Origin of the sequence: Pseudomonas sp. BP11-1-1 (assembly GCF_052112105.1) — a bacterium.
Taxonomy (GTDB): domain Bacteria; phylum Pseudomonadota; class Gammaproteobacteria; order Pseudomonadales; family Pseudomonadaceae; genus Aquipseudomonas; species Aquipseudomonas alvandae.
Map to the genome: position 1 here is coordinate 511,658 of NZ_JAUTYU010000004.1, position 55,554 is coordinate 567,211.

At 62.0% G+C, this 55,554-nt stretch carries 58 protein-coding genes (2 of these 58 only partly in view); 8 read left to right on the top strand and 50 right to left on the bottom strand.

Annotated features, from left to right (window positions below):
- Positions 1 to 517: the start of a polyphosphate:AMP phosphotransferase gene (gene pap / locus Q7C33_RS11925; protein ID WP_198797546.1), read on the bottom strand. Its footprint begins 995 nt before the window's first position; only the first 517 of its 1,512 coding nucleotides appear in the window; its start codon is at positions 515 to 517; its stop codon lies beyond the left edge, outside the window.
- Between the two features lie 150 nt (positions 518 to 667).
- Here pap and mnmC point away from each other — a divergent pair, with 150 nt between their 5' ends.
- From mnmC to Q7C33_RS11950, 5 genes are all read left to right on the top strand, one after another.
- On the top strand, positions 668 to 2,650 hold the full coding sequence (gene mnmC, locus Q7C33_RS11930; protein WP_407683441.1) for a bifunctional tRNA (5-methylaminomethyl-2-thiouridine)(34)-methyltransferase MnmD/FAD-dependent 5-carboxymethylaminomethyl-2-thiouridine(34) oxidoreductase MnmC: 1,983 nt from the start codon (positions 668 to 670) through the stop codon (positions 2,648 to 2,650).
- Positions 2,651 to 2,919: 269 nt separating this feature from the next.
- Positions 2,920 to 4,692: an N-acetylglutaminylglutamine amidotransferase gene (locus Q7C33_RS11935; RefSeq protein WP_030141040.1), complete on the top strand. Its 1,773-nt coding sequence runs from the start codon at positions 2,920 to 2,922 to the stop codon at positions 4,690 to 4,692.
- Between the two features lie 3 nt (positions 4,693 to 4,695).
- Entirely contained in the window at positions 4,696 to 6,441 is a 1,746-nt protein-coding gene (ngg, locus tag Q7C33_RS11940) for an N-acetylglutaminylglutamine synthetase (protein WP_030141041.1), read from the top strand.
- Between the two features lie 216 nt (positions 6,442 to 6,657).
- Positions 6,658 to 7,848: an osmoprotectant NAGGN system M42 family peptidase gene (locus Q7C33_RS11945; RefSeq protein ID WP_030141042.1), complete on the top strand. Its 1,191-nt coding sequence runs from the start codon at positions 6,658 to 6,660 to the stop codon at positions 7,846 to 7,848.
- Between the two features lie 213 nt (positions 7,849 to 8,061).
- Entirely contained in the window at positions 8,062 to 8,289 is a 228-nt protein-coding gene (locus tag Q7C33_RS11950; RefSeq protein WP_030141043.1) for a YheU family protein, read from the top strand.
- On the opposite strand, the gene csrA is transcribed toward Q7C33_RS11950, so the two are convergent.
- From csrA to Q7C33_RS11965, 3 genes are all read right to left on the bottom strand, one after another.
- The gene (gene csrA / locus Q7C33_RS11955) at positions 8,278 to 8,478 is read right to left on the bottom strand and encodes a carbon storage regulator CsrA (protein WP_198797737.1); all 201 of its coding nucleotides are present in this window, start codon (positions 8,476 to 8,478) and stop codon (positions 8,278 to 8,280) included. The two genes, Q7C33_RS11950 and csrA, sit on opposite strands and share 12 nt — an antisense overlap.
- Positions 8,479 to 8,626: 148 nt before the next feature.
- Positions 8,627 to 8,959: a YnfA family protein gene (locus Q7C33_RS11960; RefSeq protein WP_198797736.1), complete on the bottom strand. Its 333-nt coding sequence runs from the start codon at positions 8,957 to 8,959 to the stop codon at positions 8,627 to 8,629.
- 60 nt (positions 8,960 to 9,019) lie between these two features.
- Positions 9,020 to 9,835 (bottom strand): SDR family oxidoreductase, encoded by an 816-nt coding sequence (locus Q7C33_RS11965; protein WP_030141045.1) that lies wholly within the window; start codon positions 9,833 to 9,835, stop codon positions 9,020 to 9,022.
- 292 nt (positions 9,836 to 10,127) lie between these two features.
- Here Q7C33_RS11965 and Q7C33_RS11970 point away from each other — a divergent pair, with 292 nt between their 5' ends.
- Positions 10,128 to 10,280 (top strand): DUF3309 family protein, encoded by a 153-nt coding sequence (locus tag Q7C33_RS11970; protein WP_018606531.1) that lies wholly within the window; start codon positions 10,128 to 10,130, stop codon positions 10,278 to 10,280.
- A 55-nt stretch (positions 10,281 to 10,335) separates the two neighbouring features.
- Here Q7C33_RS11970 and Q7C33_RS11975 read toward each other — a convergent pair whose 3' ends face one another.
- The 12 genes from Q7C33_RS11975 to ccmA form a co-directional block, all read right to left on the bottom strand.
- A complete protein-coding gene (locus tag Q7C33_RS11975) occupies positions 10,336 to 12,429 on the bottom strand; it encodes an LTA synthase family protein (RefSeq protein WP_407683442.1) in 2,094 nt (697 codons plus the stop codon).
- A gap of 391 nt (positions 12,430 to 12,820) precedes the next feature.
- Positions 12,821 to 13,696 (bottom strand): polyamine aminopropyltransferase, encoded by an 876-nt coding sequence (gene speE, locus Q7C33_RS11980; protein ID WP_030141047.1) that lies wholly within the window; start codon positions 13,694 to 13,696, stop codon positions 12,821 to 12,823.
- 251 nt (positions 13,697 to 13,947) lie between these two features.
- A complete protein-coding gene (locus Q7C33_RS11985; RefSeq protein ID WP_323155828.1) occupies positions 13,948 to 14,355 on the bottom strand; it encodes a hypothetical protein in 408 nt (135 codons plus the stop codon).
- A 14-nt stretch (positions 14,356 to 14,369) separates the two neighbouring features.
- The gene (gene ccmI, locus Q7C33_RS11990) at positions 14,370 to 15,572 is read right to left on the bottom strand and encodes a c-type cytochrome biogenesis protein CcmI (protein WP_407683443.1); all 1,203 of its coding nucleotides are present in this window, start codon (positions 15,570 to 15,572) and stop codon (positions 14,370 to 14,372) included.
- Complete coding sequence (locus Q7C33_RS11995; RefSeq protein WP_030141050.1) at positions 15,565 to 16,038, bottom strand: cytochrome c-type biogenesis protein; 474 nt, start codon at positions 16,036 to 16,038, stop codon at positions 15,565 to 15,567. Before Q7C33_RS11995 ends, ccmI begins: the two co-directional genes overlap by 8 nt.
- Positions 16,035 to 16,571 (bottom strand): DsbE family thiol:disulfide interchange protein, encoded by a 537-nt coding sequence (locus Q7C33_RS12000; protein ID WP_030141051.1) that lies wholly within the window; start codon positions 16,569 to 16,571, stop codon positions 16,035 to 16,037. The genes Q7C33_RS11995 and Q7C33_RS12000 overlap by 4 nt, the downstream gene beginning before the upstream one ends.
- Entirely contained in the window at positions 16,568 to 18,556 is a 1,989-nt protein-coding gene (locus Q7C33_RS12005; protein ID WP_407683444.1) for a heme lyase CcmF/NrfE family subunit, read from the bottom strand. Before Q7C33_RS12005 ends, Q7C33_RS12000 begins: the two co-directional genes overlap by 4 nt.
- Positions 18,557 to 18,559: 3 nt before the next feature.
- Positions 18,560 to 19,015 carry a cytochrome c maturation protein CcmE gene (gene ccmE, locus Q7C33_RS12010; RefSeq protein ID WP_407683445.1) on the bottom strand — a complete coding sequence of 152 codons (456 nt, stop codon included), beginning with the start codon at positions 19,013 to 19,015 and terminating at the stop codon, positions 18,560 to 18,562.
- Positions 19,012 to 19,188, bottom strand: coding sequence for a heme exporter protein CcmD (ccmD, locus tag Q7C33_RS12015; RefSeq protein ID WP_007939192.1), 177 nt, complete (start codon positions 19,186 to 19,188; stop codon positions 19,012 to 19,014). Before ccmD ends, ccmE begins: the two co-directional genes overlap by 4 nt.
- Entirely contained in the window at positions 19,185 to 19,940 is a 756-nt protein-coding gene (locus Q7C33_RS12020; protein WP_030141054.1) for a heme ABC transporter permease, read from the bottom strand. The genes ccmD and Q7C33_RS12020 overlap by 4 nt, the downstream gene beginning before the upstream one ends.
- Positions 19,941 to 20,034: 94 nt before the next feature.
- Positions 20,035 to 20,703, bottom strand: coding sequence for a heme exporter protein CcmB (gene ccmB, locus Q7C33_RS12025; RefSeq protein WP_407683446.1), 669 nt, complete (start codon positions 20,701 to 20,703; stop codon positions 20,035 to 20,037).
- Positions 20,700 to 21,335 carry a cytochrome c biogenesis heme-transporting ATPase CcmA gene (ccmA, locus tag Q7C33_RS12030; protein ID WP_198797732.1) on the bottom strand — a complete coding sequence of 212 codons (636 nt, stop codon included), beginning with the start codon at positions 21,333 to 21,335 and terminating at the stop codon, positions 20,700 to 20,702. Before ccmA ends, ccmB begins: the two co-directional genes overlap by 4 nt.
- 189 nt (positions 21,336 to 21,524) lie before the next feature.
- Here ccmA and fliK point away from each other — a divergent pair, with 189 nt between their 5' ends.
- Both fliK and Q7C33_RS12040 read left to right on the top strand, forming a co-directional pair.
- The gene (gene fliK / locus Q7C33_RS12035; protein WP_334598085.1) at positions 21,525 to 23,096 is read left to right on the top strand and encodes a flagellar hook-length control protein FliK; all 1,572 of its coding nucleotides are present in this window, start codon (positions 21,525 to 21,527) and stop codon (positions 23,094 to 23,096) included.
- Positions 23,093 to 23,416, top strand: a complete 324-nt coding sequence (locus Q7C33_RS12040) for an EscU/YscU/HrcU family type III secretion system export apparatus switch protein (protein ID WP_030141058.1) — start codon at positions 23,093 to 23,095, stop codon at positions 23,414 to 23,416. The genes fliK and Q7C33_RS12040 overlap by 4 nt, the downstream gene beginning before the upstream one ends.
- Positions 23,417 to 23,685: 269 nt before the next feature.
- Here Q7C33_RS12040 and Q7C33_RS12045 read toward each other — a convergent pair whose 3' ends face one another.
- From Q7C33_RS12045 to Q7C33_RS12210, 34 genes are all read right to left on the bottom strand, one after another.
- On the bottom strand, positions 23,686 to 24,081 hold the full coding sequence (locus tag Q7C33_RS12045; RefSeq protein WP_030141059.1) for a DUF2802 domain-containing protein: 396 nt from the start codon (positions 24,079 to 24,081) through the stop codon (positions 23,686 to 23,688).
- A 1-nt stretch (position 24,082) separates the two neighbouring features.
- A complete protein-coding gene (locus Q7C33_RS12050) occupies positions 24,083 to 24,568 on the bottom strand; it encodes a chemotaxis protein CheW (RefSeq protein WP_024778681.1) in 486 nt (161 codons plus the stop codon).
- A 72-nt stretch (positions 24,569 to 24,640) separates the two neighbouring features.
- Positions 24,641 to 25,513 carry a CheW domain-containing protein gene (locus Q7C33_RS12055; RefSeq protein ID WP_407683447.1) on the bottom strand — a complete coding sequence of 291 codons (873 nt, stop codon included), beginning with the start codon at positions 25,511 to 25,513 and terminating at the stop codon, positions 24,641 to 24,643.
- 96 nt (positions 25,514 to 25,609) lie between these two features.
- Positions 25,610 to 26,401, bottom strand: coding sequence for a ParA family protein (locus Q7C33_RS12060; protein WP_030141062.1), 792 nt, complete (start codon positions 26,399 to 26,401; stop codon positions 25,610 to 25,612).
- A gap of 49 nt (positions 26,402 to 26,450) precedes the next feature.
- Positions 26,451 to 27,335, bottom strand: a complete 885-nt coding sequence (gene motD, locus Q7C33_RS12065) for a flagellar motor protein MotD (protein ID WP_030141063.1) — start codon at positions 27,333 to 27,335, stop codon at positions 26,451 to 26,453.
- Between the two features lie 4 nt (positions 27,336 to 27,339).
- Positions 27,340 to 28,080, bottom strand: coding sequence for a flagellar motor protein (locus tag Q7C33_RS12070; RefSeq protein WP_030141064.1), 741 nt, complete (start codon positions 28,078 to 28,080; stop codon positions 27,340 to 27,342).
- Positions 28,080 to 29,213 carry a protein-glutamate methylesterase/protein-glutamine glutaminase gene (locus Q7C33_RS12075; RefSeq protein ID WP_030141065.1) on the bottom strand — a complete coding sequence of 378 codons (1,134 nt, stop codon included), beginning with the start codon at positions 29,211 to 29,213 and terminating at the stop codon, positions 28,080 to 28,082. Before Q7C33_RS12075 ends, Q7C33_RS12070 begins: the two co-directional genes overlap by 1 nt.
- A gap of 48 nt (positions 29,214 to 29,261) precedes the next feature.
- Complete coding sequence (locus Q7C33_RS12080) at positions 29,262 to 31,526, bottom strand: chemotaxis protein CheA (protein ID WP_198797728.1); 2,265 nt, start codon at positions 31,524 to 31,526, stop codon at positions 29,262 to 29,264.
- Positions 31,527 to 31,554: 28 nt separating this feature from the next.
- Positions 31,555 to 32,340 (bottom strand): protein phosphatase CheZ, encoded by a 786-nt coding sequence (locus Q7C33_RS12085; RefSeq protein ID WP_030141067.1) that lies wholly within the window; start codon positions 32,338 to 32,340, stop codon positions 31,555 to 31,557.
- A gap of 18 nt (positions 32,341 to 32,358) precedes the next feature.
- Entirely contained in the window at positions 32,359 to 32,730 is a 372-nt protein-coding gene (locus Q7C33_RS12090) for a chemotaxis response regulator CheY (protein WP_003183998.1), read from the bottom strand.
- 167 nt (positions 32,731 to 32,897) lie between these two features.
- On the bottom strand, positions 32,898 to 33,641 hold the full coding sequence (gene fliA / locus Q7C33_RS12095) for an RNA polymerase sigma factor FliA (protein ID WP_030141068.1): 744 nt from the start codon (positions 33,639 to 33,641) through the stop codon (positions 32,898 to 32,900).
- The gene (gene fleN, locus Q7C33_RS12100; RefSeq protein WP_003184001.1) at positions 33,638 to 34,468 is read right to left on the bottom strand and encodes a flagellar synthesis regulator FleN; all 831 of its coding nucleotides are present in this window, start codon (positions 34,466 to 34,468) and stop codon (positions 33,638 to 33,640) included. The genes fliA and fleN overlap by 4 nt, the downstream gene beginning before the upstream one ends.
- 116 nt (positions 34,469 to 34,584) lie before the next feature.
- The gene (flhF, locus tag Q7C33_RS12105) at positions 34,585 to 35,934 is read right to left on the bottom strand and encodes a flagellar biosynthesis protein FlhF (RefSeq protein WP_030141069.1); all 1,350 of its coding nucleotides are present in this window, start codon (positions 35,932 to 35,934) and stop codon (positions 34,585 to 34,587) included.
- A gap of 11 nt (positions 35,935 to 35,945) precedes the next feature.
- The gene (gene flhA, locus Q7C33_RS12110; protein WP_198797727.1) at positions 35,946 to 38,075 is read right to left on the bottom strand and encodes a flagellar biosynthesis protein FlhA; all 2,130 of its coding nucleotides are present in this window, start codon (positions 38,073 to 38,075) and stop codon (positions 35,946 to 35,948) included.
- A gap of 356 nt (positions 38,076 to 38,431) precedes the next feature.
- Complete coding sequence (gene flhB, locus Q7C33_RS12115; RefSeq protein WP_030141071.1) at positions 38,432 to 39,568, bottom strand: flagellar biosynthesis protein FlhB; 1,137 nt, start codon at positions 39,566 to 39,568, stop codon at positions 38,432 to 38,434.
- Between the two features lie 3 nt (positions 39,569 to 39,571).
- Positions 39,572 to 40,354 (bottom strand): flagellar biosynthetic protein FliR, encoded by a 783-nt coding sequence (gene fliR / locus Q7C33_RS12120; protein WP_249873806.1) that lies wholly within the window; start codon positions 40,352 to 40,354, stop codon positions 39,572 to 39,574.
- Positions 40,355 to 40,358: 4 nt separating this feature from the next.
- Positions 40,359 to 40,628: a flagellar biosynthesis protein FliQ gene (fliQ, locus tag Q7C33_RS12125; protein WP_003184009.1), complete on the bottom strand. Its 270-nt coding sequence runs from the start codon at positions 40,626 to 40,628 to the stop codon at positions 40,359 to 40,361.
- Between the two features lie 23 nt (positions 40,629 to 40,651).
- On the bottom strand, positions 40,652 to 41,401 hold the full coding sequence (gene fliP, locus Q7C33_RS12130; protein ID WP_030141073.1) for a flagellar type III secretion system pore protein FliP: 750 nt from the start codon (positions 41,399 to 41,401) through the stop codon (positions 40,652 to 40,654).
- Positions 41,401 to 41,838 (bottom strand): flagellar biosynthetic protein FliO, encoded by a 438-nt coding sequence (gene fliO, locus Q7C33_RS12135; RefSeq protein ID WP_407683448.1) that lies wholly within the window; start codon positions 41,836 to 41,838, stop codon positions 41,401 to 41,403. Before fliO ends, fliP begins: the two co-directional genes overlap by 1 nt.
- On the bottom strand, positions 41,839 to 42,297 hold the full coding sequence (gene fliN / locus Q7C33_RS12140; protein ID WP_030141075.1) for a flagellar motor switch protein FliN: 459 nt from the start codon (positions 42,295 to 42,297) through the stop codon (positions 41,839 to 41,841).
- Between the two features lie 60 nt (positions 42,298 to 42,357).
- A complete protein-coding gene (fliM, locus tag Q7C33_RS12145) occupies positions 42,358 to 43,326 on the bottom strand; it encodes a flagellar motor switch protein FliM (protein WP_030141076.1) in 969 nt (322 codons plus the stop codon).
- 10 nt (positions 43,327 to 43,336) lie between these two features.
- Positions 43,337 to 43,840: a flagellar basal body-associated protein FliL gene (fliL, locus tag Q7C33_RS12150; RefSeq protein WP_030141077.1), complete on the bottom strand. Its 504-nt coding sequence runs from the start codon at positions 43,838 to 43,840 to the stop codon at positions 43,337 to 43,339.
- Between the two features lie 233 nt (positions 43,841 to 44,073).
- Positions 44,074 to 45,438, bottom strand: a complete 1,365-nt coding sequence (locus Q7C33_RS12155) for a flagellar hook-length control protein FliK (RefSeq protein WP_407683449.1) — start codon at positions 45,436 to 45,438, stop codon at positions 44,074 to 44,076.
- A gap of 85 nt (positions 45,439 to 45,523) precedes the next feature.
- Positions 45,524 to 45,868: an Hpt domain-containing protein gene (locus Q7C33_RS12160; RefSeq protein WP_198797724.1), complete on the bottom strand. Its 345-nt coding sequence runs from the start codon at positions 45,866 to 45,868 to the stop codon at positions 45,524 to 45,526.
- Between the two features lie 31 nt (positions 45,869 to 45,899).
- The gene (locus Q7C33_RS12165) at positions 45,900 to 47,606 is read right to left on the bottom strand and encodes an ATP-binding SpoIIE family protein phosphatase (protein ID WP_030141080.1); all 1,707 of its coding nucleotides are present in this window, start codon (positions 47,604 to 47,606) and stop codon (positions 45,900 to 45,902) included.
- Positions 47,607 to 47,611: 5 nt separating this feature from the next.
- Complete coding sequence (locus Q7C33_RS12170) at positions 47,612 to 47,917, bottom strand: STAS domain-containing protein (protein ID WP_030141081.1); 306 nt, start codon at positions 47,915 to 47,917, stop codon at positions 47,612 to 47,614.
- A gap of 102 nt (positions 47,918 to 48,019) precedes the next feature.
- Entirely contained in the window at positions 48,020 to 48,469 is a 450-nt protein-coding gene (gene fliJ / locus Q7C33_RS12175; protein ID WP_003184033.1) for a flagellar export protein FliJ, read from the bottom strand.
- Between the two features lie 6 nt (positions 48,470 to 48,475).
- Positions 48,476 to 49,834 carry a flagellar protein export ATPase FliI gene (gene fliI, locus Q7C33_RS12180; protein ID WP_030141083.1) on the bottom strand — a complete coding sequence of 453 codons (1,359 nt, stop codon included), beginning with the start codon at positions 49,832 to 49,834 and terminating at the stop codon, positions 48,476 to 48,478.
- Entirely contained in the window at positions 49,824 to 50,654 is an 831-nt protein-coding gene (fliH, locus tag Q7C33_RS12185) for a flagellar assembly protein FliH (protein ID WP_198797722.1), read from the bottom strand. Before fliH ends, fliI begins: the two co-directional genes overlap by 11 nt.
- A gap of 7 nt (positions 50,655 to 50,661) precedes the next feature.
- Positions 50,662 to 51,681, bottom strand: a complete 1,020-nt coding sequence (gene fliG / locus Q7C33_RS12190) for a flagellar motor switch protein FliG (RefSeq protein ID WP_007958288.1) — start codon at positions 51,679 to 51,681, stop codon at positions 50,662 to 50,664.
- Entirely contained in the window at positions 51,674 to 53,458 is a 1,785-nt protein-coding gene (fliF, locus tag Q7C33_RS12195; RefSeq protein ID WP_407683450.1) for a flagellar basal-body MS-ring/collar protein FliF, read from the bottom strand. Before fliF ends, fliG begins: the two co-directional genes overlap by 8 nt.
- Before the next feature lie 15 nt (positions 53,459 to 53,473).
- Entirely contained in the window at positions 53,474 to 53,800 is a 327-nt protein-coding gene (fliE, locus tag Q7C33_RS12200; RefSeq protein ID WP_003199082.1) for a flagellar hook-basal body complex protein FliE, read from the bottom strand.
- A gap of 222 nt (positions 53,801 to 54,022) precedes the next feature.
- Positions 54,023 to 55,408 carry a sigma-54-dependent response regulator transcription factor FleR gene (gene fleR / locus Q7C33_RS12205; protein WP_258648066.1) on the bottom strand — a complete coding sequence of 462 codons (1,386 nt, stop codon included), beginning with the start codon at positions 55,406 to 55,408 and terminating at the stop codon, positions 54,023 to 54,025.
- A 5-nt stretch (positions 55,409 to 55,413) separates the two neighbouring features.
- Positions 55,414 to 55,554 carry the 3' portion of a sensor histidine kinase gene (locus Q7C33_RS12210; RefSeq protein ID WP_272929131.1) on the bottom strand. 1,068 nt of this gene lie beyond the right edge of the window, so the window shows 141 of its 1,209 coding nt (coding positions 1,069-1,209); its start codon lies off the right edge, out of view — the gene reads right to left on this strand; the stop codon is at positions 55,414 to 55,416.

A 55,554-nucleotide genomic window follows, 5' to 3' on the forward strand; every position in this document is an offset into this window, starting at 1 on the left:
TGTGCAGCGGATCGTCCTTGAGGCTCTTGAGGCGGGCCTTCATCTGTTTCTTGGACAGGTGGAACCAGAACTTGAAAATCAGCGCGCCTTCATCGCAGAGCATTTTTTCCAGGCGCTCGGCGCCGTTGATCGCCTGGTCGAGCCGGGGGTCTTTGAACTCGCCGTGCACCCGCCCCTGCAACATCTGGCTGTACCAGTTACCGAAGAAAATCCCCATGCGCCCCTTGGCCGGCAACATCCGCCAATAACGCCAGGCCGGCGGCCGCGCCAGCTCTTCATCGGTCTGCTGGTCGAACGTACGCACTTCGATCAGTCGCGGATCCATCCATTCGTTGAGCAACTTCACCGTCTCGCCCTTGCCCGCGCCTTCGATGCCGTTGATCAGAACGATGACCGGAAAACGACCCTGCTGGTGCAGCTCGAATTGCGCTTCGAGCAACGCTTCCCGCAGTGCCGGGACTTCGGCCTCATAGGTTTCTTTATCAACGACGTGACCGATTTCGGCGGATTCGAACATGGGCAGCTCCTTCCAGGAATTGGGCAAGACTAGCGGATTGGATGCGCGCCTGCGCAGCAGATTCCTTCTGGATGCAGGCACGCTTGCCTTGGATCAAGCAACGCCTTGCCGATCGGCTAGAATGGCGCCTTCATTTTCACCGAGCCCGTCATGACGCCCATTCAACACCACGCCCAACTCGACTGGGATGACCAGGGTCGCCCGCGTTCCCGGGTGTTTAACGATGTGTATTTCTCCGACCAGTCGGGCCTGGAAGAAACCCGCTACGTGTTCTTGCAGCAGAACAACCTGGCCGAGCGTTTCGCCGCGCTGACCGAGGGTGGGCGGCTGGTCATCGGTGAAACCGGGTTTGGCACCGGGTTGAATTTCCTCTGCGCCTGGCAGTTGTTCGAGCGATGCGCACCGGCGGGGGCACGGCTGCATTTTGTCAGTGTCGAGAAGTTTCCCCTGAGCCCCGAGGACCTGCGCCGGGCCCTGGCCTTGTGGCCCGAACTCAAGGTCCAGGCTGACCAGTTGCTTGGGCAGTACGTCGCGATTCACCAGGGGTTCCAGCGCATGACCCTGGCGAACGGGCGGGTGACCCTGACGCTGTTGATCGGCGATGCCCTGGAGCAATTGCCGCAGCTGGATGGAAAGATCGACGCTTGGTTCCTCGACGGTTTCGCCCCGGCGAAAAACCCCGAAATGTGGAGCGCCGAGCTGTTCGCCGAACTGGCGCGACTCGCCGCGCCGGGGGCCACCCTCAGCACCTTTACCAGTACCGGTTGGGTGCGACGCCGGCTGAACGCGGCGGGCTTCAAGATGAAGCGCACGCCAGGCATCGGCCATAAATGGGAGATTCTTCGCGGCGTGTTCCTCGGTTGGCCGGAACTGGCCCCGCTGCCGCCGCCAATCAAACCCTGGTACGCCCGCCCCGCCCCGCCTGCCGGCGAGCGTCGGGCCCTGGTGATCGGTGGCGGACTGGCCGGTTGCGCCAGCGCCGCCAGCCTCGCCGCCCGTGGCTGGCAGGTGACCTTGCTGGAGCGTCATGCCGGTCTGGCCGAGGAAGCGTCCGGCAATCCGCAAGGCGTGCTGTACCTCAAGCTGTCGGCCCATGGCACCGCGCTGTCGCAGATGATCCTCAGCGGTTTCGGCTACACGCGGCGCTTGCTCGAACAGCTGCAACGAGGCCTCGACTGGGACGGCTGCGGTGTCCTGCAACTGGCCTTCGACGCCAAGGAAGCCGAGCGTCAGGCGCGCTTGGCCGAGGCGTTTCCGGCAAGTCTCTTGAAGGTCCTCGATCGCGACGAGGCCGAGGCGAAATCGAGCATCGGCTTGCCCAGCGGCGGCTTGTTTTACCCCGAAGGCGGTTGGGTGCACCCGCCAGCGCTGTGTCGCTGGCAAGCCTCGAACCCGGCGATCGCGTTGCAGCCACACCATGAAGTGCTGGAACTGCGCCGCATCGACGGCCAGTGGCAGGCCTGGGACGGCGAACGCTGCCTGGCCAGCGCACCCGTCGCAATCCTCGCCAGCGCCGCTGAGATCAAACGCTTCGAGCCCGCCGCCGAGCTGCCCCTCAAGCGTATTCGCGGACAGATCACCCGCCTGCCGCAAACCGCCCGCAGCCAAAGCCTGGCGACGGTGGTCTGCGCCGAGGGCTATGTGGCCCCGCCACGCATGGGCGAACACACATTGGGCGCCAGTTTTGATTTTCACAGCGACGACCTGACCCCCACCGCCGCCGAGCACGCCGGCAACCTGCAGATGCTCGAAGAGATTTCCGTAGACCTGGTGGATCGGCTCAACGCCCGAGTCCTGGATCCAGCGCAACTGGAAGGCCGAGCGGCGTTTCGCTGCACCAGCCCGGACTACCTGCCGATCGTCGGACCGCTGGCCGATCACCCGGCCTTCATCGAAGCGTATTCGGCCCTGGCCAAGGACGCCCGCCAAGTACCTGATACGCCGTGCCCCTGGCTTGACGGCCTGTACGTCAACAGCGGTCACGGTTCCCGAGGCCTGATCACCGCGCCGCTGTCCGGCGAACTGATCGCCGCCTGGCTGGAGAACGAACCGCTGCCCCTGCCGCGAAGCGTGGCCGAGGCGTGTCATCCGAACCGGTTCGCGTTGCGGGCGGTGATTCGGGGCAAGGCTTGAACATAGTGTTTTCCTTGTGGGAGCGGGCTTGCTCGCGAAGCGGTGGATCAGTCATCCAAGACGTTGACTGATGAGACGCCTTCGCGAGCAAGCCCGCTCCCACAGGTTCTGCATCACCTCGAATAAATCAATCCTGCTCAATCCCCACCCGTCGGCTTATAACGCATCGATATAAAACTCACAGGCATCCCACCGGTCAGTTCCTGAGTACCCGCCCTTTCGGCGTGTATGGCTTGACCCCTCCCCAACGGAAAAACCGGTAAGGACTTATGTGCGGATTAGCTGGTGAGTTACGTTTCGATCAACAACCTGCGGACCTTGCGGCCGTAGAGCGCATCACCCATCACTTGGCCCCTCGCGGCCCAGACGCGTGGGGTTTCCATAGCCAGGGGCCCATTGCCCTCGGCCATCGACGCCTGAAGATCATGGACCTGTCCGACGGCTCGGCCCAGCCGATGATCGACAATCACTTGGGCCTGTCCCTGGCGTTCAACGGCGCGATCTACAACTACCCGGAACTGCGGGCCGAACTCGAAGGCCTGGGGTACGCCTTTTATTCCGGCGGTGATACCGAAGTGCTGCTCAAGGGTTATCACGCTTGGGGCGAAGCGCTATTGCCCAAGCTCAACGGCATGTTCGCCTTCGCCATTTGGGAGCGCGACGCCAAGCGCCTGTTCATTGCCCGCGACCGTCTCGGTGTGAAACCGCTGTACCTGTCACGCACCGGCCAGCGCCTGCGCTTTGCCTCGGCGTTGCCAGCCTTGCTCAAGGGCGGCGACATCAATCCGGTGCTCGACCCGGTCGCCCTCAATCACTACCTGAATTTCCATGCCGTGGTCCCCGCACCGCGCACCTTGCTGGCCGGCATAGAAAAACTGCCCCCGGCCACCTGGATGCGCATCGAGGCAGACGGCAGCACCGAGCAGAAAACCTGGTGGACGCTGCCCTACGGTCCCCGGCCCGATGAGCAGGATCTCAACCTGGAAGACTGGATCGAACGCGTGCTGGACAGCACCCGCGAAGCGGTCGCCATTCGCCAACGTGCCGCCGTCGATGTCGGCGTGCTGCTGTCGGGCGGTGTGGATTCGAGCATGCTCGTGGGGCTGTTGCGTGAGGTCGGTGTTGACGACCTGTCGACGTTCTCCATCGGCTTCCAGGACGCCGGCGGCGAGCGCGGCGACGAGTTCCAGTATTCGGACCTGATCGCCAAGCACTACGGCACGCGCCATCACCAATTGCGCATCGACGAGAAAGAAATCATCGAACAGTTGCCCGCGGCGTTCCGCGCCATGAGCGAACCGATGGTGAGTCACGACTGCATCGCTTTCTACCTGCTGTCGCGGGAAGTGGCCAAGCACTGCAAAGTGGTGCAAAGCGGCCAGGGCGCCGACGAGCTGTTCGCTGGTTATCACTGGTACCCGCAGGTCGACGGGGCGAGCGATCCGTATGCGGCCTATCGCGCGGCCTTCTTCGACCGCAGCTACGAAGAATATGCCGCCACCGTGCAGCCCAAATGGCTCACCGCCAACGACGCCGCCGGAGACTTCGTCAAGGAACACTTTGCCCAACCGGGCGCCGATGCCGCAGTCGACAAGGCCTTGCGCCTGGACAGCACGGTGATGCTGGTGGACGACCCGGTCAAGCGCGTCGACAACATGACCATGGCCTGGGGCCTGGAGGCGCGCACACCGTTCCTCGATTACCGGCTGGTGGAGCTTTCCGCCCGGGTACCGGCGAAATTCAAGCTGCCCGACGGCGGCAAGCACGTGCTCAAGGAAGCCGCCCGCCGGGTGATCCCGAGCGAAGTCATCGACCGCAAGAAAGGCTATTTCCCGGTGCCGGGCCTCAAGCATCTTGAAGGCAACACCCTCGCCTGGGTCCGTGAACTGCTGCTGGATCCGAGCCAGGATCGCGGCCTGTTCAACCCGAGCATGCTCGATCGCCTGCTGACCGACCCCAACGGCCAACTGACGCCGTTGCGCGGCTCGCGGCTGTGGCAATTGGCGGCGCTGAACCTGTGGCTCAGCGAGCAAGGAATCTGATCGATGAAACCCCATACGAACCTTCATAACCAACGACTCTTGCGCGGCCAGCCGCCGTCCTACGAACGCTTGCAGGCGCGGCTGGCCGAAGACGGCAGCGAACTGGGCGCCGATCCGATCGCGGTGCATTGCGGTTGGGGCCGGCTGTTGATCGGCCATACGTTTCCCGACCCGGCGAGCCTGGCCCGAGAGCTGCTCAACGAACAACCCGGCGAGCGTGATATCGCCCTGTACGTCGCCGCGCCCCAGCAGGTCTTGGGCCTGGAGCCGACGCAGCTATTCCTCGACCCCTCCGACACCTTGCGCCTGTGGTTCAGCGATTACCGGCAATCCACGAGGGTGTTTCGCGGCTTTCGGATTCGTCGCGCCCAGAGCGACAGCGATTGGCAGGCCATCAATCAGCTTTACCAGGCTCGCGGCATGCTGCCCATCGACCCGGAGCGATTGACACCAAGGCACCAGGGCGGGCCGGTGTACTGGCTGGCCGAGGACGACGATACCGGTGCGGTGATCGGCAGCGTGATGGGTCTCAATCATCAGAAAGCCTTCAACGATCCGGAAAACGGCAGCAGCCTCTGGTGCCTGGCGGTGGATCCGCACTGTCCACGTCCCGGCGTAGGCGAAGTGCTGGTGCGCCACCTCATCGAACATTTCATGAGCCGTGGCTTGAGCTACCTCGACCTGTCGGTGCTGCACGACAATCGCCTGGCGAAAAACCTCTACGCCAAGCTCGGTTTCCGTAACCTGTCGACGTTTGCGATCAAGCGCAAGAACGGCATCAACCAACCGCTGTTCCTCGGTCCCGGCCCCGAGGCGCAATTCAATCCCTATGCCCGCATCATCGTCGAAGAGGCGCACCGACGCGGCATCGAAGTGCAGGTGGATGACGCCGAAGCGGGGCTGTTCACCTTGGTGCATGGCAGCCGCCGGGTTCGTTGTCGCGAATCCCTGAGCGACCTGACCAGCGCGATCAGCATGACGCTCTGCCAGGACAAGAGCCAGACGCACAAGGTATTGAAAAACGCTGGCCTCAACCTTCCGGCACAGCAGCTGGCGGGCAACGCCGATGACAACCTGGCCTTTCTCGATGAGCACGAGCGCGTGGTGGTCAAGCCGCTGGATGGGGAACAGGGCCAAGGCGTCGCGGTGGACTTGCGCACGATCGAGGAAGTCCAGGCCGCCATCGAAGCCGCCAAGCGCTTTGACAGTCGCGTACTGCTGGAAAGCTTCCACGAAGGGTTGGACCTGCGCATCCTGGTGATCGGTTTTGAAGTGGTCGCGGCCGCGATCCGTCGTCCGGCGGAAGTGATCGGCGATGGCCAGCACAGCATCGGCGCGCTGATCGAAGCCCAGAGCCGGCGGCGGCAGGCGGCGACGGGCGGCGAGAGCAAGATCCCCATGGACGCCGAGACCGAGCGTACCTTGCGCGCCGCCGGCCATGACTACGACAGCGTACTGCCGGCGGGCGAACATCTCTTCGTGCGACGCACGGCGAACCTCCATACCGGCGGCGTCCTGGAAGACGTGACCGCCATCCTTCATCCGACCCTGGCCGATGCCGCGGTGCGCGCTGCACGAGCGCTGGACATTCCCATGGTCGGCCTGGACCTGCTGGTCCCGGCGGCCGATCAACCGGATTACGTGTTCATCGAAGCCAACGAGCGCGCCGGCCTGGCCAACCACGAACCGCAGCCCACCGCCGAGCGTTTTGTGGATTTGTTGTTTCCCCATAGCCAGGCGGTGACCTGAGACCTTTGTGGCGAGGGAGCTTGCTCCCACCGGGGCCCGTAGGAGCTGGCGAAGCCTCGGGCCGCGTTCGGACGATCTTTTGATCTTTTACGCTTGGGATTCGAGTGTCATTGAAAAGATCGCAGCCTCGCTTCGCTCGGCAGCTCCTACAGGCCCAGCGCGAGCTTGCTTCCTTGCCACGGGATCCGTCATTCCAATATTCCGCGAGGAGTTTCCATGATCAGTAAAATTCCCGAGCCGGACCTCGAATACCTGCAAAAAGTCCTGTTGGAAATGCTCGCCATTCCCAGCCCGACCGGCTTCACCGACACCATCGTGCGCTATGTCGCCGAGCGGCTCGAAGAGCTGGGCATCCCTTTCGAAATGACCCGGCGCGGCACGATCCGCGCCACCCTCAAGGGCCGCAAAAGCAGCCCTGACCGGGCGGTTTCGGCGCATCTGGACACCATCGGCGCCTCGGTACGGGCCATCAAGGACAACGGCCGCCTGACGCTCGCCCCGGTGGGTTGCTGGTCGAGCCGGTTTGCCGAGGGCAGCCGGGTCAGCCTGTTTACCGACACCGGCGTGATTCGCGGCAGCGTCCTGCCGTTGATGGCATCCGGTCATGCCTTCAACACCGCCGTGGATGAGATGCCCATCAGTTGGGACCACATCGAACTGCGCCTGGACGCCTACTGCACCACCCGCGCCGATTGCGAAACATTGGGCGTGGGCGTTGGCGACTACGTAGCCTTCGATCCCTTGCCGGAGTTCACCGAAAGCGGCCACATCAGCGCCCGCCACCTGGATGACAAGGCCGGGGTCGCCGCGCTGCTGGCGGCGCTCAAGGCCATCGTCGACAGTGGTGAAGAGCTGCTGATCGACTGCCACCCGCTGTTCACCATCACCGAGGAAACCGGCAGCGGCGCGGCGGCTGCGCTGCCCTGGGACGTCAGCGAATTTGTCGGGATCGACATCGCCCCGGTCGCCCCCGGCCAACACTCCAATGAACACGCAGTGAGCGTGGCGATGCAGGATTCCGGTGGTCCGTATGACTATCACCTGTCACGGCACTTGCTGAAGCTCGCCAAGGAAAACGAACTGCCGGTGCGCCGCGACCTGTTTCGCTACTACTTCAGCGACGCCCATTCGGCGATCACCGCCGGCCACGATATCCGTACCGCCCTGCTCGCCTTCGGTTGCGACGCGACCCACGGCTACGAACGCACCCACATCGACAGCCTGGCCGCGCTGAGTCGCCTGCTCGGCGCCTACATTCTCAGCCCACCGGTATTCGCCAGCGACGCACAACCGGCCCAAGGGTCCCTGGACCGATTCAGTCACCAGATCGAACACGATGCGCAGATGGAAAGCGATACCCGGGTGCCGTCGGTGGACAGCTTGATCGGGCAGCGTTCGGATAGTTGACTGGCGGAAACGCTGCTGCCGGGTGTGAACGCGCAACTGTGGGAGCGGGCTTGCTCGCGAAAGCGGCGGTACATTCAGCAATTGTCCTGACTGTTCCATCACCATCGCGAGCAAGCCCGCTCCCACACGGATGTGCCAGGGCAGCCAACCCCGGGCTAGCCGCCACAGCCCATCCGCCGTAGCATCCGCCCAATTGTCTAGCGGAGCCCTGTCATGCTGATCCCACACGAGCAACTCGAAGTCGATACCCTCACCCGCCTGATCGAGGATTTCGTTACCCGCGACGGAACTGACAACGGTGATGATACCCCGTTGGAAACCCGCGTCCTGCGAGTCAGGCAAGCCCTGGCCAAAGGCCAGGCCTTGATTGTCTTCGATCCCGAGAGCGAACAGTGCCAGTTGATGCTCAAGCACGATGTGCCCAAGCATCTATTCGATTGAACACCCCTTGCGCGCGGCACGCGCCTTTTTCTTCTGGATCTTCTCGTAGATTTCGAACCGGTGGACATCGACGTGCCGTGGCGCTTCCACGCCGAAACGCACGGTACTCCCACTGACCGATAACACGCGGACAGAAATGTCATCGCCGATGGAAATCAGTTCACCAATGGTGCGGCTTAATACGAGCATGGTTATGTTCCTTAAGAAGGTCTGGACCTCGACCATGCCCGGCCAATTTTCCATGCACAAGATACCGGCGATAAATCAGTAATCCCCTACAAACAGGGACCCCAACGCCTGAAGGAAATGTCCTGCAAAAACCCGTTTTCGACCTGATTCATGGCCCCGTGAGTCGCGGGCCGAACAGAATCACTCCCGCCCCCAACACGCAAAGGGCCACGCCAATCCAGTCGGAACCCAACGGTCGCACACGCTCCACCACCGCCAACCAGCCGATCGAGGCGACGATGTAGATCCCGCCATAGGCGGCATAGGCACGACCGGCGTAAGTGGCTTCGATACGGGTCAACAACACGGCGAACAGTGTGAGACTGAGCAGTGCCGGCGCGATCCACCAGGCGCTCTTGCCCTGGCGCAACCACATCCAGAAGGCGTAGCAACCCGCGATCTCGAAGAGTGCGGCGAGAAAGAACCAAAGGTAATTGAACATGGGGGGTGGTCCATCAGGAAGGCACGAGGGCGCCATCCTGATGGATGCCGGGAACGCGGGTCAACCCAGGTTCTGGCGGGCCTTGGCGCGCATTTTGTCAGCCATGGCGGTCATTTCGTCGTAGAGCGACTGTGGGTTCTTCTGCTTCATGGCCCAAGCAGCCCGCCCCTGTTCGTGGGGCAGGATCATGAACTGCCCTTCGGCGACCTGCAGGTAGATGTAATCGGCGATCTCAGCAGCCGTGATGGGCGAGCTTTCCAGCAATTTCCCGACCTGGGCCTTCATGGCCGGGGTCGGCCCGCGGAAAGAATCCAGCAAATTGGTCTGGAAGAATGACGGGCAGACCACGTGCACGCCGATTTCCTGCTGGGCCAGCTCAACCAACAGGCTTTCCGACAAGGCCACGACGCCGGCCTTGGCCACGTTGTAGTTGCTCATGGCGGGGCCTTGCATCAGCGCCGCCATGGAGGCGATGTTGATGATCTTGCCGCGACTTTTTTCCAGCAGCGGCAAGAACGCCTTGCAGCCCTTGACCACGCCCATCAGGTTGATTGCGATCTGCCAGTCCCAATCCTCCAGGGACAGTTCGCTGAAGAACCCGCCCGACGCCACGCCGGCGTTGTTGACGATAACGTCGATGCCGCCGAGCTTTTCCTCGCAGGCCTGGGCGAATGCCGTGAGTTGGCTGTAGTCACGGACATCGCAGCGTTGGACGAACCCGTCGCCGCCCGCTTCGCGCACCTGCCTGAGGGTTTCCTGGAGACCTGGCTCACTGACGTCCGACAAGGCCAGGCGCCAGCCTTCGCGGGCCCAGCGCAGCGCGATTTCGCGGCCCAGGCCTGAGCCGGCACCGGTGATCATCATGCGATTTTGCATAGGGAAACAGCCTTGTTGTTCCGGGAGAGATAGGCCGAGTGTAGCGAAGCCCCCCGCCCGACCCACGCTCCATCAGATTGCTGAATGGCGAGGGCAAACCATGGGAGGTCTTGAAGTCATGTCCTGGCGTGAGTCGCGACACCACGGCAATGCGCTATATCGAACGACAAAAAACTTTGAATTTTTTACAGGACGTTACGGTCGGACTTTATAAGCCGCCCGGATTTAACGCATGCGCGCTGGCAGTTGAAAGTTTTAATCACTGATGAACTGACCAATAAGGAAATCAACAATGGGCACTATTCTTATCATCATCCTGATCCTCCTGCTGATCGGTGGCCTGCCGGTCTTCCCGCACTCCAGAAGTTGGGGTTACGGCCCGTCCGGTATCATCGGCGTAGTCTTGGTGGTGCTGTTGATCCTGCTGTTACTTGGGAAGATATAAATCCCAAGCGCAAAAAAAGAGGCCTTCAAGGCCTCTTTTTTTATTCACTGGACTATCAGTCCGGCTTGCCGTCAACAACGCCGGCGGTGTTATCCAACAGGCTCTTGGTCGCGGTTTGCAAGAACGATTCAAGTTGGGTTTTCATCTCGCCAGTCTCCGGAGCATCCGGGATGATCTCTGCGTGTGGGTTGGCGCCCAGTTCATAGCGAAACATCTTCGGTGCCATTGCCTTTTCCTCTGGCAATACCAGGATCTTGTTGTCGTGGATCAGCGCGGTGGTCTGGTCGCTGCCCGACGGCTTGATCACACCAAATCCGCTGTCGCCTGGCGGCAGGTTCAACAAGTCGCGGCCCCAGCATTGGTTTCGCACTTCTCCGCCGAGCCGGCCCATGATGGTCGGGACGATATCGACTTGGGTGCCAACGGTGTGATTGCGCTGGCCAAATTTCTCCTGGACGCCTGGCCCGATCAGCAGCATCGGCACGTTGAAACGGCCCAGGTCCATCTCGGTGATCTGGCGCTCGTTGCCAAAGCCATGGTCGCCGACCACCACAAACAGGGTTTCCTTGAAATAAGGCTCCTTGCGCGCCTTCTCGAAGAACTGGCCCAGCGCCCAGTCGGAGTAACGCATGGCGGTCAAGTGTTCGTTCAGGCGCCCACGGTCAGTGACCGGTTCCACCGGCAACGGCGTCGGCAGTGCGTAGGGCGTGTGGTTGGACAGGGTTTGCAGCAAGGCATAGAACGGCTTGCCGTTTTCCCGGGCCTTGAGCTCGATCAGGCCACGGTCGAACATGTCCTGGTCGGAGACGCCCCAGGTCGGATCGGAGAACACCGGGTTGACGAAGTCGTTACGGCCGATGAACGTGGTCATGCCCTGGCTGCTGAAGAAGCCTGACTGGTTGTCCCAGGCAAAATCGCCGTTGTAGACATACACGTCGTCGTAATCGCGAGCGCTGAGCAATTGCGGCAGGCCCGACAGCTTGTGGCTGCCTTCCGGCGTCTGCATCAGGTATTCGAAACCTGGCAGGTTCGGGAAGCACGCCATGGTGGCGAACATGCCCTGGTGGGTGTGGGTGCCGTTGGAGAAGAAACGGTCGAACAGCAGGCCTTCCTTGGACAACTTGTCGAGGTAAGGCGTGATGTTGCCCGGCGCGCCCAAGGCGCCCACCGAGTGGCCGGCCATGCTTTCCATCAGGATCACGACCACGTTCTTGATCGGCAGCGTCTTGTCGGCCGGCGGCGTGTAGTCGCGGCGCACCGCGGCGGTCTCGGTGTCGACGAGTTTATCGTCGGGCAGCACCAGCATGTTGCGCACGGTCTGCTGCGCCAGCGGCTGCTCAAGGGTGGCTTTCCAGATGTTGTCACGGTCTTCGGACATCCGGCTCTTGGCCGCAGCCACCAGGGACAACGTTCCGTTGAGGCCCAACTGGTTGGCGAAATTCGAATCGGTGGTATAGACGTCGCCCCAACGCAGTGGAGGGCCTTGGCGCAGGGTGCCGCGAGCAGCGGCCACGGCCACCAGCAGGCAGACCATGAATACCGCGACACGGCCGTACCATGGAGCGATCTGGCGCGTGCCAATGCTGCCGCCGCTGAAAGGTCCACGCGGACGCGTGGCCCGGTCGGCGCCCTTGAATGCCAGGCTCAGGATGATAGTGCCGCCAGCCCAGGCCAGCAGATAGCGCACCACCGGGAAGCCGTACCAGAGCATGCTCATCACGGTTTTCGGGTCTTCCTTGACGTATTGGAAGACCAGGCCGTTGAGGCGTTGGTGGAACTCGCGATAGAAATCCATCTCCATCAAGCCCAGGAACAGCGCGATGCTGGAGGTGACGGTCAGCCAGAAACGAAAGAACCCACGTGCCGCCATGGCCCGCGCACTGAACAACGCCAGCAACAACGGAATGCAGAGATAGACGACCAGCCGAAGATCGAAACGCAGGCCGTTGACAAACGCTTCCACGAAGGTCGAGGCCGGCGTGTCGAGGATCATCTCGCGGTTGTAGACCAGCAACGCCACGCGCAGCAGGCTGAACATGATCATCATCACCAGGGCACAGAGCAGCGTGTAGGCCAGGTGCGATTTGACGGTCGGTTGCAGCAGGCGATGCGTGGTGCGCTGCTGACTCAGGGCGTCCGGGATTGCCATGTCGTTTGAGGACCTATTGAAGTGGGGTCAAAAGTAGGAATTACAGCGCGCCCTCTGTCGAGCCATTCAAGGCCGGGGCTTGCGCGAAAGCGCAGATCTTGCACGAACGGTCATGGCATTGCCATTAAATAACCGGGCAATAAAAGCGCGGAGGATTGTCCGCAAGGTTTTGTGAAAATTTCGTTCAATGAATGTTTCGCAACACAAAAGTGCCCACTCACCAGAGCCGAACACCGTTGTGGCGAGGGGATTTATCCCCGCTGGGCTGCGCAGCAGCCCCATGGATTTACCTGACACACCCAATTGCTTGAATGTTTGTTGGGGCCGCTGCGCGGCCCAGCGGGGATAAATCCCCTCGCCACAAAAGCATCTTGCGACAACTTTCAGGATTTCAGTCGTTGCTCGGCTTGTTGATCGCCTGCAAAACATACTGCGGCATGGCGAACGCGCCGATGTGAATCTCGGGGTTGTAGTAGCGCGTAACAATGCCGCTGCCGATGAACCGCTCGCGCAGGGTTTCACGGGACAGTTTGCGGTAGGCCGTGTCGGTCGAACCCCAGGCGAAGGTCATGGCGCCGCCGATGTAGGTCGGCACGGCGGCCTGGTAGAAATGCCAATCGGCGAACAGGCCACGCAGGCGCCCGGCGGTGGTCTGGACTTCGCCCAGTTGCATGAACGGCGTGCCGTTCTGGGTCACCAGGATCCCGCCCTCGTTCAGGCAACGGCGGCAGGCCTGGTAGAAGTTTTCCGAAAACAGCACCTCGCCCGGACCGATCGGGTCGGTGGAGTCGGAAATAATGACGTCGAATTTTTCCTCGGTGGTGGCGACGAAACGCATGCCGTCGTCGATCACCAGGTTCAGGCGCGGGTCGTCATAGGCACCCTTGGAGTGGTTGGGCAGGAACTCCTTGCACATGTCCACCACGGTGCCGTCGATTTCGACCATGGTGATGTGCTCGATGCCCGCATGCTTGGTCACTTCCCGCAGCATGCCGCCGTCGCCGCCACCGATGATCAATACACGCTTGGCCGCGCCATGGGCGAGGATGGGAACGTGAGTCAGCATCTCGTGATAGATGTATTCGTCGGCTTCGGTGGTCTGGATCACCCCATCCAAGGCCATGACCCGGCCCATGCGCGGGTTCTCGAAGATCACCAGGTGCTGGTGTTCGGTGCGCACTTCGTGCAGCAGCTTATCCATGCGAAAACGCTGGCCATAGCCTTCGTAGAGGGTTTCCAGGTAATCGCCGGTCGGGGTGGTCGTCATGGTCAAGTGCTCCAATCAATACGCGGTGGGCCAATGAGGCTCGCAAAGGCGCGCATTCTACGACGCTGGGGATGACAGGTCGAACCTCAACTGTCTGGACGGCACAATGCGGCCTTTGTGGCGAGGGAGCTTGCTCCCGCTGGGTGGCGAAGCCGCCCCAATTAACTGGATAGGCCCGGCAGAAATACCGAAGGAAAAACTTAGGGCTACTTCGTAGCCCAGCGGGAGCAAGCTCCCTCGCCACGGGGGCTTTAGTGAAACTTCTGCCCCAGCCCCGCTGGCACGCCTTCGATTGTGGTGTCTTCCCACGGCCCGTTCGGGCTGACGGAGCGGCTCCAGCCGTTGTTCCAGCGGTAATAGGTGCGTTGGCGGTAGAACGTATTGGTCTGGTTATCCAGCACATAGACCCCGAGCTTGGCATCCCAGTGGCTGTTGCCGCCCGGCGGCGGGGCGAAACTGGCGGAGGTGCGCGGCAGCGGCTTGGCCGGTTTGTTCGGCGTCACCGGTTTGCCCGGCGCGGTCGAAGGAACGGGCTTGGTGGTCGGTGTCGAGGGCGGGATGGGTGGCAACGGCGCCGAAGGCTCGGTCGGGCGCTGGACCGCACAAGCGCTCAGGCCCAGGACGAGCGTGAGCAGGGTGATACGAGCGATGGCGGTCATGGGGCGTGTTCCTGTCATTGGTCCGGAGTGTCGATGGTCAATTGTTGCGGCGCGGTGGTGCTGCTCGCCAAGGGCTGGCTGCGACCGATCCACTCACCGGCGGTTGGCTGGCCGGCTCGAGAGATGCGTGCCACCAGTTGGACTTCCGGGAAGTTCGACAGTTTCAGCTGCGGCATCATTGCGTCCGCGTCCCCCAGCTCGACGCTGGCCGGCAGGTCGGCGACAGTCAGGCGCTTGGCTGCCAGCGGTGCCGGCGGACCGGAAACGGCGCGGGCAAAAATGAACACGCTGTCGCCCGGCTGCACCTTGGTCTTGAGCGCCGGAGCCAGGTCGACACGAACCTTGAGCAGCGCAGCGGTCTTGGCTGCCGGCGCCTGGGCGACCTTGCCCCCACTGTCCTGGAGCTTCTCGGTGGCGCGGGCGATACCACCTTGCAACGCTTCACGGGATTTATCGCCTTCAGGCAATTGCGCCAGCAGGCGTCCCCAGTAATCGATCGCGTCCTGATAGCGCTCGCCTTCGAACGCAGCGATGCCCAACAGCCCCAGGCTGGTGACTTCCTTCGGATCGAGCTTCAGCGCCTCGTCGGTCAATGCCTGGACCTTGTCCGACCATTTCTTGCCATCAGCGAAGTATTGCGCCTGGGCCCATTGCCCCAGCAGCTCCGGTTGGCGACCCGCGACCGCCACGGTGCGTTCGAAGATTTTCGCCGCGTCCGCCGGCCGGTCCTGGGCCATGTAGGTCCTGCCAAGGAAATACAGGCCCTCGGCAGAGTCCGGCTGCGCCGCCACCGCACGCTCCAGGCGCAAGGTCATCTCTTCCATCGACTGTGGCGCTTGGGCGAATTCACGGGTCAGCTCAACTTTGTCGCTGGCACCGAAATGCAGGTACAACGCCAGACCCAGCACCGGCACCAGCACGGCGGCGAGCAGCGGCAACGGCTTGCCCAGGCGCGATTCACGTTGCGCATCGGCACCCTCGGTGTCCGCCAGCAGTTCACGGGCGGCCTCGGCGCGACCGGTGTCCAGTTGGGCCGCATTGAGCACGCCCTCCTCCCGCTCGGCCTGCAATTCGGCAACCCGCTCTTGATACAGCGCCACGTTCAGCGCGGTGCGGTCTTCTTCCAATTGGGCACGACGGCCGCGTAACACGGGGATCAACAGGAAACTCAGGGCAACCAGGAGAAGCAGACCTGCGGCGAGCCAGAAATCAATCATGCTTGGTTTTATCCAACAGTTGGTCGAGGCGCTGGCGCTCTTCGACAGAAAGCGTGTCCGGGGTGGCACTGCGCTGCACCCGGCGGCGGCGCACAATCACCGCGATCACCACGAAACCACCCAGCAGCAGCCCGGCGGGGCCGAACCAGAGCAGCGCGGTCTTGGAGGAAAGGGCCGGGTTGTAGCGCACGAACTCACCGTAGCGATCCACCATGAAATCGATGATCTGCTGGTTGTCCTTGCCCTCGCCGAGCATACGGAAGATTTCCTTGCGCAAGTCCGCCGCGATCGGCGCGTTGGAGTCGGCGATGTCCTGGTTCTGGCACTTGGGGCAGCGCAGTTCCTTGGTCAGGTCGCGAAACCGCTCGCGCTCGGCGTCGTTGGCGAATTCATAAGTATCGATGGCGGCGTGGGCCACGCCCGCCAGGCTCAAGCCGAGGACGGCAGCGGCTAACCAACGCTTCATGGCTTGGCCTCATCCACCAGGGACTGGTACTTGGCGGCCAGTTTCTCGCGCCAGACCTGCTCGTCGATCACACCGACGAACTTGTCGCGAATGATGCCCTTGGCGTCGATGAAAAAGGTTTCTGGCGCACCGTATACACCCAGGTTCAGGCCCAAGGTGCCTTCTTCGTCGCGGATGTCCAGCTGATACGGGTTGTGGAACTCGGCCAGCCACTTCAAGGCGTCGGCATTGACGTCCTTGTAGTTGACGCCGTAGATCACCACGCCGTTCTGCGCGAGCTTGTTCAGCACCGGATGCTCGACCCGGCAGGAAATGCACCAGGTGCCCCATACGTTGACCAAGGCCGGCTTGCCCAGCAGGTCGGCGCGGGTCAGGGTCTTGTCGCCTTGCACCGACGGCAGGGAGAACTCCGGGAACGGCTTGCCGATCATCGCCGAAGGCAGCTCCGACGGGTTCAGGAACAGCCCCCGATAAAGGAACACCGCAACGAGCAGGAACAGCGCCAGCGGCACTACCATCAACCAACGTTTCATGCAGTGGCTCCTGTTGCACCCAGGGCTTCACGCACCCGGGTCTTCACTTTGACGCGATAACGCCGATCCAGCGCCGCCAGAACTCCGCCCAGCCCGGTCAGCAGGCCGCCGAACCAGATCCAGCGCACGAACGGCTTGACGTGGACGCGCACCGCCCAGGCGCCGTCGCCCAGGGATTCGCCCAGCGCCACATACAGGTCGCGGGTGAAGCCGGCATCAATGCCAGCTTCGGTCATCACCGAGTTCTGCACGGTATAGAGGCGTTTCTCCGGATGCAGCACGGTGATTTCCTCACCTTTGCGAAGCACTCGCACGGTGCCTTTGTCCGAGGTGAAGTTAGGGCCTTCGAAATGCTTGGCGCCCTCGAAGACGAACTGGTAGCCGCCCAGGTCCATGGACTCGCCCGGCGCCAGGCGCAGGTCACGCTCGGCACTGTTCTGGCTGGACAGCACCACGCCCAGGGCGCAAACGGCGATGCCCAGGTGAGCGAGCTGCATGCCCCAATAACTGCGCGTCAGGGTTGGCAGGCCCTTGATCAGGCCTTTATGGCGGGTCTTGTCGAAGATGTCTCGAACGCCGGCCAGCAACACCCAGGCCGCCAGCACGAAGGTCGCCAGCACGGCCCAGTTGAAGTCGCCGTAGGCGATGCCAGCCACCACGGCCAGGGCAGCCGTGCCCAACAGCACCGGCGTGAGCATGCCCATCAGCCATTTGACCGGCGTGTCCTTCCAGCGCACCAGTACACCGACCGCCATCACCGCCATCAGGATCGCCATCAGCGGAATGAACAGGGCGTTGAAGTACGGTGGGCCGACCGACAGCTTGGCGCCGGACAGCGCGTCGAGCACCAACGGATACAGGGTGCCCAGCAGGATCATCGACGCGGCCACCACCAGCACCAGGTTGTTGCCCAGCAGCAGGGTTTCCCGGGACCAGAGGTTGAAGCCGACCTGGCTCTTGACCACGGGCGCACGCAGGGCGAACAGCGTCAGCGAACCGCCGACCACGAACAACAGGAACATCAGGATGAACACGCCACGCTCGGGGTCGGAGGCAAAGGCATGCACCGAGGTCAACACGCCGGAGCGCACCAGGAACGTCCCCAGCAGGCTGAGGGAGAACGCTGCGATAGCCAGCAACACCGTCCAACTCTTGAACACGCCGCGTTTTTCCGTGACCGCCAGTGAGTGAATCAGCGCCGTGCCGACGAGCCATGGCATGAAGGAAGCGTTTTCCACCGGGTCCCAGAACCACCAGCCACCCCAGCCGAGTTCGTAATAGGCCCACCACGAACCGAGGGTGATGCCGATGCCGAGAAAGGCCCAGGCGACGATGGTCCAAGGGCGCGACCAGCGCGCCCACGCGGCGTCGAGGCGACCACCGAGCAACGCGGCAATGGCAAAGGCGAACGCCACGGAAAAGCCGACGTAGCCCATGTAGAGCATCGGCGGATGGACGATCAGGCCGATGTCCTGCAGGAGCGGGTTAAGGTCCCGGCCATCCATCGGCACTTGCGGCAGGATCCGCTCGAAGGGGTTGGACGTGACGATCAGGAACAGCAGGAAACCGGTGCTGATCAGGCCCATCACCGCCAATACCCGGGCCAGCATCACCTGGGGCAACTGCCGGGAGAACACCGACACCGCGAAGGTCCAGCCGGCGAGGATCAATGCCCAGAGCAGCAGCGAACCTTCGTGGGCGCCCCACACCGCGCTGAACTTGTAGTACCAGGGCAAGGCGCTGTTGGAGTTGCTGGCGACGTATTCCACGGAAAAATCGTCAGTCATGAAGGCGTAGGTCAGGCAGCCGAAGGCGAACAGCATGAACGCGAACTGCCCCCATGCCGCTGGCTGGGCCAGGCTCATCCACAGGCGATCGCCACGCCAGGCACCGAGCAACGGCACCACGGCCTGGACCAGGGAAAAACACAGCGCCAGGATCATGGCCAGATGGCCCAGCTCGGGGATAAAAATGCCGGTGGTCATCGATCAACCCTCCTTAACGGGCGCGGGCGCCGATTGGCCGCTGTCTTTCAAGGCCTTGGTCACTTCCGGCGGCATGTATTTCTCGTCGTGCTTGGCCAGCACTTCATCGGCCACCACCACGCCGTCGGCGTTGAGCTTGCCCAGGGCAACGATGCCCTGCCCTTCGCGGAACAGGTCCGGGAGGATGCCGCGATAGGTGATGGTCACGGTCTTGTTGAAGTCGGTGACGTTGAACGTCACGTCCAGCGAATCGCCGGAGCGCACCAGCGAGCCCTTTTCCACCATGCCGCCGGCGCGGATGCGTGTGTCCTTCGGCGCTTCGCCATTGGCGATCTGGGTCGGGGTATAGAACAGGTTGATGTTCTGCTGCAGGGCACTGAGGGCCAGGCCGACCGCGGCGCCGACGCCGACCAGGATCGCCAGGATGATGACAAGACGTTTTTTGCGCAGCGGATTCACTGACCGTTCTCCCGGCGCAGACGACGCGCCTCTTGTTGCAGATACCGCTTGCGGGCCAGGATCGGCGCCGCCACGTTGAGGGCCAGCACCGCCAGGCAAATGCCGTAGGCCGACCAGACATACAGGCCGTGATGGCCCATGGCGAGGAAATCGCCGAATGACGCAAAACTCATCGAGCGGCCTCCAGGCTGTTCTGTACTTCAGCTTTCACCCAACTGGCTCGGGACTCGCGCTTGAGCACTTCCAGGCGCATGCGCAGCAGCAACACCGCGCCGAAGAAGCAGTAGAAACCCAGCGCGGTCAGCAGCAGCGGCAGCCACATCTCCACCGGCATCGCCGGTTTCTCAGTCAGGGTGAACGTCGCGCCCTGGTGCAGGGTGTTCCACCACTCCACCGAATACTTGATGATCGGGATATTGATGACCCCGACAATCGCCAGCACCGCGCAGGCCTTGGCGGCGCTGTCACGATTGCTGATGGCGTTGCCCAGCGCAATAAGACCGAAGTACAGGAACAGCAGGATCAGCATCGACGTCAGTCGCGCATCCCAGACCCACCACGAACCCCAGGTCGGCTTGCCCCAGATGGCCCCGGTGACCAGTGCCACGGCGGTCATCCAGGCGCCGATGGGCGCGGCGCATTGCAGGGCCACGTCGGCCAGTTTCATTTTCCACACCAGCCCGACCACACCGCAGACCGCCAGCATCACGTAGATCGACTGGGCCAGCATCGCCGTCGGAACATGGATATAGATGATGCGGAAGCTGTTGCCTTGCTGGTAGTCCGGCGGTGCGAAGGCCAGGCCCCAGACCACGCCGATGCCGATCAGCAACAGGGCGGCGACGCTCAACCAGGGCAGCATCCTGCCGCTGATGCCGTAGAACCACTTGGGTGAGCCGAGCTTGTGAAACCAGGTCCAGTTCATTGCTGTTTCCATCACGGTTGCGGCTCGCATCGCGAACCGCCGGGTCGGCCTTTACCTTCCTAGGAAGTGGTCAATTCTTGACCAGGCCTCGTTATTATTCGCCGACGCTGATCTTCAGGCCAGCGGCTATTGCAAAGGGTGTCAGGGTTATCGCCAGGGCGGTCAGGCTCCCAAGCCACAGCAGATACCCGGTCGCCGGCATGCCTTGCAGTGCGGCTTGCAAAGCGCCGCTGCCAAGGATCAAGACCGGTATGTACAACGGCAGGATCAGCAAGGCCAGCAACAAGCCACCACGCTTGAGCCCGACCGTCAGCGCCGCGCCCACCGCGCCGAGCAGGCTCAGCACCGGTGTGCCCAACAACAGCGAAAACAACAGCACCGGCATGCAGGCGGCGGGCAAACCCAGCATCATCGCCAGCAACGGCGAGAGCAGCACCAGCGCCAGCCCGGAAAAAACCCAGTGTGCCAGTACCTTGGCCAAAACCAGAAGGGCCAGGGGGTGCGACGAAAGGACCCACTGTTCCAGGGAACCGTCTTCGAAATCACTGCGGAAAAGCCCGTCCAGCGAGAGCAGCACCGACAAAAGCGCCGCCACCCAGACCAGTCCCGGCGACAAGGTTTGCAACAATTGAGTCTCCGGGCCGACCGCCAGCGGAAACAACGCGATCACGATGGCGAAGAACACCAACGGGTTGGCCAGTTCGGCCGGACGACGGAACAATAGGCGCGCTTCACGGGCAAGCAACAGGCGAAAGACACTCATACCGCCCAGTTCCCCAGGTCAATGCTGCGATAACCGGAGGGCATCCGGGCCAAGGTGTGATGGGTGGTCAGCAGCACCATGCCGCCGTTCTCGCAGTGCCGGGCGAGGTGTTCTTCAAGCTGCGCCACGCCTTGCTTGTCCAGTGCGGTGAACGGCTCGTCGAGGATCCACAGCGGCGGGCTGTCCAGATACAACCGCGCCAGGGCCACGCGGCGCTGCTGGCCAGCCGACAAGGTGTGGCTCGGCACGTCCTCGAAACCTTTCAATCCTACCGCCGCCAACGCCTGCCAGATCGCCTCGCGCTCGGCCGGACGATGCAGCGCGCAGAGCCAACTGAGGTTTTCTTCGGGGGTCAGCAGATCCTTGATGCCGGCGGCATGGCCGATCCACAACAGATTGCGCGCCAGCTCGCTGCGCTGGCTATGCAACGGTTGGCCGTTGAGCAGGATCTCGCCGGCAGTGGGCTGCATCAACCCGGCCAGCAGGCGCAGCAGACTGGTCTTGCCACTGCCGTTGGGGCCACTGATCTGCACCATATCGCCACGCGAGAGTCTCAATTCGAGATTTTCGAAGAGCAGCCGCAAGTCTCGCTCACAGGCGAGGCCGACGGTTTGCAGGAGAGGACTGGTCAAGGGATCGCGGGCCTTATACGGTTCAAGTCGGCCATGCAGCGGCCGTTAAAGTAGTGCAGCATAGATGCATTGATGGCCTGTTCCACAGAGCTGCGTCAAACAATTGCAAGGTTTTTGCCACTCTCCGGAAGGCGGGCGGCATTATACATGTGAAGCCCCCTCTGGGCTGATTCCAAGGTAAGACCGCTAATGACAGGCGACATGAACATCCCGCCACTGCCCCAGGTCACGGCAACGACGCGAATGCCCGCGGTGACGGGCGAATTGCTCAAGTTGCTGGCACCCGCCGAAGGGCTGATCGGCCCTGGCCAGACGGCCCAGGCCGAGGTGCTGTCGCTCAAGCAGGCGGACCAGGCGTTTCAGTTGCTGCTCAAGGTCACGCTGGAAAGCGGTCGCCAAGCGACCGTACAGGCCACCAGCACCCAGCCATTGCCCCAGGGCACCAGCCTGGCCGTGACCCAGCCGTCCGCCAGCAACCTGGCGATCACCGTGCAGCAGGCCCTCGCCACCAGTGTCGCCACCCTCACCCGAATCGACACCGCGCAGTTGCCCGTGGGCACCTTGTTGCAAGGCAAGGTGCTGACCAGCCAGGCCTTGCCGCAACTGCCGGGGCAACCGGCGGTGTATCGCTCGCTGGTGAGCCTGCTCAACACCGCCCAGGCCGGCAGTACCCTGGACATTGACAGTCCACAGCCGCTGCGGATCGGCATGCTGTTGAGTGCGCAAGTGCAAGACGCGCAGACGTTGAAATTCGTGCCCTTGAGCAATCGCCAGGAACAACTGGCGGTGAGCCAGCAACTGGTGACGCAGGTAAGCCGCCAGGGTTCGCTGGACAGCTTGCTCGCCGCCCTGCAGAACCTTCCCGCCAGTGACGAAACCGGCCCCGAGCTGCGCGCCGCCGTGACGCGCCTATTGGCCGGTCTTCCGGATGTACAACAACTGAGCACCCCCAAGGGACTGGCCCAAGCGATGATCGCCAGCGGCGCGTTCCTTGAAAGCAAACTCCTGGCCGGACAGCCGCCAAGCCTGGCGCCGGACCTCAAGGGCGACCTGCTGAAACTGATCGCCCAGTTGACACCCGCCCTGCCCGCCTCCACCAACCTCTCTGCCATCATCGCCGCCAACACACTGGCCCAGGCCCTGCCCAGCTTTGTCCGCAGCGCCCTGGGGATGCTCGGCCAAGTGAGCGCCAAGCCACAACCCACCAGTTTTCCGCTGCCCTCGCGGCTGTTGAAGGGACAAGACGAAGAAGGCGACCTGGAGCACCTGCTGCGCCTGGCAGCCGCCGCCGTTTCACGCCTGCAAAGCCATCAATTGTCGAGCCTGGAGCAAACCGGGCTGACCGATGACGGTCGGCTGATGAGTACGTGGCAATTGGAAATTCCGATGCGCAACCTGCAGGACATCGTGCCGCTGCAGGTCAAGTTCCAGCGTGAGGAAACCGCCGCCCGGGAACAGCCGGACGAACGCCGCGAACAACCCGAGCCGAAACAGCAACTGTGGCGGGTCGAATTGGCATTCGACATGGAACCGCTGGGGCCGCTGCAGATTCAGGCCCAGTTGCTCAGTGGCAGCCTGTCCAGCCAGTTGTGGGCAGAACGGCCGTACACCGCCAGCCTGATCGAACGGAACCTGACCGCATTGCGTGAACGCCTGGTGACGTGCGGGTTGAACGTCGGCGACCTCGATTGCCACCTCGGCACCCCGCCCCAGGGCCCCAAGACTCGGCTGGAACAACGCTGGGTGGACGAAACCGCATGAACACAGAACCCCGCCAGGCCATCGCCCTCAAGTACGACGGCCACCACGCCCCAACCCTCACCGCCAAGGGCGACGAAGCCCTGGCCGAGGAAATCCTGCGCATCGCCCGGGAAAGCGAAGTACCTATTTATGAGAATGCCGAGTTGGTGAAACTGCTGGCGCGCATGGAGCTGGGGGACAGCATCCCGGAAGAGTTGTACCGCACGATTGCCGAGATCATCGCGTTTGCGTGGAATCTCAAGGGCAAGTTTCCGCAGGGGTTTGATCCGCATGCGCAGAGTGTGGAGAAAGATGTGACGGAACGTGGGGATGATTACTAGTCGCTGAAGGCACTATCCCGTGGCGAGGGAGCTTGCTCCCGCTCGGCTGCGCAGCAGTCGTAAAAAGCTTGGGGTCGCTGCGCAACCCAGCGGGAGCAAGCTCCCTCGCCACAGGTGGCTTGGCTGGGATGATCGATGCACCCGCCAGAAAAACCTGTGGGAGCGAGCCTGCTCGCGAAGGCGGACTCACATTCAACATCTCTATTGACTGTCACACCGCTATCGCGAGCAAGCTCGCTCCCACATTGGTCTTGGGTGATAGCTAAAGATCAGCCGCCCTTGTGCAACTTGCTCATCAATTCCGCCTCGGCCTGGGTCAGGCCGCAGGCCTGGGTCAGTTCGTCGATGCTGGCGCCCATGCCGACCAGTCGGGCGGCTTGGGCAAAGGACAGGCTGGAGGGGTCGCGCTGTTCCAGTTGCGCCAGTTTGTCCGGCAACGGCGCGACCACGGCACGCAGCTCATGGAGCGCTTCGCCCATGCGCACGGTGCCGTTCTGATAGTCGTCGACACGCTTGGCCAGGTCCTTGATGCGCTGGTCGCGCAGCGCATCACCCTGGGCCTGTTGAGCGGCGATATCCCGCTGGCCACGTATGTAGGACAAAAACATCGCCAGCGTGCCTGCCCAGAAAAGGAACAGGACAATGACTGCTACCTCAAGAATCAAATCAGATACTCTCCAGTTCCGACCACTCTTCTTCGCTCATCATTTTTTCCAGTTCGACCAGGATCAGCAACTCATTGTTCTTGTTGCAGACGCCCTGGATGAACTTCGCCGATTCTTCGTTACCGACGTTAGGCGCGGTTTCGATTTCCGACTGACGCAAGTAAACCACTTCGGCCACGCTATCGACCAGGATACCGACCACTTGCTTGTCGGCCTCGATGATTACGATACGGGTGTTGTCGTTGACCTCGGTGGAATTCAAGCCGAAACGCTGGCGGGTGTCGATGACGGTCACGACGTTACCGCGCAGGTTGATGATGCCCAGCACGTAGCTTGGCGCACCCGGAACCGGGGCGATCTCGGTGTAGCGCAGCACTTCCTGCACGCGCATGACGTTGATGCCGTAGGTTTCGTTATCGAGCTTGAACGTCACCCATTGCAAGATCGGATCTTCGGAACCCTTGAGAGACGACGCCTTATCATTCATACCCTGACCCCTCGAAAAACCGCCTGTGGCGGTGTGTGTTCTGTCCGGCGGCGCCTTGCGTCGCCGGTTGTCTTATTTCGGTTTCCGGACCGGCTTGCCGCCGTCCAGGTGTTTTGCCCCGCCGCTGGCGATCAGCTCCGCCAGTTCGGAAACGTCCAGCAAGGCGCACATGTGTTCGATCACCGTACCGGCCAGCCATGGCCGTTGCCCTCGATGGCTGCGCCACTTGATCTCGTTCGGGTCCAGGCGCAGCGAACGGCTGACCTGATGCACCGCCAATCCCCATTCGTAACCTTGCACCGAAATCACGTACTGCAGGCCTTGGCGAAAATCATCGCGATAACGGTCCGGCATGACCCAGCGCGCGGTATCCAGCACCTTCAGGTTGCCGGCCTGGCTCGGCAGGATTCCGAGGAACCACTCCGGCTGGCCAAACAACGGCGTCAATTCCTGGCCGGCCAGGGAGTAGATCGATCCCAGGCAGACCAGCGGCACCGCCAGCGTCAACCCGGCCACGTCGAACAACAGGCATTCGAACGGCTCGGCGGCCCACGCCGGACGGTCATCGACCTGCACCGGCGGTGGTGTATTGCTCGGCGGCAGGTGGATTTCCACCACCGGCGTCACCAGCCCCTGTAGCAACGGGGCGACGGTGGAGACCGGCGCCAGGATTGGCGCGGGGGCTTCCATCACCGCCACCTGAGGCTTGATGAACGGTGCCTCGACCGCAGCAACAATCGCCGACGCTTGTGCGTCACGGGCCTGCTCTTCGAGCACGGCCGCCTGAAACTCGTCCAGCACCACCTCGGCTTCGACGGGCTCGGGCAATGCCTCGACCGCGCTCGGCGGCGCTGGCAATTCTTCGGTCGCTTCCTGCAAGAGCCCATCCAGATAGGACTGCAAGGCCATTTGCGGACGCGAAGTTGTCTTGATCGGCCGGTTCATGAGAACTGTGCGCCACTTGAAAAGGTTATCGGCATGAATGCGCCAGGACTTGAGGACCGGCGAGCGAACGCTCCGTTCATGGAGAAACTGCTCACCTTAAGCCACCTGCTGCGGGACGAGCTGCTGGGCCAGCAGATGCTTGAGGAGCGCGCGATAGGCCAGAACACCGCGGCTTTTGCCATCGAACTGCGACGGCGTCACACCGGCACGGCTGGCGTCTCGCAGGCGGGTATCGACCGGGATGTAGCCTTGCCAGATGTCATCCGGGTACATGTCGCGCAATACCCGCAGGGTACCGAGGGACGCCTGGGTGCGACGGTCGAACAAGGTCGGCACGATATTGAACGCCAACGATTGCTTGCGGGAACGGTTGACCATCGCCAGGGTGTTGACCATGCGTTCCAGGCCTTTCACCGCCAAGTGTTCGGTCTGCACCGGGATCACCAATTGCTGGCTGGCCGCCAACGCGTTGACCATCAGCAGCCCCAGCAACGGCGGGCTGTCGATGATCGCGTAATCGAAATCCTGCCACAGTTGCGCCAGACTCTTGGCGATCACCAGGCCCAGGCCGCTCTGGCCCGGCGACTGGCGCTCCAGGGTGGCCAAGGCGGTGCTCGACGGCAACAGGGAAATCCGCTCATCACTGGTCGACAGCAGCAATTGCCCCGGCAAGCCCTCGGGCACGGTGCCCTTGTGCAGGAACAGGTCGTAGTTGCTGTGTTCCAGGCTGTCGGGATCGTAGCCGAAATAACTGGTCATCGAGCCGTGGGGGTCCAGATCGACGATGACCACGCGCTTGCCCGCCTCAGCCAGCAAACCGGCTAGAGCGATGGAGGATGTGGTTTTGCCCACACCACCTTTTTGATTGGCGACTGCCCAGACTCTCATTCGGATCGTTCCTCCCGGTCGAGACGCGCTCGACCGAGAAATAGCTCGGTTATAAAGCCGGTGACGGAGAATTGACGGCGTTCTGTCTTACCGGCGACTTGACCGGGGTCGGTGCAGTTTGTGTGCCAGCCCGCTTCAATGCCGCATCCGGTTTTGCATTGGCCGTGCCGGTGCCGGTCAGGCTGCGACGCACATCGAGGTTGCGCGAGACCACCAGCACCACCCGCCGGTTGCGCGCGCGCCCTTCTGCGGTGGCGTTGTTGGCCACCGGCTGGAACTCGCCATAACCCACCGACGCCAGGCGACCGGGGTTGACACCCTGCATGGCGAGCATGCGGACGATGCTCGCCGAACGGGCCGAAGACAGCTCCCAGTTGGTCGGGTACTGCGCGGTGCGGATCGGCTGGTCGTCAGTGAAGCCTTCGACGTGGATCGGGTTGTCGAACGGCTTCAGGATCGCCGCGACCTTGTCGATGATGTTGAAGGCCATGTCGCTGGGCATGGCGTCGCCGCTGCCAAACAGCAGGCTGGAGTTGAGTTCGATCTCAACCCACAACTCGTTGCCACGCACGGTCATCTGGTTTGAGCTGATCAGGTCGCCGAACGCGGCGCTGATGTCATCGGCAATGCTCTTCAACGGATCGCTGCTACCGGCAATGCCGGCGTCGACCTGTTCGGCATCCTTGACCAGCGGCTTGGCGGGAGTCACGGTCTTGGGCCGCTCCTCGCCAATCGGAATAGGCTTGAGGGCCCGGTCGGAATCGGTAAAGACACCGATCAACGCCTCGGAAATGACTTTGTACTTGCCTTCGTTGACCGAAGAGATCGAATACATGACCACGAAAAAGGCGAACAGCAGCGTGATGAAGTCGGCGTAGGAAACGAGCCAGCGTTCATGGTTGACGTGTTCTTCGTGATTTCTGCGACGTGCCATGGCCTTAGTCCATGAAGCCCTGGAGCTTCAACTCGATGGAACGCGGGTTTTCACCTTCGGCGATCGACAGGATCCCTTCCAGCAACATTTCGCGGTAGCGCGACTGGCGCAGCGCGATGGACTTGAGCTTGGCCGCGATCGGCAGCAGCACCAGGTTGGCACTCGCCACGCCATAGATGGTGGCGACGAAGGCCACGGCGATGCCGCTGCCCAGTTGCGACGGGTCGGCCAGGTTGCCCATCACGTGGATCAGGCCCATGACCGCACCGATGATGCCGATGGTCGGCGCGTAGCCGCCCATGCTCTCGAACACTTTCGCCGCTTCGATGTCGCGGGCTTCCTGGGTGTAGAAATCCACTTCCAGGATGCTGCGGATCGCTTCGGGTTCGGCGCCGTCCACCAGCAACTGCAAGCCCTTGCGCGAGTAGTTGTCGGGTTCGGCGTCGGCCACGCCTTCCAGGCCCAGCAGGCCTTCCTTGCGAGCGGTCAGGCTCCAGTTCACCACGCGGTCGATGCCGCCGGCCAGGTCGACCCGAGGCGGGAACAGAATCCACACCAGGACCTGCATGGCCCGCTTGAAGGCGCTCATGGGCGACTGCAACAGCGCAGCGCCAACGGTGCCACCGAGCACGATCAATGCGGCGGGACCGTTGGCCAGCGCGCCAAGGTGGCCGCCTTCCAGATAGTTGCCACCGATGATGGCGACGAACGCCATGATGATGCCGATCAGGCTGAGCACATCCATTACAGGCAGGCCTCGACCAGATTTTTACCCATGTCATCCAGGCTGTAGACCGCATCGGCGAGGTCGGCTTTGACGATCGCCATCGGCATGCCGTAGATCACGCAGCTGGCTTCATCCTGGGCCCAGATCGCGCTGCCGCCCTGCTTGAGCAAGCGGGCACCCTCACGACCGTCGGCGCCCATGCCGGTGAGGACCACCGCCAGAACTTTGTCACCGTAGGATTTCGCCGCGGAACCGAAGGTGATATCGACGCAAGGCTTGTAGTTCAAGCGCTCGTCGCCCGGCAGGATCTTCACCGCGCCACGACCGTCGATCATCATCTGCTTGCCGCCCGGTGCCAGCAGCGCCAGGCCTGGCCGCAGGATGTCGCCATCCTCGGCTTCCTTGACGCTGATGCGGCAGAGTTTGTCCAGGCGCTCGGCAAACGCCTTGGTGAAGGCCGCGGGCATGTGCTGGATCAATACGATTGGTGCCGGGAAGTTGGCCGGCAATTGGGTCAGGACCCGTTGCAGTGCCACCGGACCACCGGTAGACGTGCCGATGGCAACCAGTTTGTAGGCCTTGCGCTTGGGCGCTGGCGACGACGGGCTGGCTGGCGCCGGGCGCGCAGGTGCAGGTGCCGGAGCACTGCGAACCGGCGCCGGATTGAAGCTGCTCGACGAAGACGAAGACGGCGTTGGCGTTGGGGCAGCAGTCGGCGCAGGCGCCGGTGCGCTGTAGGCACTGACGCGGCGGTTGCTGCGGGAAATGCTGTGGACCTTCTCGCACAGCAACTGGCGGACCTTGTCCGGGTTGCGCGAAATGTCCTCGAAGTTCTTCGGCAGGAAGTCCACCGCCCCGGCGTCCAGCGCATCGAGCGTGACTCGAGCGCCTTCATGGGTCAGGGAGGAGAACATCAAGACCGGGGTCGGGCAGCGCTGCATGATATGCCGCACCGCCGTGATGCCGTCCATCATCGGCATCTCGTAGTCCATGGTGATCACGTCCGGCTTGAGCGCCAGGGCCTGATCGATTGCCTCTTTGCCGTTGGTCGCCGTACCGACGACCTGAATGCTCGTGTCCGCCGAAAGAATTTCCGAGACGCGGCGGCGGAAAAACCCCGAATCGTCCACCACCAGGACTTTAACTACCATAAACACTCCGTTAGACGAGGCGCGGCGTCGGGCCGCGCCCCTCCAGAATCAAATACGCCGGGCGGCGTAGCGCTTGAGCATGCTTGGCACATCGAGAATCAACGCGATGCGGCCGTCGCCGGTGATGGTGGCGCCGGACATGCCCGGGGTGCCCTGGAGCATCTTGCCCAACGGCTTGATGACCACTTCTTCCTGGCCCACCAACTGGTCGACGACGAAGCCGATCCGCTGGGTGCCCACCGAAAGGATCACCACGTGGCCCTCGCCCTGCTCGACATGGGCGGCGGAGCTGACCAGCCAGCGCTTGAGGTAGAAGAGCGGCAGTGCCTTGTCCCGCACAATGACCACTTCCTGGCCGTCGACCACGTTGGTGCGCGACAGGTCGAGGTGGAAAATCTCGTTGACGTTGACCAGCGGGAAGGCAAACGCCTGGTTGCCCAGCATCACCATCAGGGTTGGCATGATCGCCAGGGTCAACGGGACCTTGATGACGATCTTCGAGCCCTGGCCCTTGGTCGAGTAAATGTTGATCGAGCCGTTGAGCTGGGAAATCTTGGTTTTCACCACGTCCATGCCCACGCCACGACCGGACACGTCGGAAATCTCGGTCTTGGTCGAGAAACCCGGGGCGAAGATCAGGTTGTAGCACTCGGTGTCGCTCAGGCGATCGGCCGCGTCCTTGTCCATCACGCCACGCTTCACCGCGATCGCTCGGAGGACGTTCGGGTCCATGCCCTTGCCGTCGTCGGAGATCGACAACAGGATGTGGTCGCCCTCCTGCTCGGCGGCCAGGATCACCTTGCCGCTGCGGACCTTGCCCGAGGCTTCGCGCTCTTCCGGCGACTCGATGCCGTGGTCGACCGCGTTGCGCACCAAGTGGACCAGCGGGTCGGCCAGGGCCTCGACAAGGTTCTTGTCGAGGTCGGTCTCTTCACCCACCAGTTCCAGGTTGATTTCTTTCTTGAGCTGGCGAGCCAGGTCGCGAACCAGGCGCGGGAAGCGCCCGAAGACTTTCTTGATCGGCTGCATCCGGGTCTTCATGACCGCGGTCTGCAAGTCGGCCGTGACCACGTCGAGGTTCGACACGGCCTTGGACATGGCTTCGTCCTGGCTGTTGAGACCCAGGCGCACCAGGCGGTTACGCACCAGCACCAGTTCGCCGACCATGTTCATGATCTCGTCCAGGCGCGCGGTGTCGACCCGAACGGTGGTCTCGGCTTCGCTGGCCGGTTTTTCCGCAGGCGCGGCCGCCGGAGCACGGGCTGGCGCCGGCGCGGCGGCAGCAGCGGGTTTCGGTGTCTCGGCCTTCGGTTCCGGGGCCTTGGCGGCCGGCTTGGGCGCAGCCTTCGCGGCGGGTGCGGCTGTCGCGGCGGCGGCGGTGGTTGCAGCGGCGGGCGCGGCGGTAGCCTTGCCGACTTCGCTGAACTTGCCCTTGCCATGCAGCTCATCGAGCAGCGATTCGAATTCGTGGTCGCTGATCAGGTCACTGCCGGCCGCCGCAGCCGCTGGCTTGGCCGGTGTCGGCGCGGAGGCGATGGCCGAATCCAGCGCATCGACGGCAAAGTTGCCCTTGCCATGCAACTGGTCGAGCAATGCCTCGAATTCGTCGTCGGTAATGTCGGAGTTATCCCCCGCTGCCTTTGGCGCAGCCGGGGCCGCCGGCGCTGCGACCGCATCGGGGGCGAACTGGCCCTTGCCGTGCAACTGGTCAAGCAGCGACTCGAACTCATCGTCGGTAATTTCATCGCTGGCAGCGCCGTCGGCGGCTGGCACAGCAGGTGCGGTTGGCGCCTCGGCTTCGGCCTTGACGGCGTTCAGCGAGTCCAGCAGCGATTCGAATTCATGGTCGGTGATGTCGCCCGATTCCTCGGCGACCGGCTCTTCCACAACAGGCTCGGCCACCGGCGCGGCTTCGTCAGCCGACTGCGGCTCGGCCAGGCGCGACAGCGCGGCGAGCAGCTCGGGCGTGGCCGCGGTGATCGGCGAGCGCTCGCGCACTTCGCTGAACATGCTGTTGACCGCATCCAGCGCTTCGAGCACCACGTCCATCAGTTCCGAGTCGACGCGACGCTCACCCTTGCGCAGGATGTCGAACACGTTCTCGGCAATGTGGCAGCACTCCACCAGCTCATTGAGCTGGAGGAAGCCGGCGCCTCCTTTTACAGTGTGGAAACCGCGAAAAATTGCATTGAGCAGATCCGCATCATCAGGTCGGCTTTCCAGCTCGACCAGCTGTTCGGACAGTTGCTCTAGAATCTCGCCGGCCTCAACCAGGAAATCCTGAAGGATCTCTTCATCGGCGCCGAAGCTCATTAATGGCTGCTCCTAAAATAGGGCTAAATCAAAATCCAAGGCTGGACAGCAAATCGTCCACATCGTCCTGACCGGACACAACGTCTTCTCTTTTATCGGCATGAATCTGCGGACCTTCACCCTGAGAGAGATGTTTTTGTGGATCTTTTTCAGCAAGCATCGCTTCACGGTCGTGTTCGATGCCGGCAAAGCGGTCGACCTGGCTAGCCATCAACACCAGCTTGAGCAGATTGCTTTCCACTTCGGTGACCAGTTGGGTCACGCGCTTGATGACCTGACCGGTGAGGTCCTGGTAATCCTGGGCCAACAGAATGTCGTTGAGGTTGCTTGCCACGGCGCGGTTCTCGGCGCTGCTGCGTGTCAGGAAACCGTCGACCCGCCGGGCCAGCTCCCGAAATTCCTCGGCGCCGACTTCGCGACGCATGAACCGTCCCCAATCGGTGCTCAACGCCTGGGCTTCCTCGCTCAGGCCGTTGACCAGGGGCGTTGCGCTTTCCACCAGGTCCATGGTGCGGTTGGCCGCGGCTTCGGTCAGCTTGACCACATAGCCAAGGCGCTCGGTCGCGTCGGTAATCTGCGAGACTTCCTCGGCCTGCGGCATGTTCGGATCGATCTGGAAATTGACGATCGCGCTGTGCAGTTCACGGGTGAGCTTGCCGACTTCCTGGTACAGACCACGATCCCGGGTCTGGTTGAGCTCATGAATCATTTGAACCGCATCGCCGAAGCGGCCCTTTTCAAGGCTGTCGACCAGTTCGCGGGCATGTTTTTTCAGGGTCGATTCGAAATCGCCCATTGAAGATTCGTTGTCCATAGCTCCCCCGTGGCGCCGTTAACCGATGCGTTCGAAGATTTTTTCGATCTTCTCTTTCAACGCCTGGGCCGTGAAGGGTTTGACCACATAGCCGTTTACACCGGCCTGGGCCGCTTCGATGATCTGCTCGCGCTTGGCTTCGGCAGTCACCATCAGCACCGGGAGGTGCTTGAGTTTTTCGTCGGCGCGCACATGGCGCAGCAAGTCGATACCGGTCATGCCAGGCATGTTCCAGTCAGTCACCAGAAAGTCGATGCTCCCGCTGTTGAGAACCGGAATGGCAGTGGTGCCATCGTCGGCCTCGACCGTGTTGGTGAACCCAAGGTCACGCAACAGGTTTTTTATGATCCGCCGCATCGTTGAGAAGTCATCAACGATGAGGATTTTCATGTTCTTGTCCAATTCGACCTCCAAGCAGTCTTAAACGCGCCCAGCACCTGAACGCGCCATTTCAATCAATCCGGCACAACACTCGACAACGGTCTGGAGCACAACGGATGGAGACTGGCGTGGCACTTGCCATGCCTGCCCCGCTCGCAGCATCTCCGCACCGCCTGTCAGCGTGCTCGCCACTCCCCCAAACGCCCCCGCAAACGGGCCGCGCACTGGCTGTGTAACTGGCTGACCCGCGATTCGCTGACCCCCAGGACCTCACCGATTTCCTTGAGGTTCAGCTCTTCGTCGTAGTACAGCGCCAAGACCAGTCGCTCACGCTCCGGCAAATTGGCAATCGCTTCCGCCAACGCACTCTGGAAGCGTTCATCTTCCAGGTCGCGCGATGGCTCCATGTGAGCACTTGCGCCATCCTCATGCAGCCCTTCGTGTTCGCCGTCCTGCAACAGGTCGTCGAAACTGAACAGGCGACTGCCCAAGGTATCGTTCAAAATCCCGTAATAATCGTCGAGACTCAATTGGAGTTCGGCCGCAACCTCATGATCTTTAGCGTCACGCCCGGTTTTAGCTTCAATCGCGCGAATCGCGTCACTGACCATACGGGTATTGCGGTGCACTGAACGCGGTGCCCAATCGCCCTTGCGGACTTCATCGAGCATGGCGCCGCGAATGCGGATACCGGCATAGGTCTCGAAGCTGGCGCCTTTGCTGGCGTCGTATTTGTTCGCCACTTCCAGCAGGCCAATCATGCCCGCCTGGATCAGGTCTTCGACCTGGACACTGGCCGGCAAGCGTGCCAGCAAGTGATAGGCGATGCGCTTGACCAATGGCGCGTAACGCTCGATCAATTCGTACTGGGCGTCCCGTGCCGATTTTTTGTAGAGATGGTTGTAACCGCTGGCTGTCATAACACGGGCCCTGCTGTTTGTTGCACAAGACGCTCGACGAAAAATTCCAGATGCCCGCGTGGGTTGGCGGGCAGTGGCCAGGTATCGACCTTCTGGGCGATCGCCTTGAACGCCAGCGCGCATTTGGAACGTGGAAAGGCTTCATATACGGCACGTTGCTTCTGGACCGCCTTGCGTACGCTTTCGTCGTAAGGCACTGCGCCGACGTATTGTAGGGCGACGTCCAGGAAGCGATCCGTGACCTTTGTCAACTTGGCGAACAGGTTGCGTCCTTCCTGCGGGCTCTGGGCCATGTTGGCCAGGACGCGGAACCGGTTCATGCCATAGTCGCGGTTAAGCAGCTTGATCAGGGCGTAGGCGTCGGTGATGGACGTCGGTTCGTCGCAGACCACCAGCAGGACTTCCTGGGCGGCGCGGACAAAACTGACCACCGAGTCACCGATGCCGGCAGCCGTGTCGATCACCAGCACATCGAGGTTGTCGCCGATGTCGCTGAAAGCCTGGATCAGGCCGGCGTGCTGCGCCGGGGTCAGGTGCACCATGCTCTGGGTGCCGGAAGCGGCCGGCACGATGCGAATCCCGCCGGGCCCCTGCAGGAGCACGTCGCGCAGTTCGCAGCGGCCTTCGATCACGTCCGCCAGGGTGCGCTTGGGTGTCAACCCCAGCAGCACGTCGACGTTCGCCAGGCCCAGGTCGGCGTCCAGCAACATGACCCGTCGGCCTAGCTCTGCCAGGGCCAGGGACAAGTTCACTGACACGTTAGTCTTGCCGACGCCACCTTTGCCGCCGGTCACCGCGATCACCTGTACGGGATGCATGCTGCCCATGTTCGTTCTTTACCTTGTCTTACTTAGACGGAGGCCACATTACTGGCTGCGCGTTCACATATGGAACAATGCATGGCAGACCATCGATGTAGGTACAAAAAATATTCATGAATACCTCAGCCAACCTGCTTGGTCGGGCTGTGGTAGATATCAGCGAACATGTCAGCCATGGCTTCTTCGCTGGGTTCTTCCTGCATTTGCACACTCACGGCACGACTGACCAGTTGATGACGGCGCGGCAGATGCAAATCATCCGGGATCCGCGGCCCGTCGGTCAGGTAGGCCACCGGTAGTTCATGACCGATCGCCAGGCTCAACACCTCGCCCAGGCTTGCCGTTTCGTCCAGCTTAGTCAGGATGCAGCCGGCCAGCCCGCAGCGTTTGTAGCTGTGGTATGCGGCGGTTAGAACCTGTTTCTGGCTGGTGGTTGCCAACACGAGATAATTTTTTGACTTGATGCCACGTCCGGCCAGGCTTTCCAGCTGCATGCGCAGGGCCGGATCGCTGGCTTGCAGGCCGGCGGTGTCGATCAGCACGACGCGCTTGCGCATCAGCGGCTCCAGCGCCTGGGCCAGGGATTGGCCCGGATCCACATGGGTCACCGACACATTGAGAATCCGACCCAGGGTCTTGAGTTGTTCCTGGGCGCCGATGCGGAAACTGTCCATGCTCACCAGTGCGATACTCTGCGCGCCGTACTTGAGGACATAACGGGCCGCGAGCTTGGCCAGGGTGGTGGTCTTGCCCATGCCGGCCGGGCCGACCATGGCGATCACTCCGCCCTCCTCCAGTGGCTCGACTTCCGGCGTGGCGATCATCCGCGCCAGGTGCGCCAGCAGCATGCGCCAGGCCTGGCGAGGCTCTTCGATGCCATTGATCAGCGCCAGCAGATCGCGCGCCAACGGGCCGGACAGGCCAATGCGTTGCAGGCGACGCCACAGGTTGGCCTGGGCTGGACGGCTGCCTTGCAGTTGGTTCCAGGCCAGCGAGCCAAGCTGGACTTCCATCAGCTCGCGCAGGCTGTTGAGTTCGAAGCGCATCGAGTCGAAGGCGCGCGGGTCGACACCCCGGGCAGGCGCAGCAGGCGCCGGCTCCGGGCGACGCGGCTCGGCCGGCGTGGCCTCGACCAGCGGTTCGGCGGCGGTCAGCGGCAGGCCTGCGGTCAATGGCTGGCCGGCGAACAATTGACGATTGGTGCCAGCGCTCGCCGCGCCTTCGCTGCTGCGCAGGCTCAATTCGGCCTGGGCGCTGGCGATACGCGACTGGGTCTTGCGCAGCTCATCCTCGAGTTCCATGTTCGGAACGCGCGGGGCCAGCGCCGACAATTTGTAATCCAGCGCAGCCGTCAGCTCGACACCGCCAGCGATCCGGCGATTGCCAATGATGGCTGCTTCAGCGCCCAGCTCGTCACGTACCAGCTTCATGGCCTGACGCATATCGGCGGCGAAAAAACGCTTCACTTGCATAAACCACTACCTCAGCCGTTGGGCCCTACTGTCGCAACGATGGTCACTTGCTTGTTGTCCGGTATTTCCTGGTACGCCAGCACATGCAGCCCCGGGACCGCGAGGCGCCCGAATCGCGAGAGCATCGCGCGAATCGGACCGGCCACCAGCAGGATCACCGGTTGGCCTTGCATCTCTTGCCGCTGGGCTGCGTCGATCAACGAACGTTGCAGCTTCTCGGCCATGCTTGGCTCCAGCAGGACACCCTCTTCCGAGCCTTGTCCTGCCTTCTGCAGACTATTGAGCAATATCTGTTCCAACCTTGGCTCCAGAGTGATCACAGGCAGCTCAGACTCAGTGCCTACAATGCTTTGGACGATTGCACGGGATACGCCGACCCGCACCGCAGCCACCAGGGCGGCGGTATCTTGACTCTTCGAAGCGTTGTTGGCGATCGCTTCGGCAATGCTGCGGATGTCGCGCACGGGCACCTGTTCAGCCAACAGCGCCTGCAACACCTTGAGCAACTGCGACAACGAAACCACGCCTGGCACCAGCTCTTCAGCCAGCTTCGGCGAGCCTTTGGCCAGTACTTGCAGCAATTGCTGGACTTCTTCGTGGCCGATCAGCTCGCTGGAGTGCTTGTACAGAATCTGGTTCAAGTGGGTCGCCACCACCGTGCTGGCGTCCACCACGGTATAGCCGAGGGACTGGGCCTGGGCGCGCTGGCTGATTTCGATCCACACCGCTTCCAGGCCGAAAGCCGGATCCTTGGCGGTAATACCGTTGAGCGAACCGTAGACCTGACCTGGGTTGATCGCCAGCTCGCGGTCCGGGTAGATCTCGGCTTCGGCCAGGATCACGCCCATGAGCGTCAGGCGATAGGCGCTCGGCGCCAGGTCGAGGTTGTCGCGGATGTGCACGGTCGGCATCAGGAAGCCCAGGTCCTGGGACAGCTTCTTGCGCACGCCCTTGATCCGCGCCAGTAATTGACCACCCTGGTTGCGGTCGACCAATGGAATCAGGCGGTAGCCGACTTCCAGGCCAATCATGTCGATCGGCGTCACGTCGTCCCAGCCCAGCTCCTTGGTTTCCATGGCGCGAGCCGGTGATGGCAGCAGTTCCTGCTGGCGCTTGACCTCTTCCAGCGCCTGGACCTTTTGCACGTTCTGCTTTTTCCAGAACAGGTAGGCACCGCCAGCCGCCAGGGCCGCCATGCTCAGGAAGGAAAAATGCGGCATGCCAGGCACCAGGCCCATCACCGCCATCAGGCCGGCGGCAACAGCCAGGGCCTTGGGCGAGGCGAACATTTGGCGACTGATCTGCTTGCCCATGTCTTCGGAGCCCGAAGCACGGGTCACCATGATCGCAGCGGCTGTGGATAACAGCAGTGATGGCAATTGCGCCACCAAACCGTCACCGATGGTCAACAAGGCGTAGACCTTGCCGGCATCGCCGAAGGTCATGCCATGTTGGAAGATGCCGACGGCCATGCCGCCGATCAGGTTGATGAACAGAATCAACAGGCCGGCGATGGCGTCACCGCGCACGAATTTGCTGGCACCGTCCATGGAACCGTAGAACTCGGCTTCCTGGGCCACTTCCAGGCGTCGCAGCTTGGCCTGGCCCTGGTCGATGAGGCCAGCGTTGAGGTCGGCGTCGATCGCCATTTGCTTGCCGGGCATCGCATCGAGGGTGAAACGTGCGCTCACCTCGGAAATCCGCCCGGCGCCCTTGGTCACCACGACGAAGTTGATGATCATCAAGATGGCGAAGACCACGATACCGACCACGTAGTTACCGCCGATCACCACCTCACCGAAGGCCTGGATCACCTTACCGGCGGCGGCGTGGCCTTCTTGGCCATGAATCATCACCACCCGGGTGGACGCCACGTTCAGCGCCAGGCGCAACAGTGTCGCCACCAGCAGGATGGTCGGGAAGACGGCGAAATCCAGCGGCCGCAGGGCGTATACGCAGACCAGCAGGACCACGATCGACAAGGCGATGTTGAACGTGAAGAACACGTCCAGCAGGAACGGCGGCACCGGCAGCATCATCATGGCGAGCATGACCAGCAGCAACAGCGGCACGCCCAGATTACCCCGGCTGAGGTCTACGACGTTGCTGCGCGCGGTGCTGAGTAACTGAGAGCGATCCACCAATATTCCCCGTTCCTGTGAAGCAAACTTTTGACGCCCGAGAGGGGCGCAGGCGGGGTATTGCAAGAAGCTTTCCAACTTTTGCGAGAGGCTGAAATAGAGCGGCTTGACGCACATCCAACCCTGTGGGAAAGCCTGCACCTACGCGGTCATGCGGTCCGCTCGAGAAAAAATGATGTATCTGTGGCGAGGGAGCTTGCTCCCGCTCGGCTGCGAAGCAGTCGTAAACCGGCGGGTGCGGAGTGCCTGATGCTCTGCATCTCGCGGCCCAGCGGGAGCAAGCTCCCTCGCCACGGGTTCATCGATTGCCTTGATTGAGCAGCATCAGTTCGCACAGGGCTTTGCGTTAGCCGGGATCAGGAATCGCGGCGCAAATCCGGCGGGATCGGCAGGTCCTTGAGCGGTTCGGGGCGCTTGCCCTTGCCGGCGCGGTGCTGGCGGATCTGGTAGACGTACGCCAGGACCTGGGCCACGGCCAGGTAGAGGCCTCCCGGAATTTCCTGGTCGAGCTCAGTGGAGTAGTAGATCGACCGCGCCAATGCCGGGGATTCGAGGAGCATCACTTCGTTGGCGACGGCGATCTCGCGGATCTTCAACGCCAGGAAATCGCTGCCCTTGGCCAAGAGGACCGGCGCATTGCCTTTGTCCGGGTCGTACTTGAGCGCGACGGCATAGTGGGTCGGGTTGGTGATGACTACGTCGGCGTCGGGAATCGCCGCCATCATCCGGCGCTGGGAGACCTCGCGCTGCAACTGGCGGATCCGCTGCTTGACCTCCGGCTTGCCCTCCTGATCCTTATATTCGTCGCGGATTTCCTGCTTGGTCATCATCAGCTTCTGCTTGCTTTGGTAGAGCTGGATCGGCACGTCGATGGCGGCGATCAGGATCAAGCCACAGGCCATCCACAAGGTGCTCCAGCCCACCAGTTGCACGCTGTGGATAATGGCCTGTTCCAGCGGCTCATGGGCAATACGCAGCAAGTCATCGATATCAGCCTGCAATACCGTCAGCGCCACGAAAAGAACCAGGAAAAACTTACCAAGCGCTTTTAACAGCTCCATCAGAGCCGTTGTGGAGAACATCCGCTTGAGCCCACTCGCAGGATTCATTCGGCTGAACTTGGGCGCCATGGTCTTACCGGAAAACAACCACCCGCCCAAGGAAATAGGCCCCAGGAAAGCGGCCAGCAACAAGAAGATCAGCACTGGCTGCACCGCCACGATGGCGATCTTGCCCGAATGCAACAAGTACTGCGCCATGGCCCCAGGGCTGAGCAGCACTTCCCGAGGCAGCGAAAAATTCAGGCGCATGATTTCCAGCAGATCCAAGGCCAGCCCACCACCGTAGATCAGCAAGCCACCAGCGCCGGCGAGCATGATCGCCAAGGTATTGAGTTCTTTGGAACGCGCAATTTCGCCCTTTTCCCTGGATTCTTTCTTGCGCTTCTCCGTGGGGTCTTCTGTCTTGTCCTGACCGCTTTCGCTCTCGGCCATGGTTCAGCGCGCCTGTGCCATGTCGCGTAACAACTGCAAGGCCTGGGTGGCCAGCGGCTGGTACTGGTTGAGGATGTCCCCGAGGCTGACCCAGAAAATCACCATGCCCAACACCAGGGTCAGCGGGAAGCCAATGGAGAAGATGTTCAACTGCGGGGCCGCCCGGGTCATCACGCCGAAGGCGATGTTGACCACCAGCAACGCGGTGATCGCCGGCAACACCAGCACCATGGCCGCGCCGAGTACCCAGCCAAGCTTGCCGGCGATCTCCCAGAAATGATTGACCAGCATCGCGCTGCCCACCGGCATCGTCGTGAAGCTCTCGGTCAAGACCTCGAATACCACCAGGTGCCCGTTCATGGCGAGAAACAGCAAGGTCACCAGCATCGTCAGGAACTGCCCGATGACGGCGGTGTTGACGCCGTTGGTGGGGTCGATCATCGAGGCGAAGGCCATGCCCATCTGGATCGAAATGATCTGCCCGGCGACCACGAATGCCTGGAAAAACAATTGCAGCGAAAAGCCCAGCAAGGCGCCGATAAGGATCTGTTCGGCCACCAACATCAACGCACTGAGATCCAGCGCATTGACCGGCGGCATCGGCGGCAGTCCAGGCGCAATCACGACGGTAATCGCCAGGGCGAAATACAGGCGCACGCGCCGCGGCACCAGAGTCGTGCCAAAAACCGGCATGCTCATCAGCACCGCAGTGACGCGGAACAACGGCAGGACAAACGACGCCACCCAGCTACTGATCTGGGTGTCCGTCAACGCGAGCATCGACATCCGGTCAGCCGATCAACTGCGGAATACTGCCGTACAACTGCAGGATGTATTCCATGAAGGTTTGCACCAGCCAGGGACCGGCGACGATCAGCGTGACCAGCATCACCAGCAGGCGCGGCAGGAAACTCAAGGTCTGTTCGTTGATCTGCGTGGCGGCCTGGAACATCGCCACCAGCAAGCCCACCAGCAGGCTCGGGATCACCAGGATGGCAACCATCATGGTGGTCAGCCAGAGGGCTTCGCGGAATAGGTCTACCGCAACTTCAGGCGTCATATTGTGTTACCCGCGCAAGTGGTCTAGACACCGCCGAAACTGCCCGCCAGGGTGCCGATGATCAACGCCCAGCCATCCACTAGCACAAACAACATGATCTTGAACGGCAGGGAAATGATCAGCGGCGACAGCATCATCATGCCCATGGCCATGAGGATACTGGCGACCACCAGGTCGATGATCAGGAACGGGATGAAAATCATGAAACCAATCTGGAACGCAGTCTTCAACTCGGACGTCACGAACGCCGGCACCAGGATCGTCAGCGGAGCCTGGTCAGGACTGGCGATATCGGTGCGCTTGGACAGGCGCATGAACAGGTCCAGGTCGCTGCTGCGAGTCTGGGCGAGCATGAAATCCTTGATCGGCACCTGAGCCTTGGCCACGGCGTCCTGGGCACTGAGTTTTTCCGCCAGGTAGGGTTGCAGCGCGTCCTGGTTCACCCGGTCGAATACCGGCGCCATGATGAACATGGTCAGGAACAGCGCCATGCCGGTGAGGATCTGGTTCGACGGCGTCTGTTGCAGCCCCAGCGCCTGGCGCAGGATGGAAAAGACGATGATGATCCGAGTGAAACTGGTCATCAGCATGACAAACGCCGGGATGAAACTCAGCGCAGTCATGATCAGCAGGATCTGCAGGCTGACCGAGTATTCCTGTGCCCCTTCGGCATTGGTGCCGAGGGTGATCGCCGGGATCGACAGCGGATCGGCGGCAAACGCCAACGGCGCGGCCAGCATCAGGGCCAACGCCAACAGAATGCGCAACGGCATTACTTCTTATCCTTTTGATCTTTACCCAGCAGTTCCATGAGCCGCTGGGCAAATTCGGGGGTGGCCTGCTCAGCGGAGGGCACCTGGACCGGCTCCTTGAGGACGTGCAGCGCGGTGATGGTGCCGGGGCTCAGCCCCAGCAGGATCTGCTCGTTGCCTACCTGCACCAGCACCAGCCGATCCCGTGGGCCCAACGCCCGGGAACTGATGATGTCGATGACCTGACCTTTGCCGGCGGGCCCTGCCTGTTGCACGCGCCGCAGCATCCACGCCAGGAAGAAAATCATCCCGAGCACCAAGAGCAGGCCCAGCACCAGTTGCGCCAATTGCCCGGCGATGCCGCTGCCACTGGCCGGCGCAACGGCCGCATTGGCCACCGGCTCGGCCGCCAGCACACTGAACGGCAGCATCAAGGCTGCGGCGAAAAAACCTTTCATTCAGCGCAGCTTCTTGATGCGTTCGCTCGGGCTGATCACGTCCGTCAGGCGAATGCCGAACTTCTCGTTGACCACCACCACCTCGCCATGGGCGATCAAGGTGCCGTTGACCAACACGTCCAGCGGCTCACCGGCCAGGCGATCGAGTTCGATGACCGAACCCTGGTTGAGCTGCAGCAGGTTGCGGATGTTGATGTCGGTGCTGCCCACTTCCATGGAAATCGACACCGGGATGTCGAGGATCACGTCCAGGTTCGGCCCGTCGAGCGTCACTTGCTCGTTGCTTTTTGGCACGCTGCCGAACTCTTCCATCTGCAGGCGGTTGGACGCGTGGGCGCCGGTATCGGCTGCCAGCAACGCATCGATGTCGGCCTGCCCGGCGTCGCCGGTTTCTTCCAGGGCCGCAGCCCACTCGTCGGCCAGCGCCTGGTCATCCTGGGTATTCATATCGTCAGCCATCATGTTTCCTCGGCGGGCAAAAATTCAGTTAAAAACGAAAACTTAAGAAATTGACAGCGCTCAGCGGCGTTCGATCGGCTCGATTACCTGCAACGCCAGGTTGCCTTTGTGAGAGCCCATCTTGACCTTGAAGGCCGGCACGCCATTGGCACGCATGATCATGTCTTCCGGCATCTCGACGGGGATGATGTCCCCCGGCTGCATGTGCAGGATGTCCCGCAGGCGCAGCTGGCGCCGGGCAACCGTCGCGCCGATCGGCACGTCGACGTCCAGCACGTCCTGGCGCAAGGCGTTGATCCAGCGTTCGTCCTGGTCGTCGAGGTCCGACTGGAAACCGGCGTCGAGCATTTCACGCACCGGCTCGATCATCGAATACGGCATGGTCACGTGCAGGTCGCCGCCGCCGCCGTCGAGTTCGATGTGGAACGTCGAGACGACAATGGCTTCGCTCGGGCCGACAATGTTCGCCATGGCCGGGTTCACTTCCGAGTTGATGTACTCGAAGTTCACTTCCATGATCGCCTGCCAGGCTTCCTTCAAGTCGACGAAGGCCTGTTCCAGCACCATGCGCACGACGCGCAGCTCCGTCGGGGTGAATTCGCGACCTTCGATCTTGGCGTGACGACCGTCGCCGCCGAAGAAGTTGTCCACCAGCTTGAAGACCAGTTTGGCATCAAGAATGAACAGCGCCGTACCGCGCAGCGGCTTGATCTTCACCAGGTTGAGGCTGGTGGGCACGTACAGCGAGTGCACGTATTCGCCGAACTTCATCACCTGCACGCCACCCACGGCCACGTCGGCCGAGCGGCGCAGCATGTTGAACATGCTGATACGGGTGTAGCGGGCGAAACGCTCGTTGATCATTTCCAGGGTCGGCATGCGTCCGCGAACGATGCGGTCCTGGCTGGTCAGGTCGTAGCTTTTGACGCTGCCCGGGTCAGCAGCGTTTTCGGTTTGCACCAGGCCGTCGTCGACACCGTGCAACAGCGCGTCGATTTCGTCCTGGGACAACAAGTCCTGCACGGCCATGTCGTGTTTCCTACTGCAATACGAAGTTAGTGAAGAGCAACTGTTCGATCACCACTTTGCCAAGCTCTTTCTGGGCCACTTCCTGCACGCTGGCCGTGGCTTTCTGACGCAGCATTTCCTGGCCGACCGGGGTGGCGAGGGTGTCGAAACTCTGTCCGGAAAACAGCATCACCAGGTTATTGCGGATCAATGGCATGTGCACCCGCAACGCTTCCAGGTCGGCCTGGTTGCGGCCCTGCAACGTGATGCTGACCTGCATGTAGCGCTGACGACCGTTCACGGTGTAGTTGGCAACGAAGGCCGGAGCCATGGGCTCGAAAATCGCCGGCTGCTTGCCCACCGGTGCGGCTTCCGCCGCCGGTGCCGGCTTGCTTTGGGCGCTGTGCATGAAATACCAGGTCGCCCCCACCGAAACGCCCATCGCCAGGAGCAAACCCACCACGATCAGGATGATCATCTTGAGTTTTCCTTTGGTTGCAGGGTCTTTTACAGCTGCTGCTTCACTCTTCGCCATGCCAATAATCCGTCACTAATCGGGGGGTTCACTGTTGCATGGCTAGGCAGGAGCAAGTGTTATGCCAGAAGTGTCCGCACTTGGAGTAGCGAGCTTGATGCGATCTCCAGGGACCGCAGAAACCAATGTGGGAGCGAGCTTGCTCGCGATAGCGGTGGATCAGTTCCGAACAAGGTGACTGACAAATCCGCTATCGCGAGCAAACTCGCTCCCACAGGGGTTGTTGCATTGAATCAGGCGTAGTAATCGACCGCACTGGTGCCGATGACGCTGGTCGTGCTGGCAGCCACTTCAGCGATGCTGGCAGGAGCGGCTTCATCCACCGAATCCACCCGTCCGCCCGAGGACGTCGTGCGTCCGGCCTGGGCCTGCTGCTGGGCTTGTTGGTCCTGGTTCTGCGAACCACGGGATTGATCCGACACGTTCACATCGACCTGCCCCATGCCCTGCTGGGCAAAACTGTCGCGCAAGCGATGCATCTGGCCTTCGAGGGCTTCACGAACGCCAGCGTGGGCGCTCATGAAGGTGACCTGGGTCTGCTGGTCCGGAACCATGTTCACCCGGATGTCCAGGCGCCCGAGTTCGGCCGGCTGCAACTGGATGTCGGCCGCCTTGAGATTGGCGCTCGACAAGTACATCACTCGGTTGACCACTTCCTCGGTCCAGCCGCTCTGGTTCATGGCGATGGGCTGGTTGACGGGCACCGCGTTGGCGGTTTTCGGCGTGGCCGCCTGGGTCAGTGCCGCCAGGCGATTGGCAAAGTCATCGACGCGGGTATCGCTGGAAGCCGCGGTCAGGTCCTTGAGGCCTTCGCTGATCAGGCCACTGAACGCCTTGTCGCCACCCTGGCTGCCGGCACCGGTGCTGTCCTGGTCGGCTTGCACAGTGAGCATGCTGGCCATGCCGGCGGCAAACGTCTGGGCTGAGGTCGGTTCGCCATCGGGCGAGGCCGTCGGGGCGGCCTTGGGTTGCGCCTGGCTGGAAGCCGACACATGACCGCCCTGCTCCATCGCCAACCGCAAGGCTGGCAGCGCGTCGAGCGGATCAGCTTGCGGGTCGAACTCCGGATCCGTCACGGGTGCCGGGGCATTGGCCGCCGTCGTCGGAACAACGGCAGCCGCCACCGCAGCGGTGACTTGAGCATCGGCCGCGACCACCACGGGGGCGGGCTGAACCTCGGCAGTGGTCACCGCAACGACCGGCAACAACGCAGGATCAAGGGTTGGATCGACAGGCGCGGCGTCCGCTACGGGCGTCTCGGCCGCTTCGGTATCGTCATCCTGCGCAGTCTTGTCGTCGGCAGCAGCCGGCTTGTCGGCGGGCAAGGGTTTGCCGCTATCGGCAACCACCGGCTCCGGAGCGGCACCCGGATCGCTGTCGACATCCTTTTTGACGGAGGTGTCGGAAGTCTTGTCGCGCCCCGGCTTTACCGACGGCTCAACGACCGTCGGTGATTTGACGGGGGCCTGCTTGGCGAAGACCTGAGCGAAGCTGGAGGCTTTATTCCCGGCTTCCGGGCCCGCTGCCAGTGGATTGACGGCGGCCTGCGGTTTGGCCGGGGCAGTGGCCTGGAGCAGTGTATTGGGCGTAACAGGCATAAAATGGTCTCCGCTGCACTGGAATCAAGATGCAGTCGAGACAGGACAATGCAAGGGACGGGCCAACGCGTCGGACGACATCGTTTCAGCAATGAAAGCCTTCACGCTCTTCCCGGCAAAGCGTGCGGACGAAGGCAAACTCGCTGTCGATTTCATTGACCAGTTTTTCGATACCACTCAGCGACGGCTGTTTGGCGCGTTGCTCCAGCTCACCACACAGCTCAGCCAGGCGCAGGGCACCCATGTTGCTGCTACTGCCCTTGAAACTGTGGGCCGTGGCGCTCAGCTTTTCGGCGTCCCTGGCTTCATGCAGCACACGCAGGCGTGCTTCGGAATCCTCGAGGAAGGTGTCCAGCAATTCCGGATACCCGTCCTCCATGACTTCCCTCAACGTGCTGAGCACGTCGCGATCGAGATGAATTTCACTCACTTGCTCGCTCCCTGATCAAGATTGGCTCCGATTATGCCAGAGCCTCCCAGAAAAACTCCACGCGTGCACTACGACCATCGTCGGACCAGGAGGCCCGCTGGCAGAGTTGACGCACCAGGCTCACGCCACGCCCAGATAATCGGTCGCGATCCACGGGTCGCGCCATCACCTTGGCAACATCGAAGCCCTTGCCGCTGTCCTCGACCTCAATGACCAGACAGCCACCGTCACCATTGGGGGTGACGTGCAAATGCACCCGCACATGGCCATCGCTCAACGCGTCCAGGCGCTCGTTGCGCTCGCGGTAGTAACGGGCGAAACCCGTCGCATCGCGCTTGAGGCTGGAGTCCAACCCCAACACCCCATGTTCCAGGGCGTTGGAATACAGCTCCGACAGTACGCTGTAAAGGGCGCCACTGTGTGCCCTGAGCCCATGAACCTCAAGCAGCAATTGCAAAAGGTAAGGCATCGGGTTGAACCGCTTGAGCGTCTGCGCCCGGAATTCAAAGCTTACCGACCAGTCCAGCGGACTGGACTGGCCGCTATCGGAATAGACCGGAGGCGGCGGATTGAGTTGCGTCGGGGCGACGAGACGCACCTCGATCATGCTGAAGTCGTCACGGGCCTCGCCGCGAAAATCCTGCAGGGCTTGCTGGATATCTTCGAACAGGCGGTCGGGCTCACGGTTGGCCGAAAATACCTGCTGCAACCGCTCCACGCCAAACGGCTGGTCGTCGCGGTCACTGGTCTCGATCACGCCATCGGACAGCAGGAACACCCGATCGCCCACCGACATAGGGTGGACTTCGGTGCGGTCGTCAAACAACTGAGGCGTCAGTACGCCCAACGGCAAATGCCGCGCCGGCAACGGTGTGCGTACGCCAGTGAGGCTGTCGTGCAGATAACCGTCGGGCATGCCACCGTTCCAGATCTCTACGGTGCAGCGCTGGAAACTCAGGCACAGCAGCGTCGCGCAACAGAACATATCCACCGGCAGGATGCGCTTGAGCTTGGCATTCATCTCCCGCAGGATCTGCGCCAGGCCGTAGCCCTTGGCGGTCATCCCGTAGAACACTTCCGCCAGCGGCATCGCCCCCACCGCCGCCGGCAATCCGTGACCCGTAAAGTCCCCGAGCAGGATATGCATGTCGCCGGCCGGATTGAACGCGGCCAACAGCAGATCGCCGTTGAACAAGGCGTAGGGCGATTGCAGGTAACGGATGTTCGGCGCGCTCAGGCAGCCGGAGTGGGCAATCTTGTCGAATACCGCCTTGGCGACCCGCTGCTCGTTGAGCAGATAGTCATGGTGCCGGGCGATCTGGTCGCGCTGCTCCACCACCGTGGCTTGCAGCCGACGCAAACGGTCCATCGCCTTGATCTTGGCGGCCAGGATTACTTGGTTATAGGGTTTTGCCAGGAAGTCATCACCACCGGCCTCGAGGCATCGGGCAAGCCCTTCGCTTTCGGTCAACGAGGTGAGAAAGATGATCGGGACCAGTTGATCCCCGGCCAACTGCTTGATCTTCTGCGCCGCTTCAAAACCATCCATGACCGGCATCATCGCGTCCATCAACACAAGATGCGGACGCTGTTGCAGATAGACCTCGACCGCCTCGGCACCGTCAGCCGCAGTGAGCACGTGATGGCCCTGGCGACGGACGATGGTCGACAACAGCAGTCGATCGGCGGCACTGTCTTCGGCAATCAGGATCGTCAGCGGCTCCGGCGACGATTGCATGGCGATCAACTGATATCGAACAGCTTGTCGAAATTGGAGATCGCGAGGATTTTCTTGACGTCGCTGCTGCTGTTGACGACGCGGATATCCGATTCGTCGCCACCGGCATGGTCACGCAACAGCAGGAGCATGCCCAACGCAGAACTGTCGAGGTAAGTGGCTTCTTTCAGATCCACCACGATGGACTCGGGTTTCGTGTTGAGCTTTTCATAAGACTCACGAAACTCCTGGTGCCGGCCAAAATCGAAGCGACCCTTGATCGAGATCGTCAGTTTTTGCCCATCCGGAGATACTTCGGTAATGACAGACATATTCACTTCCTTGTCATGGACATACGTGTACAAGGTTTAGCACTTGGTAGAGGTCTGAGCAAGGTTTCAAATCGCCTACCCGACAAAACTCTACCGCCGATATCAATACGGATCCTGGCGCGGCAGGCGCTGGGACAATTCATCCAGCAGTTTCTGCTCGCGCTTGTCCTCCAATTGCCGCGCCTCGTCGATGTAGCGCTGTACGAGTTTGCGCAACCCTTCGACGCGAGCGAACGCCTCTTGCCAGCTCTGGCGGGCCTTCTCCAGGTTGTTCTGGTGCCAGACCAGGCTCTGGCGCTGCTGATCGATGGCCGTGCCCAGCTGCGCGAGGAATCCCTGGTAGCCCAATAGCCATTGCCCGGAAACGCCATGGCTGCCGCGGGCGATCCACTGCTCCTGGTATTCGAGGCGAAAATTTTCCAGGTCCGCCAACTTGCTTTCGGCAACCGCCACCTGCCCCTGAAAATAGGCCAGCCGCTGGACGGCGGTCTTCTCGGCCTTTTCGGCCATGTCCACCACTGGCGCCAGGCGCGCCGCACGACTCGTGGCCATGATTGGTTACGTGCCGGAGACAGGGGCGAAAATGGTTTGCAGGTGCGCTTCGCTGGCGCCCATGCCGATGCTGTCGTTAAGCGCCTGGCGCAGATATACCGCCATGGACGGATAGAGGCTGATGGCCGTGTCGGTCTCACGATCGCCCCCAGGTACATACGCTCCGACGCTGATCAGGTCGCGACTTTGCTGGTAACGGGACCAATACTGCTTGAACTGTTGCGCACGCTTCATGTGCTCGGGGCTGATGACCGATGGCATGACCCGGCTGATCGACGCCTCGATGTCGATGGCGGGGTAATGCCCCTCCTCCGCCAGGCGTCGGGACAACACGATGTGGCCGTCGAGCACGCCTCGGGCCGAGTCGGCGATCGGGTCTTGTTGGTCGTCACCCTCGGACAGCACGGTGTAGAACGCGGTGATGGAACCGCCGCCCTTCTCCGCGTTACCGGCACGCTCCACCAGCTTCGGCAGCTTGGCGAACACTGAAGGCGGATAACCCTTGGTCGCCGGAGGCTCGCCGATGGCCAGGGCGATTTCCCGCTGGGCCTGGGCGAAACGGGTCAGCGAGTCCATCAGCAACAGGACGTTCTTGCCCTTGTCGCGGAAATATTCGGCGATGCGCGTGCAGTACATCGCAGCGCGCAGGCGCATCAGCGGCGCATCGTCCGCCGGCGAAGCGACGACAACGGAGCGCTTGAGCCCTTCCTCGCCGAGGATGTGCTCGATGAATTCCTTCACCTCGCGGCCCCGCTCGCCGATCAGCCCGACCACGATGATGTCGGCCTCGGTGAAGCGGGTCATCATGCCCAGCAGCACACTCTTGCCCACGCCGGTACCGGCGAACAGGCCCAGGCGCTGGCCGCGGCCAACGGTCAACAAACCGTTGATGCAACGAATGCCCACATCCAGCGGCACGCTGATGGGGTCGCGCTTGAGCGGGTTGATCGTCGGGCCGTCCATCGGCACCCAATCCTCGGCCTTCATCCCGCCCTTGCCGTCCAGCGCCCGACCGGCGCCGTCCAGCACGCGACCGAGCATGCTCATGCCCATGGGCAGGCGGCCGGTATCGGCCAACGGCACCACACGGGCACCCGGGGCAATGCCGGCGACACTGCCGACCGGCATCAGGAATACCTTGCTACCGGAAAAACCCATGACCTCGGCTTCCACCTGCACCGGGTGATAGCTGTCGTCATTGATCACCAGGCAGCGACTGCCCATGGCCGCACGCAATCCTTCGGCTTCGAGGGTCAGGCCGACCATGCGCAACAGGCGACCTTCCAGGATCGGTTGGCCGGCCAGTTCGGTGGCCTCGGCGTAGCTGCCCAGGCGCTTGCCGAAGCTGGTTCGCTCAAGGCGCATCGTGGCCTGCCACTTCAGGTGTGATCGGCTCGCCGCTGTCGGGATCGACGATGGCGGCCGGCTTGGGTTCGTCCGGCAAGTCCAGGCTCAGGTCGGCGGGCGCCGGGTGCAAAGCCTGTTCGTGCAGTTGGTCGAACAGCTTGGCCATGATCTGGCTGATGCGGGTCTCGACGGTAGCGTCGATGCGGCTGTGCTCGGTTTCCACGCGGCAACCGCCCGGCAGCAGGGTTTCATCTTCGACGATGCGCCAGGTTTCCTCATGGCGCTCGCGCAAAGCCTTGACCAGTTCGAAGTCCTGCGGGTTGATGTACAACCGCACGTTGCCCACACCCAGCGGCAACAGCTTGAGGGCTTCGCGCATGACGTGTTCGATCTGGCTCGAATCGATGGCCAGTTCGCGCTGGATCACTTGCCGGGCGATGTGCTGCACCAGCCCGACCAATGACTTTTCAATCTGCGTGTCCTGCTCGGCGATGGGCTCGAACAGGTTCTGCATCAACGATTCCAACGCGCGCAGCTTGGCCGTGAGCGCCACGTCGGCTTCCTGACGGACCTTGATCGTGGTGCTGTGGAAACCTTCTTTTTCGCCAATGGCGAAGCCTTCGTTGTAAGCCTCCTGGCGGATGCTCTCGACTTCTTCGAGGGTCAGTGGCTGGACTTCTTCCAGCGGCACCTCTTCCATCTCCGGCAGTTCTTCCACCGGTTCCGGCTCGGGCTCGGGCACGTAGGGGTCGAAGCTGGGCAGCGACCAGACGTCGAAACCACCGACGTCACGGGCGCGGATCAGGTCGCTGGGTGAATCATCACTCTTGGCAGACATAACGACCTTAGATCATCTCTTCGCCGCCCTTGCCACCGAGCACGATTTCTCCGGCTTCGGCCATACGGCGGGCGATGGTGAGGATTTCCTTCTGTGCGGTTTCCACGTCGCTGACGCGCACCGGGCCCTTGGCCTCGAGGTCGTCGCGCAACAGTTCGGCCGCCCGTTTGGACATGTTCTTGAAGATCTTTTCCTTGACGCCTTCGTCCGAACCCTTGAGGGCCAGGACCAGGACGTCGGAGGACACTTCGCGCAACAGTGCCTGGATGCCACGATCGTCGACATCGGCCAGGTTGTTGAACACGAACATGAGGTCTTCGATCTGACCGGACAGGTCTTCGTCGACTTCGCGGATCGAGTCCATCAATTGACCTTCGATCGAACTGTCGAGGAAGTTCATGATGTCCGCCGCGCGCTTGATGCCGCCCAACGTAGTGCGCGAAGCATTGGAGTTGCCCGAGAACTGCTTCTCGAGGATCTGGTTCAATTCCTTCAGGGCGGCCGGCTGTACGGTGTTCAGCGACGACACCCGCAGGATGATATCGAGGCGCACCTTGTGGTCGAAATTGCCCAGCACTTCGCCGGCCTGGTCCGGGTCGAGGTACGCCACCACGATCGCCTGGATCTGGGGGTGCTCGTAACGGATCACGTCAGCAACGGCGCGTGGTTCCATCCACTTCAGGCTGTCGAGGCCGCTGGTGTTGCCACCCAGCAGGATCCGGTCGATCAGGCCGTTGGCCTTGTCCTCGCCCAGGGCCTGGGTGAGCATCTTGCGCACATAGTCGTCGGAACCGACGCCCAGGCTGGTCTGGTCGCCGACGATGTCGACGAACTCGCTCATGACCTGCTCGACCTGTTCGCGGTGCACGTTACCCATCTGGGCCATGGCCACGCCGACGCGCTGGACCTCCTTGGGCCCCATGTGACGCAGCACTTGGGCGGCGTCGGTCGACCCCAGGGACAGCAGCAAGATCGCGGCTTTGTCGACCCGGGACAATTTGGCAACAGCGGCTCGATTATCACTCATCTGCGTTAATCCACTCTTTCACGACCTGGGCCACACGACCCGGATCTTCTGCCACCAGACTCTTGATGGCGTTCAACTGAGCGTCATAGCCTTCGCTCGGGCTTGGCAGCAGGATGCTCTGCGGCCCGCCGAGGCTGACGCGATCGTTGGCCAATTCGCCATCCAGGCCGCCCATGCCTCCCAGCTCTACATCACCCAAGCCAGCCAACTGCTTGTTCTTGCCGCCACCGGTAATGTTGTTGAGCACCGGACGCAACACACCGAACACCAGTATCAGGATGAACAGCACACCCAATACTTGCTTGACCACATCCCAGAACCAGGGTTGCGAATAAAACGGAATGTCGGCGATTTCTTCACCGCGCTCCAGGGAGAACGGCACGTTGATCACGCTGACGCTGTCGCCACGGCTGGCGTCGAAACCGACGGCGTCCTGTACCAGGCGAGTGAAGCGCGCCAATTCGTCGGCGCTCCACGGTGCACGGCTGGTTTCGCCGTTGGCCGGGTTGATCTTGACCTGATCGTCCACCACCACGGCGACCGACAGGCGATTCAAGCGACCCTGTTGCTGCTTGGTGTGGCTGATGGAACGGTCGAGCTCGAAGTTCTTGGTGGATTGTTGACGCTTGTCGGCCGGGTACGGCGCGAGCATCGGCTGGCCGGTGGCCGGGTCCATGATCTGTTGGCCGTTGGCATCGATCAGCGGCTGGCCTGGCTGCACCATGCCTGCGGCGGCGGTGGCGCCACCGGTGGTTTGCGGCGCGCTGGCCGGCGACGGCGGCTGGTTGCTCAGGGCACCCGGCACGCCTTGCGGGCCATTGCTGGCAGTGCGCTGTTCGTTCACCGACTGCTCGCTGCGCAACGCCGGCTGATCCGGGTTGAACTGCTCGGAGGTCGATTCAACCGCACTGAAATCCACATCCGCCGACACTTCGGCCTTGTAGCGGCCGTTACCGAGGATCGGTTGCAGGATGTTATGCACCCGCTGAGTGAACATGCCTTCCATGCGACGGCTGTAGTCGTATTGCTTGCCGGCCATGGTCAGTTCGGAATTTTCCGCCTGGTCGGACAGCAGGTTGCCCTTCTGGTCGACCACGGTGATTTGCGACTTGCTCAATTCGGGAACGCTGGTCGCCACCAGGTTGATAATGGCAACGACTTGGCCTGGCTCCAGGGAGCGGCCGGAATACAACTCAACCAGTACCGAAGCACTCGGCTTGCGCTCATCGCGCACGAAGACCGAGCTTTTCGGGATCGCCAGGTGCACACGGGCGCCCTTGACGTTGTTGAGGCTGGAGATGGTGCGCGCCAGTTCGCCTTCCAGGCCGCGACGATAACGCGTCGCTTCCATGAACTGGCTGGTGCCCAGGCCCTGGTCCTTGTCGAGAATCTCGAAACCGATGTTGCCATCGGTCGGTGTGACACCCGCGGCAGCGAGCTTGAGGCGCGCGCGCGCCACGTCGTCGGCCTTGACCAGCAAGGCGCCAGAGTTGGGTTCGACAGTGTAGGGAATGTCGGCAGAAGCCAGGGTTTCCATGACTTGCTTGGCATCCATGCCTTCCAGGCTACCGTACAACGGACGGTAGTCTGGCTGCTGGGACCACAACACGACGGCGAAACCAATCGCCACGCTGGCAGCCAGGCCGACCAACAGGCCAACCTGACGCAGCATGGTCATCTCGGAGAGGTTTTCCAGGAAAGACAGACCGAACAACGGCGGTTTGCCGTCTACCGGAGTGGCCTTGGCTGGAACGTTATCAACGGCTGCTTCTGCCATGACTCAATAGTTTCCTTAGACCGGCATCTGCATGATGTCTTGGTAGGCTTGAACCAGTTTGTTGCGTACCTGGGTCAACGCCTGAAACGAGACACTGGCTTTCTGCGAAGAGATCATTACGTCCGTCAGGTCGACGCCACTTTTGCCAATTTCAAAAGCACTGGCCAACTGGTTCGAAGCCTGCTGGGTATCGTTCACTTTATTGACGGCCTGACCGAGCATGTCGGAAAAGCTGCTGCCACCCACCTGGGGGACCGCGACCGATTTCGGCTGGGCCATGGCGTCCATTTGCATGGCCCGCATGTCCAACATCAATCGATTAAATTCAATACCTTGGCTCATGGTCTATTCTCTCTGGCGGCCCGCGTTTTTTTGACACTTACTCAGCGGGTACGTAGGTATTAGCAACAAGGGTGCCAGCTCGATGGCCGGCAGAAACAATTGCGCGCACCGCTCCACTGTGGGAGCGAGCTTGCTCGCGATGCCATCACATCCAACATCAATTTTGACTGACCCGCCGCTATCGCGAGCAAGCTCGCTCCCACAAGGATTGGTGGCGACTATTCAACTGGCGAAAAGGTAGGCCTCCACGTCCATCCCCGCATCACGCATCTGCGCCAGCTTGTAGCGCAGGGTCCGCGGGCTGATGCCAAGGCGTTCGGCCGCCTCCTTGCGACGGCCGCGCTCGGCACGCAGGGTGTCGATGATCATCTGGAACTCGCGTCGACGCAGGTCGTCCTCCAGCGCACCCGCGGATTCCGCCACTTCCATCGGCGGAACCACCGCTGGGGCTGGCTGCAAGACCGGCAACGGCGCACAAGCCACCGGACCGGCCAGGCAAAAATCTTCGGGCTGGATCAAGCCGCCCTGTTGCAGGATGAGGGCCCGCTGGATGGCGTTATCCAGCTCACGGACATTGCCAGGCCAGGGATAAGCGATCAGGCAAGCCTGGGCTTCGGCGGACAGTCGCGCCGTTGCATGCTTCATTTTATTGACGTGCTTGGCCAGCAGGCGCTCGGCCAGCGGCAGGATATCGGCGGTGCGCTCGCGCAACGGACGCCAGGCCAACGGAAAAACCGACAGCCGGTAATAAAGGTCTTCCCGGAAACGCCCCGCCGCCACTTCGCCCGCCAAGTCGCGGTTGGTCGTCGCCACCACGCGGATGTCCAGGCTGATGGGCTTGCGCGCGCCGACCCGCTCCACTTCGCGCTCCTGCAGTACACGCAACAGCTTGGCCTGCAGGCCAAGGGGCATTTCGGAGATCTCGTCCAGCAGGATGGTGCCGCCGTCAGCCTGTTCGAACTTGCCGGCCTGGGCCGCGATGGCGCCGGTGAACGAGCCCTTCTCGTGCCCGAACAATGTGGCCTCGAGCATGTTGTCGGGAATCGCCGCGCAGTTGATGGCAATGAACGGTTCATTGGCGCGACGGGATTGCTGATGGATATAGCGGGCCAATACTTCCTTGCCCGTACCCGACTCGCCGGAAATCAACACGGTTGAATCACTGCGGGCCACTCGCGCGGCCAGCTCCAGCAATTGCGCGCTGGCGGGCTCGATGGCCACCGGCCCTTCACCCTCGACCGCAGGGCTTCCCAAGGCATGACGCGCCACCAGATCAAGCAGCGCCTTGGGCTCGAACGGCTTGACCAGGTAATCCGCCGCCCCCTGGCGCATGGCATCCACCGCACGCTCGACCGCACCGTGTGCGGTCATCAACAGGACTGGCAATTGCGGGTGGCGCGCACGCAGCAAACCGAGCAACTGGTGACCGTCCATGCCCGGCATGTTGACGTCGCTGACCACCAGGCTGAACGGCTCGCGGGCAACGGCCAGCAGCGCCTCCTCCGCCGAACCGACGGCGGCATGATCATGCCCGGCCAACAGCAGCGTATCGGCCAGCGCCTCGCGCAGCGCACGATCGTCCTCCACCAGCAAAACCTTGATCGCCATTGCCTTCACTCCACCCCTGGCGCACTGGAAAACAGCGGCAGGACGATCAGCGCACAAGTGCCACGCCCCAGCCGCGAGCGCAGCAGCAATTCTCCCTGATGGGCACGCGCCACAGCCTTGACCACGGTCAGGCCCAAGCCTGTCCC

Excerpts from the sequence above, each read along its gene's own strand:
- mnmC (WP_407683441.1), top strand. The coding sequence starts at position 668 with ATGACGCCCATTCAACACCACGCCCAACTCGACTGGGATGACCAGGGT.
- Q7C33_RS11935 (WP_030141040.1), top strand. The coding sequence starts at position 2,920 with ATGTGCGGATTAGCTGGTGAGTTACGTTTCGATCAACAACCTGCGGAC.
- ngg (WP_030141041.1), top strand. The coding sequence starts at position 4,696 with ATGAAACCCCATACGAACCTTCATAACCAACGACTCTTGCGCGGCCAG.
- Q7C33_RS11945 (WP_030141042.1), top strand. The coding sequence starts at position 6,658 with ATGATCAGTAAAATTCCCGAGCCGGACCTCGAATACCTGCAAAAAGTC.
- Q7C33_RS11950 (WP_030141043.1), top strand. The coding sequence starts at position 8,062 with ATGCTGATCCCACACGAGCAACTCGAAGTCGATACCCTCACCCGCCTG.
- csrA (WP_198797737.1), bottom strand. The coding sequence starts at position 8,478 with ATGCTCGTATTAAGCCGCACCATTGGTGAACTGATTTCCATCGGCGAT.
- Q7C33_RS11960 (WP_198797736.1), bottom strand. The coding sequence starts at position 8,959 with ATGTTCAATTACCTTTGGTTCTTTCTCGCCGCACTCTTCGAGATCGCG.
- Q7C33_RS11965 (WP_030141045.1), bottom strand. The coding sequence starts at position 9,835 with ATGCAAAATCGCATGATGATCACCGGTGCCGGCTCAGGCCTGGGCCGC.
- Q7C33_RS11970 (WP_018606531.1), top strand. The coding sequence starts at position 10,128 with ATGGGCACTATTCTTATCATCATCCTGATCCTCCTGCTGATCGGTGGC.
- Q7C33_RS11975 (WP_407683442.1), bottom strand. The coding sequence starts at position 12,429 with ATGGCAATCCCGGACGCCCTGAGTCAGCAGCGCACCACGCATCGCCTG.
- speE (WP_030141047.1), bottom strand. The coding sequence starts at position 13,696 with ATGACGACCACCCCGACCGGCGATTACCTGGAAACCCTCTACGAAGGC.
- Q7C33_RS11985 (WP_323155828.1), bottom strand. The coding sequence starts at position 14,355 with ATGACCGCCATCGCTCGTATCACCCTGCTCACGCTCGTCCTGGGCCTG.
- ccmI (WP_407683443.1), bottom strand. The coding sequence starts at position 15,572 with ATGATTGATTTCTGGCTCGCCGCAGGTCTGCTTCTCCTGGTTGCCCTG.
- Q7C33_RS11995 (WP_030141050.1), bottom strand. The coding sequence starts at position 16,038 with ATGAAGCGTTGGTTAGCCGCTGCCGTCCTCGGCTTGAGCCTGGCGGGC.
- Q7C33_RS12000 (WP_030141051.1), bottom strand. The coding sequence starts at position 16,571 with ATGAAACGTTGGTTGATGGTAGTGCCGCTGGCGCTGTTCCTGCTCGTT.
- Q7C33_RS12005 (WP_407683444.1), bottom strand. The coding sequence starts at position 18,556 with ATGACCACCGGCATTTTTATCCCCGAGCTGGGCCATCTGGCCATGATC.
- ccmD (WP_007939192.1), bottom strand. The coding sequence starts at position 19,188 with ATGAGTTTTGCGTCATTCGGCGATTTCCTCGCCATGGGCCATCACGGC.
- Q7C33_RS12020 (WP_030141054.1), bottom strand. The coding sequence starts at position 19,940 with ATGAACTGGACCTGGTTTCACAAGCTCGGCTCACCCAAGTGGTTCTAC.
- ccmB (WP_407683446.1), bottom strand. The coding sequence starts at position 20,703 with ATGAGTGTCTTTCGCCTGTTGCTTGCCCGTGAAGCGCGCCTATTGTTC.
- fliK (WP_334598085.1), top strand. The coding sequence starts at position 21,525 with ATGACAGGCGACATGAACATCCCGCCACTGCCCCAGGTCACGGCAACG.
- Q7C33_RS12040 (WP_030141058.1), top strand. The coding sequence starts at position 23,093 with ATGAACACAGAACCCCGCCAGGCCATCGCCCTCAAGTACGACGGCCAC.
- Q7C33_RS12050 (WP_024778681.1), bottom strand. The coding sequence starts at position 24,568 with ATGAATGATAAGGCGTCGTCTCTCAAGGGTTCCGAAGATCCGATCTTG.
- Q7C33_RS12055 (WP_407683447.1), bottom strand. The coding sequence starts at position 25,513 with ATGAACCGGCCGATCAAGACAACTTCGCGTCCGCAAATGGCCTTGCAG.
- Q7C33_RS12060 (WP_030141062.1), bottom strand. The coding sequence starts at position 26,401 with ATGAGAGTCTGGGCAGTCGCCAATCAAAAAGGTGGTGTGGGCAAAACC.
- motD (WP_030141063.1), bottom strand. The coding sequence starts at position 27,335 with ATGGCACGTCGCAGAAATCACGAAGAACACGTCAACCATGAACGCTGG.
- Q7C33_RS12070 (WP_030141064.1), bottom strand. The coding sequence starts at position 28,080 with ATGGATGTGCTCAGCCTGATCGGCATCATCATGGCGTTCGTCGCCATC.
- Q7C33_RS12075 (WP_030141065.1), bottom strand. The coding sequence starts at position 29,213 with ATGGTAGTTAAAGTCCTGGTGGTGGACGATTCGGGGTTTTTCCGCCGC.
- Q7C33_RS12080 (WP_198797728.1), bottom strand. The coding sequence starts at position 31,526 with ATGAGCTTCGGCGCCGATGAAGAGATCCTTCAGGATTTCCTGGTTGAG.
- Q7C33_RS12085 (WP_030141067.1), bottom strand. The coding sequence starts at position 32,340 with ATGGACAACGAATCTTCAATGGGCGATTTCGAATCGACCCTGAAAAAA.
- Q7C33_RS12090 (WP_003183998.1), bottom strand. The coding sequence starts at position 32,730 with ATGAAAATCCTCATCGTTGATGACTTCTCAACGATGCGGCGGATCATA.
- fliA (WP_030141068.1), bottom strand. The coding sequence starts at position 33,641 with ATGACAGCCAGCGGTTACAACCATCTCTACAAAAAATCGGCACGGGAC.
- fleN (WP_003184001.1), bottom strand. The coding sequence starts at position 34,468 with ATGGGCAGCATGCATCCCGTACAGGTGATCGCGGTGACCGGCGGCAAA.
- flhF (WP_030141069.1), bottom strand. The coding sequence starts at position 35,934 with ATGCAAGTGAAGCGTTTTTTCGCCGCCGATATGCGTCAGGCCATGAAG.
- flhB (WP_030141071.1), bottom strand. The coding sequence starts at position 39,568 with ATGGCCGAGAGCGAAAGCGGTCAGGACAAGACAGAAGACCCCACGGAG.
- fliR (WP_249873806.1), bottom strand. The coding sequence starts at position 40,354 with ATGTCGATGCTCGCGTTGACGGACACCCAGATCAGTAGCTGGGTGGCG.
- fliQ (WP_003184009.1), bottom strand. The coding sequence starts at position 40,628 with ATGACGCCTGAAGTTGCGGTAGACCTATTCCGCGAAGCCCTCTGGCTG.
- fliP (WP_030141073.1), bottom strand. The coding sequence starts at position 41,401 with ATGCCGTTGCGCATTCTGTTGGCGTTGGCCCTGATGCTGGCCGCGCCG.
- fliO (WP_407683448.1), bottom strand. The coding sequence starts at position 41,838 with ATGAAAGGTTTTTTCGCCGCAGCCTTGATGCTGCCGTTCAGTGTGCTG.
- fliN (WP_030141075.1), bottom strand. The coding sequence starts at position 42,297 with ATGGCTGACGATATGAATACCCAGGATGACCAGGCGCTGGCCGACGAG.
- fliM (WP_030141076.1), bottom strand. The coding sequence starts at position 43,326 with ATGGCCGTGCAGGACTTGTTGTCCCAGGACGAAATCGACGCGCTGTTG.
- fliL (WP_030141077.1), bottom strand. The coding sequence starts at position 43,840 with ATGGCGAAGAGTGAAGCAGCAGCTGTAAAAGACCCTGCAACCAAAGGA.
- Q7C33_RS12155 (WP_407683449.1), bottom strand. The coding sequence starts at position 45,438 with ATGCCTGTTACGCCCAATACACTGCTCCAGGCCACTGCCCCGGCCAAA.
- Q7C33_RS12165 (WP_030141080.1), bottom strand. The coding sequence starts at position 47,606 with ATGCAATCGTCGCCGGAGCCGCTGACGATCCTGATTGCCGAAGACAGT.
- Q7C33_RS12170 (WP_030141081.1), bottom strand. The coding sequence starts at position 47,917 with ATGTCTGTCATTACCGAAGTATCTCCGGATGGGCAAAAACTGACGATC.
- fliJ (WP_003184033.1), bottom strand. The coding sequence starts at position 48,469 with ATGGCCACGAGTCGTGCGGCGCGCCTGGCGCCAGTGGTGGACATGGCC.
- fliI (WP_030141083.1), bottom strand. The coding sequence starts at position 49,834 with ATGCGCCTTGAGCGAACCAGCTTCGGCAAGCGCCTGGGCAGCTACGCC.
- fliH (WP_198797722.1), bottom strand. The coding sequence starts at position 50,654 with ATGTCTGCCAAGAGTGATGATTCACCCAGCGACCTGATCCGCGCCCGT.
- fliG (WP_007958288.1), bottom strand. The coding sequence starts at position 51,681 with ATGAGTGATAATCGAGCCGCTGTTGCCAAATTGTCCCGGGTCGACAAA.
- fliF (WP_407683450.1), bottom strand. The coding sequence starts at position 53,458 with ATGGCAGAAGCAGCCGTTGATAACGTTCCAGCCAAGGCCACTCCGGTA.
- fliE (WP_003199082.1), bottom strand. The coding sequence starts at position 53,800 with ATGAGCCAAGGTATTGAATTTAATCGATTGATGTTGGACATGCGGGCC.
- fleR (WP_258648066.1), bottom strand. The coding sequence starts at position 55,408 with ATGGCGATCAAGGTTTTGCTGGTGGAGGACGATCGTGCGCTGCGCGAG.